41 protein-coding genes and 2 rRNA genes (1 of these 43 only partly in view) are annotated in these 44,400 nt (G+C 69.7%); 24 read left to right on the forward strand and 19 right to left on the reverse strand.

The features are described from left to right. The 7 genes from IXW21_RS14730 to IXW21_RS14760 all read left to right on the forward strand — a co-directional run. Positions 1-429 carry the 3' portion of a DUF2975 domain-containing protein gene (locus IXW21_RS14730; protein ID WP_194764999.1) on the forward strand. 207 nt of this gene lie to the left of the window's left edge, so 429 of the gene's 636 nt are visible here — the last part of the coding sequence; its start codon lies beyond the left edge, outside the window; its stop codon occupies positions 427-429. Then, the gene (locus IXW21_RS14735) at positions 429-1,208 is read left to right on the forward strand and encodes a hypothetical protein (RefSeq protein WP_194765000.1); all 780 of its coding nucleotides are present in this window, start codon (positions 429-431) and stop codon (positions 1,206-1,208) included. The genes IXW21_RS14730 and IXW21_RS14735 overlap by 1 nt, the downstream gene beginning before the upstream one ends. After that, the gene (locus tag IXW21_RS14740; RefSeq protein ID WP_194765001.1) at positions 1,205-1,435 is read left to right on the forward strand and encodes a helix-turn-helix domain-containing protein; all 231 of its coding nucleotides are present in this window, start codon (positions 1,205-1,207) and stop codon (positions 1,433-1,435) included. The genes IXW21_RS14735 and IXW21_RS14740 overlap by 4 nt, the downstream gene beginning before the upstream one ends. Before the next feature lie 77 nt (positions 1,436-1,512). Next, a complete protein-coding gene (locus tag IXW21_RS14745) occupies positions 1,513-1,737 on the forward strand; it encodes an AbrB/MazE/SpoVT family DNA-binding domain-containing protein (RefSeq protein ID WP_194765002.1) in 225 nt (74 codons plus the stop codon). After that, positions 1,727-2,146 carry a type II toxin-antitoxin system VapC family toxin gene (locus IXW21_RS14750; RefSeq protein ID WP_323742267.1) on the forward strand — a complete coding sequence of 140 codons (420 nt, stop codon included), beginning with the start codon at positions 1,727-1,729 and terminating at the stop codon, positions 2,144-2,146. The genes IXW21_RS14745 and IXW21_RS14750 overlap by 11 nt, the downstream gene beginning before the upstream one ends. Positions 2,147-2,224: 78 nt before the next feature. Then, a complete protein-coding gene (locus IXW21_RS14755; protein WP_194765003.1) occupies positions 2,225-2,566 on the forward strand; it encodes a hypothetical protein in 342 nt (113 codons plus the stop codon). A gap of 157 nt (positions 2,567-2,723) precedes the next feature. Beyond that, positions 2,724-4,157 (forward strand): dicarboxylate/amino acid:cation symporter, encoded by a 1,434-nt coding sequence (locus tag IXW21_RS14760; protein WP_194765004.1) that lies wholly within the window; start codon positions 2,724-2,726, stop codon positions 4,155-4,157. Positions 4,158-4,226: 69 nt separating this feature from the next. Here IXW21_RS14760 and IXW21_RS14765 read toward each other — a convergent pair whose 3' ends face one another. Then, on the reverse strand, positions 4,227-5,957 hold the full coding sequence (locus IXW21_RS14765) for a cation:proton antiporter (RefSeq protein ID WP_194765005.1): 1,731 nt from the start codon (positions 5,955-5,957) through the stop codon (positions 4,227-4,229). Positions 5,958-6,030: 73 nt separating this feature from the next. Next, positions 6,031-6,315, reverse strand: a complete 285-nt coding sequence (locus IXW21_RS14770) for a MerR family transcriptional regulator (RefSeq protein ID WP_194765006.1) — start codon at positions 6,313-6,315, stop codon at positions 6,031-6,033. 122 nt (positions 6,316-6,437) lie between these two features. Here IXW21_RS14770 and IXW21_RS14775 point away from each other — a divergent pair, with 122 nt between their 5' ends. The 11 genes from IXW21_RS14775 (at position 6,438) to IXW21_RS14825 (ending at position 17,427) form a co-directional block, all read left to right on the forward strand. Then, entirely contained in the window at positions 6,438-6,860 is a 423-nt protein-coding gene (locus IXW21_RS14775) for an Hsp20/alpha crystallin family protein (protein WP_194765007.1), read from the forward strand. A 52-nt stretch (positions 6,861-6,912) separates the two neighbouring features. Further along, positions 6,913-7,149, forward strand: coding sequence for a DUF2795 domain-containing protein (locus IXW21_RS14780; protein WP_194765008.1), 237 nt, complete (start codon positions 6,913-6,915; stop codon positions 7,147-7,149). 65 nt (positions 7,150-7,214) lie between these two features. Then, complete coding sequence (locus IXW21_RS14785; RefSeq protein WP_194765009.1) at positions 7,215-8,255, forward strand: LLM class flavin-dependent oxidoreductase; 1,041 nt, start codon at positions 7,215-7,217, stop codon at positions 8,253-8,255. 320 nt (positions 8,256-8,575) lie between these two features. Next, on the forward strand, positions 8,576-9,496 hold the full coding sequence (locus IXW21_RS14790) for a hypothetical protein (RefSeq protein ID WP_194765010.1): 921 nt from the start codon (positions 8,576-8,578) through the stop codon (positions 9,494-9,496). Positions 9,497-9,743: 247 nt separating this feature from the next. Then, positions 9,744-9,971, forward strand: a complete 228-nt coding sequence (locus IXW21_RS14795; protein ID WP_194765011.1) for a methyltransferase — start codon at positions 9,744-9,746, stop codon at positions 9,969-9,971. A gap of 76 nt (positions 9,972-10,047) precedes the next feature. Continuing rightward, a complete protein-coding gene (glp, locus tag IXW21_RS14800) occupies positions 10,048-11,319 on the forward strand; it encodes a gephyrin-like molybdotransferase Glp (RefSeq protein ID WP_194765012.1) in 1,272 nt (423 codons plus the stop codon). Continuing rightward, positions 11,316-11,927 carry a molybdenum cofactor guanylyltransferase gene (gene mobA, locus IXW21_RS14805; protein WP_194765013.1) on the forward strand — a complete coding sequence of 204 codons (612 nt, stop codon included), beginning with the start codon at positions 11,316-11,318 and terminating at the stop codon, positions 11,925-11,927. The genes glp and mobA overlap by 4 nt, the downstream gene beginning before the upstream one ends. Further along, entirely contained in the window at positions 11,924-12,208 is a 285-nt protein-coding gene (locus IXW21_RS14810; protein ID WP_194765014.1) for a DUF6457 domain-containing protein, read from the forward strand. The genes mobA and IXW21_RS14810 overlap by 4 nt, the downstream gene beginning before the upstream one ends. Positions 12,209-12,335: 127 nt before the next feature. After that, on the forward strand, positions 12,336-13,727 hold the full coding sequence (locus IXW21_RS14815) for an MFS transporter (protein WP_194765015.1): 1,392 nt from the start codon (positions 12,336-12,338) through the stop codon (positions 13,725-13,727). Between the two features lie 2 nt (positions 13,728-13,729). Further along, on the forward strand, positions 13,730-15,301 hold the full coding sequence (locus IXW21_RS14820) for an FAD-dependent oxidoreductase (RefSeq protein ID WP_194765016.1): 1,572 nt from the start codon (positions 13,730-13,732) through the stop codon (positions 15,299-15,301). Continuing rightward, positions 15,298-17,427: a molybdopterin oxidoreductase family protein gene (locus IXW21_RS14825; RefSeq protein ID WP_194765017.1), complete on the forward strand. Its 2,130-nt coding sequence runs from the start codon at positions 15,298-15,300 to the stop codon at positions 17,425-17,427. The genes IXW21_RS14820 and IXW21_RS14825 overlap by 4 nt, the downstream gene beginning before the upstream one ends. Before the next feature lie 28 nt (positions 17,428-17,455). Here the strand turns inward: IXW21_RS14825 and pheA are convergent, their stop codons facing one another. Continuing rightward, a complete protein-coding gene (gene pheA, locus IXW21_RS14830) occupies positions 17,456-18,406 on the reverse strand; it encodes a prephenate dehydratase (RefSeq protein ID WP_194765018.1) in 951 nt (316 codons plus the stop codon). 62 nt (positions 18,407-18,468) lie between these two features. Between pheA and pgm the strand changes: the two genes are divergently transcribed. Further along, entirely contained in the window at positions 18,469-20,130 is a 1,662-nt protein-coding gene (gene pgm / locus IXW21_RS14835) for a phosphoglucomutase (alpha-D-glucose-1,6-bisphosphate-dependent) (protein WP_194765019.1), read from the forward strand. Positions 20,131-20,566: 436 nt separating this feature from the next. Here pgm and IXW21_RS14840 read toward each other — a convergent pair whose 3' ends face one another. From IXW21_RS14840 to IXW21_RS14900, 13 genes are all read right to left on the reverse strand, one after another. Continuing rightward, positions 20,567-21,667 carry a glycerate kinase gene (locus IXW21_RS14840; protein WP_194765020.1) on the reverse strand — a complete coding sequence of 367 codons (1,101 nt, stop codon included), beginning with the start codon at positions 21,665-21,667 and terminating at the stop codon, positions 20,567-20,569. Then, positions 21,664-22,719: a LacI family DNA-binding transcriptional regulator gene (locus IXW21_RS14845; protein WP_194765021.1), complete on the reverse strand. Its 1,056-nt coding sequence runs from the start codon at positions 22,717-22,719 to the stop codon at positions 21,664-21,666. Before IXW21_RS14845 ends, IXW21_RS14840 begins: the two co-directional genes overlap by 4 nt. Positions 22,720-22,803: 84 nt before the next feature. Then, entirely contained in the window at positions 22,804-23,568 is a 765-nt protein-coding gene (locus IXW21_RS14850) for a sugar phosphate isomerase/epimerase family protein (protein ID WP_194765022.1), read from the reverse strand. 181 nt (positions 23,569-23,749) lie between these two features. Next, positions 23,750-24,640 carry a sugar phosphate isomerase/epimerase family protein gene (locus tag IXW21_RS14855; protein WP_194765023.1) on the reverse strand — a complete coding sequence of 297 codons (891 nt, stop codon included), beginning with the start codon at positions 24,638-24,640 and terminating at the stop codon, positions 23,750-23,752. Continuing rightward, positions 24,637-25,827 carry a dihydrodipicolinate synthase family protein gene (locus IXW21_RS14860; RefSeq protein ID WP_194765024.1) on the reverse strand — a complete coding sequence of 397 codons (1,191 nt, stop codon included), beginning with the start codon at positions 25,825-25,827 and terminating at the stop codon, positions 24,637-24,639. Before IXW21_RS14860 ends, IXW21_RS14855 begins: the two co-directional genes overlap by 4 nt. A gap of 2 nt (positions 25,828-25,829) precedes the next feature. Beyond that, positions 25,830-26,993: a Gfo/Idh/MocA family protein gene (locus tag IXW21_RS14865; protein WP_194765025.1), complete on the reverse strand. Its 1,164-nt coding sequence runs from the start codon at positions 26,991-26,993 to the stop codon at positions 25,830-25,832. 153 nt (positions 26,994-27,146) lie between these two features. Continuing rightward, a complete protein-coding gene (locus IXW21_RS18585; RefSeq protein ID WP_194765026.1) occupies positions 27,147-28,859 on the reverse strand; it encodes an acyltransferase in 1,713 nt (570 codons plus the stop codon). After that, on the reverse strand, positions 28,856-29,830 hold the full coding sequence (locus tag IXW21_RS14875) for a hydroxyacid dehydrogenase (protein ID WP_323742268.1): 975 nt from the start codon (positions 29,828-29,830) through the stop codon (positions 28,856-28,858). Before IXW21_RS14875 ends, IXW21_RS18585 begins: the two co-directional genes overlap by 4 nt. Then, on the reverse strand, positions 29,827-30,513 hold the full coding sequence (locus tag IXW21_RS14880; protein ID WP_194765027.1) for a DUF624 domain-containing protein: 687 nt from the start codon (positions 30,511-30,513) through the stop codon (positions 29,827-29,829). Before IXW21_RS14880 ends, IXW21_RS14875 begins: the two co-directional genes overlap by 4 nt. A gap of 3 nt (positions 30,514-30,516) precedes the next feature. Continuing rightward, positions 30,517-31,419, reverse strand: a complete 903-nt coding sequence (locus tag IXW21_RS14885; protein ID WP_194765028.1) for a carbohydrate ABC transporter permease — start codon at positions 31,417-31,419, stop codon at positions 30,517-30,519. After that, complete coding sequence (locus IXW21_RS14890; protein WP_194765029.1) at positions 31,419-32,357, reverse strand: carbohydrate ABC transporter permease; 939 nt, start codon at positions 32,355-32,357, stop codon at positions 31,419-31,421. Before IXW21_RS14890 ends, IXW21_RS14885 begins: the two co-directional genes overlap by 1 nt. 69 nt (positions 32,358-32,426) lie before the next feature. Beyond that, entirely contained in the window at positions 32,427-33,707 is a 1,281-nt protein-coding gene (locus IXW21_RS14895; protein WP_194765030.1) for an ABC transporter substrate-binding protein, read from the reverse strand. A gap of 67 nt (positions 33,708-33,774) precedes the next feature. Next, positions 33,775-35,724 (reverse strand): DUF2264 domain-containing protein, encoded by a 1,950-nt coding sequence (locus tag IXW21_RS14900; protein WP_323742269.1) that lies wholly within the window; start codon positions 35,722-35,724, stop codon positions 33,775-33,777. 145 nt (positions 35,725-35,869) lie between these two features. Between IXW21_RS14900 and IXW21_RS14905 the strand changes: the two genes are divergently transcribed. Beyond that, positions 35,870-37,672, forward strand: coding sequence for a heparinase II/III domain-containing protein (locus IXW21_RS14905; protein WP_323742270.1), 1,803 nt, complete (start codon positions 35,870-35,872; stop codon positions 37,670-37,672). After that, positions 37,669-38,757, forward strand: coding sequence for a substrate-binding domain-containing protein (locus IXW21_RS14910; RefSeq protein ID WP_194765032.1), 1,089 nt, complete (start codon positions 37,669-37,671; stop codon positions 38,755-38,757). The genes IXW21_RS14905 and IXW21_RS14910 overlap by 4 nt, the downstream gene beginning before the upstream one ends. A 186-nt stretch (positions 38,758-38,943) precedes the next feature. Here IXW21_RS14910 and IXW21_RS14915 read toward each other — a convergent pair whose 3' ends face one another. Continuing rightward, positions 38,944-39,894 (reverse strand): LacI family DNA-binding transcriptional regulator, encoded by a 951-nt coding sequence (locus IXW21_RS14915; protein ID WP_194765054.1) that lies wholly within the window; start codon positions 39,892-39,894, stop codon positions 38,944-38,946. A gap of 166 nt (positions 39,895-40,060) precedes the next feature. Here IXW21_RS14915 and galT point away from each other — a divergent pair, with 166 nt between their 5' ends. From galT to galE, 3 genes are all read left to right on the forward strand, one after another. Next, a complete protein-coding gene (gene galT / locus IXW21_RS14920) occupies positions 40,061-41,260 on the forward strand; it encodes a galactose-1-phosphate uridylyltransferase (RefSeq protein ID WP_194765033.1) in 1,200 nt (399 codons plus the stop codon). After that, positions 41,257-42,441 carry a galactokinase gene (gene galK, locus IXW21_RS14925; RefSeq protein WP_194765034.1) on the forward strand — a complete coding sequence of 395 codons (1,185 nt, stop codon included), beginning with the start codon at positions 41,257-41,259 and terminating at the stop codon, positions 42,439-42,441. The genes galT and galK overlap by 4 nt, the downstream gene beginning before the upstream one ends. Positions 42,442-42,627: 186 nt before the next feature. Next, on the forward strand, positions 42,628-43,605 hold the full coding sequence (gene galE / locus IXW21_RS14930) for a UDP-glucose 4-epimerase GalE (protein WP_194765035.1): 978 nt from the start codon (positions 42,628-42,630) through the stop codon (positions 43,603-43,605). 163 nt (positions 43,606-43,768) lie between these two features. Here galE and rrf read toward each other — a convergent pair. Both rrf and IXW21_RS14940 read right to left on the reverse strand, forming a co-directional pair. Continuing rightward, positions 43,769-43,885: ribosomal RNA gene (gene rrf / locus IXW21_RS14935) — 5S ribosomal RNA — on the reverse strand. 105 nt (positions 43,886-43,990) lie between these two features. Continuing rightward, positions 43,991-44,400 (reverse strand): 23S ribosomal RNA (locus IXW21_RS14940); the annotation flags it as partial.

Raw genomic sequence — 44,400 nt, forward strand, 5'->3', positions numbered from 1 at the left:
ATCGCCCAGCAGGCGATGGTCTTCGCCACCGGAGTGGATGCCGTCTCGACCGCGGCGATCATCGGCTCGCTCGCACTGTGGACGATCGCGCCACTCGTGGTGATCGCCGGGGTCATGCTCGTGGCCTGGAATCTTCTCCGCGGCCACTTCTTCGTCCGCAGCAACGTCCGAGCGTTCGACGCGATCGGATGGACGCTGGTCCTCGCTCCCCTGCTCATCGTGCTGCTCGAGAACATGGGGCGCAACGGGGTGCTCGTGGCGCTCGGCGCGGAAACGGGCGATCCCGCGCACCCGATCGAGTTCTGGTCGATCGCCCCGCTCTTCGCGACCGGAGTCGCGGTCGGTCTCATCGCCGCCGCCTTCCGCCAGGGCATCCGCCTGCAGCGCGAGAACGCGGCACTCGCGGACGACACGAAGGGACTCGTCTGATGATCTCGTTCGGAGGAGAATCGGCCTGGGAATCTCTGCGCTCCATCGGCATCGCACTCGCCGTCATCGGCGTGGTGATCGGACTGCTCGTATGGATCGGACGCCGCCGTGGAAGCAAGACGATCGCACTGGACGCCGCGCTCACGATCAGCGGCATGTGGATCGTCCTCAACGCGATCGGCGGCGTCGTCATCGTCTTCAAGGTCTTCCAGGTCGACTGGGCGGAGCTCTCGGGACGCACTCTGGTGTGGATGGACTGGCCGGCATCCCTCCCCTGCCTCGCCCCCACTCTCAGCACTCCGCCCGGCGCAGTCCTTCACTGCGCTGGCACCGAGCTGACCGACTTCACGGTCGAGAACGCCTCACTCGGTCTCCGCGCTCTTGCAGGTGCCGCCCAGTTCAGCAGCCTTGTACTCACGACGCTGCCTGCGGTCATCCTGGCGGTGATCTGCTTCAACACGCTGCGCGGTCGCGCATTCTCACGCACCATCACTCGCGCACTCGTCGGAGGGGCGATCGCCGTGCTCGTCTTCGGTGTGGCCTCCGAGCTGCTCAGCAGCATCGCCGCCACCTCCGGGCTCCGCGCGGTCTTCACACCCGACAGCGAGTGGTATCCCTCGCAGTTCCAGCTCACCGTGACGCCACTCCCCTTCATCGGGGCCTTGATGCTCGCAGCGCTCGCGGCGGTCTTCCGCCAGGGCCTCAGACTGCAGCAGCAACGGGATGCGCTGCAGCGCGAGAACGCGGCACTCGCGGACGACACGAGAGGTCTCGTATGACCCCGGCGGAGAACGACGACGAGGCCACCGGCATCCACTGCCGTCTCGACGAGCTGCTCGCCGAGCGGGGAATGACCCTCACCGAGCTGAGCTCCCGCGTGGGCGTGAGCATCGTGAACCTGTCGGTGCTGAAGAACGACCGGGCTCGGGCGATCCGCTACTCGACGCTGCGCGCGATCTGCGACGCTCTCGACTGCGAGGTCGGCGAACTGCTCGTCCTCGCCTGACCAGGCCGGATGCTGATATTCAGGACGTGTAATACACCAACGACGTACGATGTAATACACAAGCGGAGGAGGAATCGATGAGGCTCAACAGCAAGGGCCAGGTAACGATCCCCGCTGAGCTGAGACATCGGCTCGGGTTCGTGACCGGCGATGAAGTCGACGTGATCGACGACGGAGGCGTCCTCCGCATCGTGCGCGCACAGGATCTGACCCGCGGGGAGCGGGCCGTGAGGCGGGTGCGCGGCATTCTGGGTGATGGTCTGAGCACCGCCGAGGTGATGGACCTCACCCGTGGTGAATGACACCGCGACGCTCGTCGACACGAATGTGCTTCTGGACGTCTTCTCCGACGATCCCGAGTGGGCGGACTGGTCGAGCTCAGCACTCGCGGATGCTCACGACATCGGACGCTTGGTCATCAACCCGATCGTCTTCGCCGAACTCTCCATCCGTTTCGACTCCCCCGAGATGCTCGATGCTGCACTCTCCGCGCTCGACATCGAGCGCGACGACCTCCCCTACGAGGGGGCGTTCGCAGCCGGCGCTGCGTACCTCCAGTACCGCCGGAGGGGCGGGAGTCGTGGGTCATCGCTTCCCGACTTCTACATCGGTGCCCACGCACTCGCCCGTGGATACCGAGTGCTCAGCAGAGACGGCGCGCGATACTCGACGTACTTTCCGGATGTGACGGTGATCTCTCCCACATCGTGACCCGCGGCGCTATCGAACCCGGCAGCCAGAGCGCAACCCCATCTGTACGTTCGCCATGAGGTGGCTATGGTCGGCATCATGATTGCCACTGACCGGACACCGCGCACCCGCTCCCGCATCCTGCTGGCTCTGCCCATCGCCGCGCTCGCGTTCTCGCTCGCGGCCTGCGGCGGGTCCGCCCGTCCGACGGCCGACGACGTCGCCGACGGCATCCAGCAGGTCTACGAAGACCAGGGTCTCCCCGACGCCATCTCGGACGACGCTGCGACCTGCTTCGCCGAGGCGCTGGTCGATTCCGAGCTGAGCGACGAGACCCTGGGCTACATCGCCGACGGCGAGGACAAGCAGAAGAACGAGGAGGAGAAGGCGCTCACGACGCAGATCCTCACCGACAAGCAGGAGGAGTGCTTCGCGAAGTAGCACCCCGCACTGCGGCAGCCACCGCTGACGATGAAGGATGACGGATGCCGAGGCATCCGTCATCCTTCGTCATGTCGGCCCCGACGATCTGACCGCGCTCCTAGCGTGGAAGACATCGCGCGCACACGGCGCGCACCGATTCTGGAGTTCCACCCCCATGAGCACCACCGTCCGCGCCACGAAGGCGCCAGACACCCGCGGACCCGTCCGGAAGCTGCTGACCTCGTTCGGCTTCCAGATCCTCGCGGCCCTCGTCCTCGGCATCGCCGCCGGTCTGATCGCCCGCCAGCTCGGTGCCACCGCCGACAGCCCCAACGGCCTCTCCGCGACGCTCGACACGATCGGCAGCTCGTACGTCACGCTGCTGCGCACCGCCGTCGTACCGCTGATCTTCACGGCGATCGTCGCCAGCATCTCGAATCTGCGCCGCGTGCAGAACGCCGCCCGCCTGGCCGGACAGACCCTGCTCTGGTTCGCGATCACCGCGTTCATCGCGGTGACCATCGGCATCGTGCTCGGTCTCGTCATCCAGCCGGGCGCGCGTGCGGGTGACGGCCTCGAGCCGAGCGACCCGTACACGGTCGGCACCTGGTGGAACTTCCTTCTCGGCCTGATCCCGCAGAACTTCCTCGGCCTCAGCGTCAGCACCAACCCCGGCGCCGCCGAGGGCACGTTCTCGTCGAGCGTGAACTTCAACATCCTGCAGGTCATCGTGATCGCGGTCGCCGTGGGCATCGCCGCGCTCAAGGCCGGCAAGAAGGCCGAGCCGTTCCTCGCCTTCACCGAGTCGCTGCTCAAGGTGATCCAGCGCGTGCTGTGGTGGATCATCCGCATCGCCCCGCTCGGCACGTTCGGCCTGATCGGCGCCGCGGTCGTGAAGTACGGCTGGGAGAAGCTCGCCTCGCTCGGCTGGTTCGCGATCGCGGTCTACATCGGCCTGGCGCTCGTGCTCTTCGTCGTCTACCCGGTGCTCGTCAAGACCAACGGGCTGTCGATCCGTCAGTACTTCTCGGGCGTCTGGCCCGCCGTGCAGCTGGCGTTCGTCAGCCGCTCCTCGATCGGGACCCTGCCGCTCACCGAGCGCGTCACCGAGCGCAACCTCGGCGTGCCCCGCTCGTACGCCTCGTTCGCCGTGCCGTTCGGCGCGACGACCAAGATGGACGGCTGCGCCGCGATCTACCCGGCCATCGCCGCGATCTTCGTCGCGCAGTTCTTCGGCATCGAGCTGAACCTCGTTCAGTACCTGCTGATCGTGCTCGTCTCGGTCGTCGGCTCCGCCGCGACCGCCGGCACCACCGGCGCGACGGTCATGCTCACGCTGACGCTGTCGACCCTGGGCCTGCCGCTCGAGGGTGTGGGACTGCTGCTCGCGATCGACCCGATCCTCGACATGGGTCGCACCGCGGTCAACGTCGCCGGTCAGGCGCTCGTGCCCACCATCGTCGCCAAGCGCGAGGGCATCCTCGACGAGGAGCTCTACAACGCCCCGCGCGAGGGCCTTCCCTTCGCGGACGACTCCGACGACGAGGCTTCCGAGGCGGATGCCGCCGACGCGGCGGCATCCGCGAAGGAGCCGGCCGGCAGCCGCTGACCCGCATCGAGAGCGCCTCGCCCCTTCTCGGAGCGGGGCGCTCTCGCGTTCCGTCAGCGCGGCGACCCGCTACGCGCGCCCCTGCTGACGCGTCGCACCCCGGGTGTCGAGCGCCAATTCCTCGGCATCCATCGCGGTCATCAGCTCGCGCATGACCTCCTCATCGAGGTTGCCCGCGTCTCGCTCGGCGAGCAGGATGTCGCGGCGCACCTGCAGCCACCCGCGTGACAGGGCGACGAGGTCGTCGTACGAGGGCCTGGCGACGGCATCCTCGACCTGCTGCGCCTCGTCGGTGTCTCTCTCGACCCGCGTCATGCGCTTGGTGAAACTGTCGAAGACGCGGAGGTCGACCTCGCCGTACTTCTGCTCCCATTCGATGCGCTTCTCGGCCAGGAACGCCTTGCCGGCCTCGCGGCTCTTGGCCTTGACCTCGGCGATCGCTCTCTCGTCGTCCGCCTCGTCGACATCGCTGGCGATGCCCAGCCCGCGGATCAGCAGCGGCAGCGTGAGGCCCTGCAGCAGCAGTGTGCCGACCGTGACGATGAACGCCACGACGACGATCGCGTGCGACGGCTCGGTGTCGAGCGCCGCGAGATCGGCCGCGGCGAGCGCGGTCGCCAGGGTCACCACGCCGCGCATGCCCGCCCAGGAGATGACGGCGTTGTCCTTCCAGTTCAGCTGCAGCCCGGCCATGCGGTCGCGCACGATCTTGGACCGCAGTTCCTCGGCGCTGTAGTCCTTCCATCGCTTCGATTCCCGGCGGCGCTCGTCGAACGCGCCGGACTCGACCGTGCGGTCCCAGCGTTCGAGGCGTCTGCGGTCCTGTCGGTTGGCCCACCCGTTCGCGGGGTACACGTAGAGCGGACGCATCACGAGCACGACGAGCAGCACGGCGCCCGAGAGCAGCAGGATGCGCCCGACCTCTTCACCGCCGAGGTCGCTGAGCACGCGCGGGAACTGCAGGCCGATGTACGCGAACACGAAGCTCTCGAGCAGCAGGTCGGCCGACAGCCACAGCGGCGCCTCCTGCTGACGGGTCGTGTAGTCGGTTCGCGGGGAGTTGTAGCCGACGTAGAGCCCCATCGCGACGACCGCGAGGACGCCGGATCCGAGCAGGTGCTCCGCGATCGCGTAGGCGCCGAACGGGGCGAGCAGACCGAACGTGCCGATCACGACGGCGTCGTTGATGCGCATGCGCAGCTGATGCAGCACGATGCCGAACACGAGCCCCACCGCGATCCCGACGCCGACCGCGAGCAGGAACTGCCACACGCCGTCCCACACGGTGAGGGTTGCGCCGGCGATGATCGCGGCGAACACCCGATAGAGGGTGAGCGATGTCGCGTCATTGATCAGGCTCTCCCCCGACAGCACCGTCATGATGCGTCGCGGCAGGCCGAGCTTGCGGCCGATCGCGGCCGCAGAGACGGCGTCGGGCGGAGCGACGATGGCACCGAGCAGCAGAGCGCCGGGCAGCGTGAGCGACGGCAGGATCCACCACGCCACGAGTCCGACGGCCACCGCGGTGAGCAGCACGAGGGTGATGCCGAGCCGGCGGATCTGCGGCAGGCTGCGCTTGAAGCCCACGAACGACACGTCGAGCGCCGCCGAGTACAGGAGCGGCGGCAGCACGAGGTTCAGCAGCAGATGGCCGTCGATCTCGACCTCGGGGACGAATGGCAGGAAGGATGCCGCGAGCGCGACCACCGTGACGAGCAGCGGAGCCGGCCATCCGCGCCATCGGGCGATCGCCGCCACGACGACAGCACCCACGAGCACGTAGAAGATCTCGGCATCCATGCTGTTTAAAGTACTGCCCGTCGACCTGGGAGCGGGATCCCGGGTGCGTGTGCGGGGGTGTGTGGGCGCCGGGTCAGTCCCGGCCGTCGGCGAGCTCGTCGCGGAGCCCGGCGTTCTCGTCCTCGAGGTCGAGCACGCGGCGGATGCCGACGATGTTGATCCCCTCGACGCGCAGACCGGTCACTCGACGGATTCGCTCGAGGTCGTCGTCGCTGTACCGACGGGTGCCGCCGTCGCTGCGCGCGGGAGTGACGAGCCCCTTCGCCTCGAAGAGACGCAGACTCGCCTCGGGGACGCCGCTGAGCTGGGCGGCGACTGCGATGCCGTAGACCGGCATACCCGGATCGCGATCAGCCATCGGAACCTCCTTCGTGCGGCACTTGCATTCTATCGGGAGTTGTTCTATAAAAAATCTATAGCAACTGGTGCAGATAATCTGCACCAACGCAGCCCGACCGGGCCACACGAAAGGAGACACTCATGGCCATGTCATTCGATCCGTTCAGTCAGCTCGACCGCTTCGCCGCGAGCGTGCTGGACTCCGTCCGCGCACCGCGTCTCATGCCGGTGGACCTCTTCCGCGACGGCGACAGGTACGTCCTGCACGCCGATCTCCCCGGCATCGATCCGGGGTCGATCGACGTCGACCTCGACGGGGGGCAGCTCACGATCCGCGCCCAGCGCACGGCCGACGGTCGCGAAGGCGTCCGCTGGCTCGCCCGCGAACGCGGAGCGGGCTCGTTCCTGCGGCAGTTCACACTCGGCGACGGTGTCGATCTCGATGCGATCAGCGCCTCGTACGAGAGCGGCGTGCTCTCGGTGATCATCCCGGTCAGCGAGCGCGCGAAGCCACGCAAGATCGAGGTCGAGTCGAGCGACAGCCGACAGTCGATCGCCGCCTGACAGCGAGGGGCCGGGCTGCGCCCGGCCCCTCTTCACCCCGAAAGGACGACCCATGCACACCTCCGCTGCACTCGACCGCTTCCTCCGCGGGATGGAGTATCCGGCGACGCGCGACGACCTGCTCCGCGAAGCTCTGCGCGAGGGCCTGGACGCCGACGACAGGGCGATGCTCGCCCGGCTCTCCGACCAGAGCTTCAGCGCCGCGTGGCACATCCGCTACCACCTCACGCGCGGGGCCGTGGCCGAGGAGTTCGCGCCATCGGCATCCTCCGCTCTCGCTGCAGCCTGATGAGGCACCGGCGACGATGAGGCGGGTGGGGAATTCCTCACCCGCCTCCGCCGTTGCATTCGGGGATGACTTCCACCGCGCTCTCCGTCCTCGACCTCGTCCCGGTTCGCTCCGGCCAGACCAGCGCCGAGGCGATCTCCTCCTCCCTCGATCTGGCCGCCGTCGCCGACCGCCTCGGCTACCGCCGCTACTGGTTCGCCGAGCACCACAACATGCCGGCCGTGGCATCCACCACTCCCCCGGTGCTGATCGCCGCCGCCGCGATGCGCACCTCGAAGATCCGCCTCGGGTCTGGCGGCGTCATGCTGCCGAACCACGCTCCGCTGATCGTCGCCGAGCAGTTCGCCGCCCTCGAGGCCATCGCGCCCGGCCGCATCGACCTCGGCCTGGGCCGCGCCCCCGGCAGCGACCCTGTCATCACCCAGCTGCTGCGCGGGTCGGGCACCACGAGCGACGTCGAGCAGTTCCCGCGCAACGTGCAGGACATCGCCGCCCTCATCTCGGGCGAGGGCGCGACCGTGCGCTTCACCTCGGGCGGCGAATACACCGTGCACGCGACGCCCTCGGCCACCGGCAGCCCCGAGGTGTGGCTGCTCGGGTCGAGTGACTACTCCGCCCAGCTCGCCGCATCGCATGGCCTGCCGTACGTGTTCGCGAACCACTTCTCGGGTCAGGGTCTCGAGCGAGCCCTCGACCTGTACCGCACCGGATACCAGCCGAGCGAAGAGCACCCCGAGCCGCGCACCTTCCTCACGGTCAACGTCGTCGCCTCCCCCACGCAGGAGGAGGCGGAGGCCCGCGCCCTGCCGCAGCTGCGCATGATGTCGCGCCTGCGCCTGAACAAGCCGCTCATCGCGCTCGAGACGGTCGAAGAGGCACTGGCCGCCGAGCCGGACGCTGCGACCGACCAGGTCGTCGAGGCCGCCCGCTCGCGCTGGTTCGTCGGCACGGGCGAATCCGTCGCGGACGACGTGCGTGCCTTCGCCACGAAGTACGGCGTCGACGAGGTCATGCTGTCGCCGGTCGCCGGTGCATACGAATCCGAGCCGCGGGACTCGGCCGCGGGACGTGCGCAGACCCTCGAGCTGGTCGCCGCCGCACTCTGACCCGAACCCTGCCGCGACCCCGCGTCAAGGGCTGGTGGCTGTCTCGCTCGTGCGAGTGAACGACCGCGCAACCCCGCGGGGTCAACTTCGCACCGCATAGCGCGGTTTCCGGTGCGCGAATGACCCCGCGCGAGCGTGGCGGTGCAGAATCGACCTCGCACAGCAGCTGGTCTGAGCGGGAACGGGTCGGCGCTGCACTGCGCTGTGGAAACCGAAGATCAGCGACCACGACTCATCCACAGGCGCGACTTCTCCACATGCGCCGGTGCTACGGGGCTACCGTGCATCCGGACCCGATCGCAGTGCTGGACCCTGAACGGATGCGACACCGGATCCCCTTGCCCGACGACCTCGGCCCCCATTTCACCGTGCGCCAAGCCGCGGACTCCGGCGTCGGTCGGCGACGCGCTGCGGCTCGCGACCTCGCGCGTCCGTTCCACGGCGTGCGCTCCGTGAGCGCGCCGGCTACTCCGCTGCAACGGGTCGCGGCTCTCGCACCCAGGCTGCGTGCCGGACAGCTCATCGGCGGCGAGACGGCGATGCGGGTGTGGGGGTGTCCGCATCCAGGATTCTGGAGCATCGAGGATCCACTCACCGTCGTGGTGGACACCGACTCGGCGCGTGTTCGGAGCCGCGGGATCACGGGAAAACGCCTGGCTCCGGGAAGAGCGCGCCCATGGCGGATCGGCGGCATCCCGATCGTCGATCCGATCACGGCTCTTTTCATGTGCGTCGTTGACCTCAGCGACGACGAGATCGTCGTCGCTCTCGATGCGCTCATCACCACATCCGACAACTATCCAGGGCTTCGTACGGAGCGTCCGCGCCCGACGGTGGCCGATATCGAGCAGCACCTGGACATCTGGGGACGGTTCCCCGGGAGTCGGCGGATTCGAGACGCCCTCCCCCGGGCCCGCGAGGGCGTGGAGTCCCCCAAAGAGACGGAGACGCGTCTCCTTCTCGTGGAGGGAGGTCTCCCCGAACCCGAAGTGCAGTACGAGATCCGGGATGATGAGCGATTCGTGGCGCGGAGCGATATGGCCTATCCCGCGCTCCGCATCACGATCGAGTACGAAGGCGACGGACACCGCACGGACAAGGCTCAGTGGCGTCGCGATGTTCAGCGACAGCGGGAGCTCGAGGATCTCGGGTGGATCGTGATCCGCGTCACCCAACTCGATCTGGCCGACGGCGGGCGGGCACTGCTGAACTACGTCCGCAACGCGATCGCATCCCGATGACGCGCGGCGTGGATTGCCGCGCGCGGCCAAAACCGCACCGCGCCCCACCGCGGGGTCAGAACCGCACGGGAAACACCTGTCTCTGGTGCCTTCTTGACCGCGGCTGCACGCGGTGCGAAAAGTGAACCCTGCGAAGGGGAAGGGGCTCGAACGCGCTCTGACCCGAACCCTGCCGCGACCGCGCGTCAAGGGCTGGTTCTGCGACCGCGCCGGGCGTAGCGTCACCGGTAACGGAAGGGGTTCGATGATGAGCACTACCAAGACCTTGCACACGACCACGACCTTGGCCCTCTGGGTGGCGTACGGGACGAACGGGGTCGTCGGCAGCATTCGACACGATGACGAGGGGTACACGGTCGTCATGGCCGGATCGGATGCCGCGACAGGCACCTATCCGACCCTCGAGTCGGCCAAGGGCGCACTGCACTCGCACATGACGCCGGGCAGCTCCTGGCCGATGTTCCGCGAGCACTGAAGACGGGGAGCGCGGACGGGGAGCGCAGGGGCGCGACGGTCGCGGAGCACATCCGCGACCGTCGTACGCTGACTGCATGCGCATCACCACTCCCCCTGCTCCCGTCGGCCTGCGCACGGTCGAGGATCATCGCGCGTCGGTGCTCGCTGCCGCGGCCGCTGTCGCGCTGCCGGGCGAAGCCGTGTCGATCGCTGACGCCGTCGGGCGCACGCTCGCTGCCGATGTGCTCGCCCGGGTGGATGTGCCCCTGTTCGACAACTCCGCGATGGACGGGTACGCCGTGCGCCTCGACGATGTCGCGACCGCCACGGAGCAGAACCCGGTCGAGCTGCGGGTGATCGCCGACCTGCCCGCCGGTTCGTCGGAGGAGCCCGACCTCGGCCCCGGCGAGGCGGCGCGCATCATGACCGGGGCGCCGGTCCCCCGTTCCGCGACCGCGGTGGTCCCCTTCGAGCACACTCGCGACGGCCTGCAGGTCTGGGATGCACCGGCCGTCGTGACCCGGGCCCCTGCACGCCCGAGTGCGAACATCCGACGCCACGGCGAGGAGCTGCGCGCCGGGGCCGTGGTCGCACCCGCGGGAGGGGTGATCGGCCCGCTGCAGCAGACGGCGATCGCGATCACCGGAGTCGACACCGTGCTCGTCCGTCGGCGTCCGCGCGTCGCCGTCATCTCGACCGGAAGCGAGCTCGCCGCCCCCGGCGACGATCTGGCGCGAGGACAGATCCCGGAATCGAACTCGGTACTGCTCGCGTCGCTGTGCACCGAGGCGGGAGCCGACATCGTCTCGATCGACTCGGTGACGGACGAGGATGCCGCGTTCGCCGCCCTGCTCGACCGCGCGACCACCGACGCCCGCGCCGATGTCGTGATCACCTCGGGCGGGGTCAGCGCCGGGGCGCACGAGGTGGTCAAGAACGTGCTCCGCGATCGCATCGCGTTCGTCGCCGTGGCCATGCAGCCCGGCAGGCCGCAGGCGTTCGGCCGTATCGGCGACACCCTGGTCTTCGGCCTGCCCGGGAACCCCGCGAGCGTCGCGGTGTCGTTCGAGGCGTACGTGCGACCGGCGCTCCTCGCGTTGCAGGGACGATCAGAGCAGCAGCGGCCCACGCTGCGGATGCCCACCACCGCCGGATGGCGCAGCCCGCTCGGCCGGACGCAGTACGTGCCGGTGACCCTCGATCGGTCGGATCCGTCGACCTGGTCGGTGCAGCCGGCAGCCGCCGACGGCTCGTCGGGCGCGCATCTCGCGGCAGGGCTCGCACGCGCGGATGCCTACGCGGTGGTGCCGGCAGAGGTGTCGGCTGTCGCCGCCGGCGATCTCGTCGACGTGATGCTGCTCTCATGACCGCGGCGATCGTCCTCGCGGGAGGGCGGGCGTCCCGCCTCGGCGGCGCCGCGAAGCCGCTGCTCGAAGTCGGCGGTCGCACGCTGCTCGATCATGCGGTCGCCGCTGTCGCCGACTGCGACCCGGTGATCGTGGTCGGTCCACGGATGCCGGTCGCCGGGAACATCGCGTGGGTCCGTGAAAACCCTCCGTTCGGCGGCCCGGTCGCCGCGATCGCCGCGGGCCTCGCGCACCTCGGGTCCACCGCCCTCGAGACCGCCGAGGTCTACGTGCTCGCCGCCGATCTGCCGAACGCCGACGAGGCGGTCGCGCTCCTGCGACGGCATCCGCTCTCTCCCTCCGAAGACGGCGTCTGCCTCTCCGACGCCTCCGGACGGATGCAGTGGCTCACCGGCAGATATCGAGTCGACGCCCTGCGCGCAGCCGCACAGGCGCTCCCCGATGAGGGCCGGGATGCCTCGGCACGCGCGCTGCTCGGCGGGCTGACGCTCACCGCGGTGGACGCGGGTGGGCTGGCAGCCGACATCGACACGTGGGACGATCTGGAACGAGCCAGAGCGAAGACACAGGGGCACCGGCGAGACGATGCCCCCGAGGAGACGACATGAGCGACACCCCGAAGCACCTGCCCGTCGAGGCCCTCGACGACTGGACCGAGGCCGTCTGCGCAGCCCTCGGCATCGATCGCGAGTCGGTCGATGTCGCCCTGCTGCTGAACCTCGCCCGCGATGTGGCGCACGGCGTCGCCCGCCCTGCCGCGCCGCTCAGCGCGTATCTGGCCGGCCTCGCAGCCGGCCGCGCCGGGGGCGCCCGCGAGGACACCGCAGACGCGGTCGCCGCGATCACCCGACTGGCGGCCGATTGGCCGTCCCCGGAGACGCATTCCTGAAGTTCTCTCATCGGCGATGTTCCCGATGTGATCGAGAAGTAATCGTCCGGTAATCGCATTCGCGCGGCGCTGCAACATCCGCGGCCTACGTTCAGAGCAATCATCCTCTCGAACGCCAGGAGCCACGATGTCCCAGACCATCGGAAGAAGCAGCGTCGACACGTCCGCCGTCACCCTCACGCGCCGACCCGGCCGGTGGATCGACGGCTGGAATCCCGAGGACGCGACCTTCTGGGCATCCGAGGGCAAGACGATCGCCCGCCGCAACCTGGGCTGGTCGATCTTCGCCGAGTTCCTCGGCTTCATCATCTGGCAGCTGTGGAGCATCGTCGTGGTGCTGCTCCCCGCCGCGGGATTCACCCTGAGCACCACCGAGTCGTTCTGGCTGATCTCGCTGCCGAGCCTCGTCGGCGCGACGCTGCGGTTCCCGTACACCTTCCTCGTGGCCCGCTTCGGCGGACGCAACTGGACCATCGTCTCGGCGCTGCTGCTGCTGATCCCGGCGATCCTGCTCGGCGTCGTCGTGCAGGACCCCGAGACCCCGTTCGGCGTGCTGCTCGTCGTCGCCGCGCTCGCCGGCTTCGGCGGCGGCAACTTCGCCAGCTCCATGGCGAACATCACCTACTTCTTCCCGCAGAAGGAGAAGGGCTGGGCGCTCGGCCTCAACGCCGCCGGCGGCAACCTGGGCACCTCGGTCGCCCAGCTCGCGGTGCCGATCGTCGTCTCGGTCACGGCGGCGTTCACCGTCAACCTCTCGCTCGCCGGGTGGATGTGGGTGCCACTGATCCTCGTCGCCGTCTGGGGCGCCTGGCGGTACATGGACAACCTGTCGTCCGCCAAGGCCGACTTCGCCGGGGCCGCCGCCGCGCTGCGCGAACCGCACCTGTGGGTGCTGTCGCTGCTCTACATCGGCACGTTCGGATCGTTCATCGGCTTCTCGAGCGTCTTCCCGAAGCTCATCGCCGACACGTTCCCCGAGTTCTCGACCTTCCAGATCGGCAGCGCCTCGCTCTCGCTCTCCTTCCTCGGCGCGCTGGTCGGTTCGCTGGCCCGCCCCTACGGCGGCAAGCTCGCCGACCGGTTCGGCGGCGCGCGCATGACCATCGCCGCCTTCTCGCTGATGATCGTCGGAGCGCTCTCGCTGCTCGTCACCCTGCAGGCGAACAGCTTCGCGCTGTTCCTCGGATGCTTCCTGCTGCTGTTCATCGCCGCCGGGGTCGGCAACGGCGCGACGTACCGGATGATCCCGAACGTGTTCGCCGCCCGGGGCGCCGCGACCGCGGGTGATGCGCTCGCGGTCAGCACGCAGCGCAAGGGGGCCGCAGCGCTCGGACTGATCTCGGCGATCGGTGCCTACGGCGGATTCGTGATCCCACAGGTGCTCGCGGCGGCCAAGAGCGGCACCGGCTCGTACGCTCCGGCGTTCGGCGGGTTCGTCGCCGCCTACGTCGTGCTCCTGCTGATCACCGTCTTCGTCTATCTCATCCCCCGCGCCTCGCTCGCCGGACACCGGATCTGACCATGCCCGAGCGCATCGTCGTCATCGGGGCGGGACCGGTCGGCATCCGGTTCGCCGAGGAGCTGCTGCACCTCGTGGCCGACGGCCGCGCCACGGTGACCGTGCTCGGCGCCGAGGCCGTCGATCCGTACAACCGGGTGCTGATCGCCGAGCTCGCGGTGGGCGAGGCCACCGCCGACGAGATCACGCTCGCGACCGCATCCGGTCTTCCCGGTGTCGACCTGCGATTGGGGTCTCGGGCCGAACGCATCGACCGTGATGCACGAGCCGTCGTGCTCGTCGACGGGTCGGCGGTGCCGTACGACCGGCTGGTGCTCGCGACCGGCGCGCGCTCGATCGTCCCGGTCCTCGACGGGTTGGAGAGGCTCGGGCCCGACGACACCGGACTCGACACACGCCTCACCTCGGGCGTCTGCGTCCTGCGCGACCTGGCCGATGCCGCGCAGGTACGGGAGGTCGTCGATCGCGGCGGCAGGGTCGTCGTGCTGGGCGGCGGGGTGCTCGGGATCGAACTCGCGATGCTGCTCGCCGACGCCGGGGCGGTCCCCTCGGTCGCCCACTTCGGCCCGATGCCGATGCCTCGTCAGCTCGATCGCGGATCCGCCTCGATCCTGTCGACCGCGCTGGCATCGGCAGGCGTCACCCTGGTGCCGCACACCCGAGCCGAGGGCGTGATCGGCGTCGAGGGCGACGACGGCGTCCGCCGGTTCCGCGCACTGGTCTCGTCCGACGGCAAGCGCATCGAGGGCGATCTGCTGGTGCTCTCGTGCGGAGTGCGTGCCCGCACCGAGCTCGCCGAGGCTGCAGGCCTGCGAGTCGGCAACGGAGTGCTCGTCGACAGCTCGCTGCGGTCGTGGTCGGATCCGCGCATCCACGCGATCGGCGACTGCGCGCATCTCGCGGACCCCGCCGAGTACCTGCACGAACGGCAGGTGCCGGGCGGACCCCACGGCCTGATCGGCCCCGGATGGCGTCAGGCGAGCTGGCTGGCCGCCGCGATCACCGCGGAACTGACCGGCGACGGTGACGACGGCTTCGGTGGCGACGACTTCGGTGGCGACGGCGGCTTCGTCGACGAGCACCCCGGGGTCGTCGTGCTGAAGGGCGAGCTGGTCGACATCGCCTCTGCGGGCGACGTCTCGGCCGATCCGTTCGCGCCCGTCCCTGCCGGTGAGATCGCCCCGGGCATCGCCGTGTGGGCCGATCCCGAGCACGGCACCTACGTGAAGATGGCGACGCGCGACGGCATCCTCACCGGATTCGTGGCGGTCGGGATGCCGCGCGCCGCGGCCGAGCTGAGCGTGCTGTACCTGCGGGGCGGCGAGCTGCCCGCCGATCGCTCGCTGCTGCTGCGTCTCGACGACGCCGATGCGGAGACGACCGTCGCGGCGGGCCGGGAGGCCACCCTGTGCATCTGCAACGCCGTGACCGTCGGGCAGATCGAGGATGCGATCGACGACGGCTGCGGCTCGGTCGCCGCGATCGGCGAATGCACGCGCGCCGGCACGGGATGCGGGGGATGCCGCGCCCGCATCACCGAGCTCCTCCATGCTCGCGAAGGAGCCGTCGCATGACCGCCCCGCGCCGTGCCACCGACACCCACTGCCCGTACTGTGCGCTGCAGTGCGCGATGACGCTGACGCAGCCCGATGCCGCGGCTGTGCCGGGTCAGGCGGGTCGGCCCGCGCTGCCCGTCACCGTCTCCGGACGGGAGTTCCCGACCAACCGCGGCGGCCTGTGCACGAAGGGCTGGACCTCGACCGAGCTGCTCGCCGACACCGGCCGTCTCACGACACCGCTCGTGCGCGGTGCCGACGGCGAGCTGCACCCGGCCGAGTGGGACACGACCCTCGACCTCATCGCGGCGCAGATCCGCCGCATCGCCGACGACGAGGGTCATGACGCGATCGGGGTGTTCGGCGGCGGCGGCCTCACCAACGAGAAGGCCTATCAGCTCGGCAAGTTCGCGCGCATCGCGCTGCGCACCTCGCGCATCGACTACAACGGCCGCTTCTGCATGTCGTCCGCCGCGGCCGCCGCCAACCGCGCCTTCGGTCTCGACCGGGGCCTGCCCTTCCCGCTCACCGACCTCGACACGGCCGAGACGGTGCTGCTGCTCGGCTCGAACGTGGGCGACACCATGCCTCCGTTCGTCTCGCACCTGCAGGGCGCCCGAGCGCGCGGCGGCCTGATCGTGGTCGACCCGCGCCGCAGCTCGACCGCCCGCCTGTGCGCCGACGGCGCGGGCGTGCACATCCAGCCGGTCCCGGGCACCGACCTCATGCTGCTGCTCGCGCTCATCCACGTCGTGCTGTCCGAGGAGCTGTACGACGCGGACTACGTGCGCCAGCGCACGACCGGCCTCGACGAGCTGCGTCGATCGGTGTCGTCGTGGTGGCCGGAGCGCGCCGAGACCGTCACGGGAGTATCTGCCCGCAACATCCGGGAACTCGCGCGCACGCTCGCCGGGTCCGGATCGACCTACATCCTCACCGGCCGCGGCGTCGAGCAGCACGTCGACGGGACCGACACCGCGACAGCCGCGATCAACCTGGCGCTCCTGCTGGGGCTTCCCGGCACGCCCGGATGCGGCTACGGCACGCTCACCGGGCAGGGCAACGGCCAGGGCGGTCGCGAGCACGGCCAGAAGGCCGACCAGCTGCCCGGGTACCAGTCGATCGCCGACCCGGCCGCGCGCGCATCGGTGGCCGCGGTGTGGGGCGTGGACCCCGACGACCTGCCGGGACCCGGCGTGCCCGCGGTCGAGCTGCTGCAGAGCGCAGGGCTGCCCGGCGGTGTGCGCGCGCTGCTGGTGCACGGCTCGAACGTGTTCGTGTCGGCGCCGAACGTGCAGACGGTGCGCGAGGCGCTGGGCCGGCTCGACCTGCTCGTGGTGTCGGACTTCTTCCTCTCCGAGACGGCGAGGGCCGCCGACATCGTGCTGCCCGTGCTGCAGTGGGCCGAGGAGGAGGGCACCATGACCAACCTCGAGGGGCGTGTGCTGCGCCGCCGCCGAGCCGTCGACGCTCCCCCCGGCGCCCGCAGCGAACTGTGGATCATGGCCGAGCTGGCCCGCCGCCTCGACGCGCCGGGAGTCTGGAGCCTCGAGCCCGCCGAGGTGTTCGACGAGCTCGCGCGCGCGTCGGCCGGCGGCCGTGCCGACTACTCGGGTCTCAGCCACGCACTGCTCGACATCGGTGCGGACTCCGGGGTCGCGATCGAGGCGCACTGGCCGTTCCCGGTCGGGAGCCTCGGCACGCCTCGGCTGTTCGCCGACCGGTTCGCGCACGCCGACGGACGCGCACGGATGGTGGCGGTGCGCCCGCGCACGCAGCAGACGGCGAGCGCCGACCGCCTGACCCTGATCACCGGCCGCCTGCTCGAGCAGTACCAGAGCGGAGCGCAGACGCGCCGGATCCCCGAGCTGACCGAGAAGCGTCCGGCGCTCGTCGCGCAGCTGCATCCGAGCACGGCCCGGCGCCACGGCATCGCCGACGGCGACGGCATCCGCCTGTCGAACTCCCGCGGGACCGTGCGGGCGCGCGCGGAGCTGACCCACGACATCCGTTCGGACACCGTGTTCCTGCCCTTCCACTACCCCGATGCCGAGAGCGCGAATCTGCTCACGAGCGATCGGGTCGACCCGCACTCGGCGATGCCGGAGTTCAAACGGGCGCTGGTGCAGGTCAGCGCGGTGTGAGCCGGAGAGCGGCAGTCTGCCGCGCGGGTCAGGCCTCGGGTTCGCCCGAGAGGATGCCGCGCAGCCAGTCGCGTGCCTCGACGAACACCTCGTCGTCATACCGATCCGGGTACTGCACGATCTGCCGGTCGGCCCGCGGGTACGATCCGAGGAAGACCACGCGCGGGCTGAAACGGCGGATGCCGAGCAGGGCGTCGGCCATGCGCTCGTGCTCGATGTGCCCGTCGGCGTCGATCACGAACCGGTAGCGGCCGAGCTCGTCGCCGATCGGACGCGACTGGATGAGCGACAGGTTGATGCCGCGGGTCGAGAACTGCTCGAGCATCTCGAGCAGCGATCCCGGGTGGTCGTTCGGCAGTTCGACGATCAGCGAAGTCTTGTCGGCGCCGGTCGGGGCGGGGGCCGTGGTGGTGCGGGTCACGAGCACGAAGCGGGTGACGGCCTGGGCGTTGTCGCCGATGCCCTCGGCCAGAACGTCGACATCGAGATGCTTCACGACACCGGGGGCGGCGATCGCGGCCTGCGCGGGCAGCGACCCGTCGAGCATGCCGACCGCCGAGGCGACGTTGCTCGCCGCGGGCACGTGCGAGTGCGTCGGCAGGTTCGCGCCGAGCCAGGTGTGGCACTGCCCGTACGCGACGGGATGCGCGGCGATGACCTGCACGTCTGCGAGCGTCGTGCCACGCGGCGCCACGAGCACGAAGTTCACGGGCACGAGGTACTCGCCGATGATGCGCAGGCCCGGCAGAGTGGCCAGAGCATCCTGCGTGGTCGAGACACCGCCCTCGATCGAGTTCTCGATCGCGATCATCGCGGCGTCGCTGCGCCCTTCGAGCACGTCGGCGAGCGCCTCGCCGACGTTGTGCACTGCGCGTCGGTCCTGACCGCGCGCGTCGGCGACCTGATCGAGCGCCGCCTCGGTGAACGTGCCGGCGGGGCCGAGATAGCTGTAGGTGCGGCGTTCAGTCACGCGTTTCACCTTAGGGCACCCCGCTGGTGGCAGAAGATGCGCGGATGCCGAGATGGGGGCAGACTGTGTGCATGACGAGCCGCGCCGGCCTTCCCGCCGAAGAATCCGATCTGATCGATGTCGACGAGCTGATCGCCGCCTACTACGACCGCGTCCCGAACCCCGACATCGCCGCAGAACGCGTCGCCTTCGGCACGAGCGGTCACCGGGGCTCCTCGCTCTCGAACAGCTTCAATGAGAACCACATCCTGGCCACCACCCAGGCGATCGTCGACTACCGGGCGGGCCAGGGCATCACCGGTCCGCTGTTCCTCGGTCGCGACACCCACGCCCTGTCGCTCCCGGCGGAGCGCAGCGCGATCGAGGTACTGGTCGCGAACGGCGTCGACGTCCGTGTCGACGCGCGCGATGCGTGGGTGCCGACGCCCGCGCTCAGCCACGCGATCCTCACCTACAACCGCGCCCTTCGACAGGCTCAGGGCCCCAGTGACGACAACGCCGGCCTCGCCGACGGCATCGTCGTCACCCCGTCGCACAACCCGCCGCGCGACGGCGGCTTCAAGTACAACCCGCCGCACGGCGGTCCGGCCGACACCGACGCCACCGGCTGGATCGCCGACCGCGCCAATGAGCTGATCGCTGCCGGCCTGGTCGACGTGAAGCGCGAGCGTTTCGCCGATGTCGACTGGGACGCCATCCCCGGCTACGACTTCCGTGACGCCTACGTGCGCGACCTCGCGACCATCATCGACATCGACGCGATCCGTGAGGCGGGCGTGCGCATCGGCGCAGACCCGCTCGGCGGAGCATCCGTCGAGTACTGGGCGCTCATCAAAGAGGTCTATGGTCTCGACCTGACCGTCGTGAACCCCGAGGTCGACCCGACCTGGCGCTTCATGACGCTCGACTGGGATGAGAAGATCCGCATGGATCCGTCGTCCCCCTCGGCCATGGCCTCGCTGGTCGCCAAGAAGGGCGACTACGACGTGCTCACCGGCAACGATGCGGACGCCGACCGCCACGGCATCGTCACCCCCGACGCCGGGCTCATGAACCCGAACCACTACCTCGCGGTCGCGATCGACTACCTGTTCTCGCACCGCACGGAGTGGCCGCGCGACGCCGCGATCGGCAAGACGCTCGTGTCGTCGATGATCATCGACCGCGTCGCCGAGTCGCTCGGACGCCGCCTGCTCGAGGTGCCCGTCGGCTTCAAGTGGTTCGTGCCGGGTCTGCTCGACGGCTCGGTGGCGTTCGGCGGCGAGGAGTCGGCCGGAGCATCCTTCCTGCGCAAAGACGGCACGGTCTGGTCGACCGATAAGGACGGCATCCTGCTGTGCCTGCTCGCGGCCGAGATCATCGCCGTGACCGGCAAGAGCCCGTCGGAGCGGTACGCCGAGTTGGAAGAGGCGTTCGGCGCGTCGGCCTACCAGCGCGTCGACGCACCGGCGACGCCCGCGCAGAAGGCGACACTGGGCAAGCTCGCACCGGATGCCGTCTCGGCCACGACCCTCGCGGGTGAGGAGATCACGGCCAAGCTGTCGCACGCTCCCGGGAACGGCGCCGCGATCGGCGGCCTCAAGGTGCAGACCGAGCACGCCTGGTTCGCCGCCCGCCCGTCGGGCACCGAAGACGTCTACAAGCTGTACGCCGAGAGCCTGCGCGGCCCCGAGCACCTCGCCGAGGTGCAGGCAGAGGCCCGCGCCGTGGTGTCGGCCGCGCTCGGGGGCTGACCGCCGCTCGTCCGTCGCCTTTGGCCCGTCTCTTCTGGCCCCGTACGTCGAGTTCGACCGTGCGGGGCCAGAAGTGTGTCCGAGGGCGATAGCCGCGCGGGGTCAGTAACGCATCCGGGGTCAATAACGCACCCGAATCGGCCGATCCCGGTGCGAAAGTGACCCCACCCGGCGTCCGCGGCGCAAAAGTGACCCCGCACCGGCCCCGCGGCCGGGGTCTATAACGCAGTCGGGGCCAATAACGCAGTCGGGATCAATAACGCACCCGAATCGGCCGATCCCGGTGCGAAAGTGATCCCGCCCGGCATCCGCGATGCGAAAGTGGCCCCGCACCGGACCCGCACCGGCCCCGCACCGGGCGCGCAGACGCGAGACCGCACCCGGCCCCGCACCGGCCCCGCGACGCGCACAGCGCACGCGCGCCGGAGGCCGCGCGTCAGACAGACCGCGCGAGCAGCGCCCCGGCTTCGCGCAGCCACCGCGCGGGTTCGGCCAGCGCGGCATCCGATGACCCGGCGATATCGGTCAACGAGGCGGATGCCGCGAACAGCGTCGTGTCGGAGTCGGCCGTGATGCGGCCGGCGGCGAGCAGCGCGTTCACCTGAGCGGATGCCGCGAGACCGGCGATGAACGAGGGAACCTTGCCGTCGCCGGACTGACCGTCGTACGAGCCCTCGCCCGTGATGACGACGTCGGCGTGGGCGATCGCGTCGGCGAGGCCGATGAGGTCTGCGACCTCGGCTGCACCCGGAGCGAGGGTCGCGCCCCAGACGACGAGTGCTCCGCCCGTGCCCCCCGCTGCGCCCGTGCCCGGCAGCTGCGGATCGAGCGCCAGCAGGTCGGCGAGGCGCGCGAGCGCGTCATCCACGGGGGCGATGTCGTCGCCGGCGAGACCCTTCTGGGGCCCGAACACCGCCGCCGCGCCGCGGGCACCGACGAGCGGATTCGTGACGTCGGTGAGCACCCGTACCTCCGGCGCCCTGCGGAGTCCGGTCAGATCGACGGACGCGATGTCGGCGAGGCCGCGAGCCCCGCGCGCGACAGGCGTCCCGGCCGCGTCGAGGAAGCGTGCGCCGAGTGCCGACAGCATCCCGGTGCCGCCGTCGGTCGATGCGCTCGACCCGATGCCGACCACGAGGCGGGAGACCCCGTGATCGAGGGCGGCGGCGATCGCCTGGCCGAAGCCGGTGGTGTCGGCGTCCCAGGGGCGCAGCTCGTCGAGAAGCTCGATGCCCGAGGTCGAGGCCAGGTCCACGACCGCAGTGCCGCCCGGGCTGTCGTGGGTCGCGGGCAGCAGCAGCCAGCTGGTCTCGATCGGCGAGCCCGCGGGGCCGTCGACGACGACAGCGACGCGTCGAGCGCCGGGCACCGCTGCCGCGAACGCCGCGACGGTGCCCTCTCCCCCGTCGGCCATCGGCCGATGCACGAACGTCGCTGCGGGATCCACCGACGCCCAGCCCTCGGCGAGGGATGCCGCCGCATCCGCCGCGGTGATCGTGCCCTTGAAGCTGTCGGGGGCGAGCACGACCCTCGTCATCGGATGCCCGGCGTGCTGGCGCGCACGGTGACCTCGAGCGGCAGCGCCGCCTGCTGCCAGTCGGCGTCGACCGTCGCGCGGAACGCCTGGTAGCCGACCTCGCTCAGCGGCACCCGCACGGTCGTGAGCGCCGGTGTCACATCGCTGCTCGACGGGACGTCGTCGAAGCCGCACACCGCGATGTCGGCGCCGATCTCGCGACCGGCGTCGCGGATCGCCGACATCGCACCGATCGCGACGACGTCGCTCATGCCGAACACGAGCGTGCCCGGCTCGACGCCCTCGGCGAGAGCGGCGTTCATCGCCTGCACACCCGACTCGCGGCGGAAGTCGCCACGGATCACGCGATCCACGGTTCCGCCCTCGGACTCGAATCCGGCGCGGAATCCGGCGAGGCGCTCGTCTGAGGTCAGCACACCTTCGGCTGCGGCGATCGCCAGTGCCGAGCGGTATCCGAGCGCCGCCATGCGCCGACCGAGCTGCTCGGCCCCGGCGCGGTTGTCGATCTCGACGTGGCGGTTCTCTGCGCTGCCCGCGCCGAACGTCACGACGCGTCCCCCGAAGCGGGCGTACTCGGCCAGTTCACGGGCGGTGTCGGAGTCGGTCGGCTCGGCGGTGCGGGATGCCGCGAGGATCAGCCCCTGCGGCCGCTGCCCTCGCAACGCCCGCACGATGCGCGCCTCGCGCACCGGATCACGCTCGGTGATCGCGATGGTCACGACGAGACCCTGCTCGTCGGCTCCGCGGGCGACCCCGGCGGCGATGAGTCCGAAGTACGGGTCGGCGATGTCGGCGACCAGCAGCGCGATCACGGGTGAGGTGCCCCGGGCGGTCGCCTGCGCCGAGACGTTGGCGGTGTACCCGAGTTCGGCGGCGGCCCGCTCGACGCGCTCGCGGAAGGATTCGGCGACCTTGCGCTCCGATCCGTTGAGGACCCGGGATGCCGTCGCGAGCGAGACTCCCGCCTCACGGGCCACGTCGTGCAGGGTCGGGGCGGCGCCTCGCGCGTGACGCGGCTGACGCACGCGGGAAGGGCTTTCCGGCAGGCTCATGCCCTGAGCATACTGCGGTCCAGCGCCCGGATGAGGGAGCGCTGCGGCATCGCGCACAGCCCGTTCTCCGACGACCATCTCGGGCTATGCCGAGAGGTAGGCGCGGAGTGCCGCCGCCTCGCCACGCAGCAGCCCGGGGTCGTCGCCGGGCACGAACTCGAGCAGCGCATCGCGCACGCCCGCCGTTGCGGAACCCGGGCGCGCTTCGGCGAAGAAGCGCGTCCACAGCGCATCCCTCGCCCGCAGGGGAAGCCGCTCCTGTGCGGGCCACCACGAGAAGACGTGTGCGGCGCTCGTGTACGCGGCGAGCGCACGGTATTCGGCGAGCACGGCCTCGACGCCGGCGCCCACGGTCGGCTGCCAGTAGGTGCTGAGTGCCGGACTGCCGACATCGGCGAGGAGACGGAGCGTGGTGGGTGCCGTATCGGCGAGGGTCCCCGAGTGGAACTCGAGTGCGAGGCCGATGCCGCGCGCATCCGCCTCCGCCGCGGCATCGCGCAGTCGTGCGACGATCTCGGCCCACTGCTCCTCGGTTGCCTCGTCCGAGCCCAGATGCCCCGCCCAGATGCGCACGCGGTCGACGCCGAGCGCCTCCGCGCTGTCGAGGATGGGCGAGAGCGGCTCATCGGCCCCGGAGCGGAAGTACGAGCCGTACGAGCAGGAGATGAGCCCGGCATCCTCGGTCTCGGTGGCGATCTGCGCTGCCCGCTCGATGTCACCCACGGGAACGTGCACGTCGGCGCCCCATTCGATGACCTCGAGGCCCGCCTCGGCCGCGAGTCCGACGACCTCCTCGGCCTCGAGCGCACGGAAGGTCACCGAGCAGAGTCCGGGTCGGATCTTCGTCATGGGGTCATCCTCTCAGGGGTGCGGCGGAGTCTCACGGGGCTACCGATATGTCGGAGAATCCGGTACGCCCGCAGGAACGCAGCATGGATGCAGGGCCGGAGAAGCTTCTCCGACCCTGCATCCGTGGTCTGGATCTGCGGATGCTCGCGCCGACGCCGCGCGTGCGCCGGTGCAGCAGACGTCAGCGTCCGGTGAGCGCCGGGACCCCGGAGCCCAGGTGCGGCGAGACCGCGGCCCCGAAGGTCTCGGCCGTGCGACGCACGACGTTCTCGGGAGCATCCGCCCAGATGTCGGCGTTGAAGATCTCGACCTCGATGTCGCGGTCGTAGCCCGTCTCGATCACGGCGCGCGTGAGCGAGCCGAAGTCGATCACGCCGTCACCGGTGTAGTGCCGCGAGAGCAGCACGTCGGCGGCCAGAGGGGTCTTCCAGTCGCACACCTGATAGGTCGCGATGCGGCCCTCTCGGCCGGCGCGCACGATCTGCTCGAGCACCTGCGGATCCCACCAGATGTGGAAGGTGTCGACGGCGGCGCCGACCACGTCGGAGTCGAAATCGGCCGCGATGTCGAGCGCCTGGCCCAGGGTCGAGACGACCGCCCGGTCGGACGCGTACATCGGATGCAGCGGCTCGATCGCCAGCGTCACGCCCGCCGCCTGCGCGTCGGTCGCGAGCACGCCGATCGCGTCGCGCACACGTTCACGCGCACCGATGAGGTCGCGGGATCCGGCGGGGAGGCCCCCGGCGACGAGCACGAGCACGGCGGTCGATCCGTCGGCACCGGCGGCGGCGAGCGTCGCGGTCTCCTCGATCGCGCGGCGGTTGTCGTCGAGTGCGGCGAGACGCTCCGGCCCCTCGGGGAGGGTGAAGAAACCGCCACGGCAGTGCGTCGTGAACCGCAGACCGGAGTCTGCGAGCATGCGCGCGGCGACGTCGAGTCCGACCTCGTTCACGGGCTCGCGCCACAGGCCGATCGCCTGAATGCCGGCATCCGCCGTCACCCGCAGCGCGGTCGCGAGATCGGCGTGCTTGATCGTGGCCTGGTTGATCGACAGGCGGGGGTCGACGGTCACAGATCCACTCCGTTCAGGCGCAGCATCCCGTGCCAGCGCTCGCGCGCGAGCTCGGGTTTCTCGAGTGCGAGCGAGGCGTTGGCGAGTTCGACGATGCGGCTGAGGTGCGGAAGGCTCCGCGCCGAGTGCAGGCCGCCGACCATCTGGAACGCGGGCTGGTGCCCGTTGAGCCAGGCGAGGAACGCGACTCCCGTCTTGTAATAGAAGGTCGGTGCTGCGAACACCTGACGGCTCAGCTCTTCGGTCGGACCGAGGATCTCGAGGTAGCGCGCGGGATCACCGGCATCCAGTGCCTGGATCGCGGCGGATGCCACGGGCGTGATCGCCGCGAACGCGCCGAGCAGCGCGTCGGAATGCCCACTCGAATCGCTGGGCCCCTGAGCCTGTCGAAGGGTGTCGCCGCCGATCAGGCCGACGTAGTTGAAGTCGTCTCCGGTGAACATGCGCACGCCCTCAGGCAGCTGCTCGCGCACCGCGATCTCGGACTCGGCGTTCAGCAGGCTCATCTTCACGCCCGCGACCTTGTCGGGGTTCTCGGCGATGATGTCGAGCAGCACCGCGGATGCCGTCCGCCAGTCATCCGCTCCGAAGTATCCCGCGAGCTCGGGGTCGAAGGCCGTGCCCAGCCAGTGGAGCACCACCGGCACGGTGGCCGATTCCAGCACCGACCGGTAGACGCGACGGTAGTCGTCGGCACCCGTCGCGACCCTCGCGAGGTGGCGGGAGGCCATGAGCACCGGGCCCGCCCCCTGCTCCTCGGTGAAGTGCAGCTGCTCGGTGTAGGCGTCGATCACCTGGTCGAGCGAGATGTGCGACTCGGTGACGTGGTCGGTGTTGACGCCGACCACGACCGAGCCGCCCTCTTCACGAGCGACCTCGGCGCTGCGCGAGATGAGCTCGCGCGTCGCGGCGGCGTCGAGGCCCATGTTGCGCTGCGCGGTGTCCATGGCGTCGGCGACGCCGAGGCCCCACGAGTAGACGTTGCGCCGGAACGCGAGCGTCGAGTCCCAGTCGATGTCGGCGGGCTGGCCCGGGGTGTTGTCGGCGTGCACCTTCGGCACGACGTGCGCAGCAGCGTAGGCGACGCGGCTCTGCAGCGGCGAGGACGGGCGGGAGTACCCGCCACCCTCGCGCAGCTCGGCATCCGTCACCGCTCCCGCGGAGTCGAGGAGTCGGAGAGTGGTCATGCTCAGCCCAGCGTCAGCGGCTCGAGCGCGACCTTGCGGCCTTCGGCGCTGGAGGTCAGTCCGGCCTCGGCGAACTGCACGCCGCGGGCGCCGGAGAGCAGGTCGAAGGGGTACTTCGTGCCCTCGACGAATGAGACCAGGTACTCCTCCCACTGCTGACGGAAGCCGTTGAGGAAGACCTCGTTCGTGGGCACGTTCTGCCAGTCGGCGTCGTAGTCGTGCGTGTCTTCGAGGTCGGGGTTCCACACGGGCTTCGGCGTCGCGTTGCGCGGCTGGATCTTGGCGCCGAAGAGTCCGACGACGGCCGATCCGTGGGTGCCGTCGACCTGGAACTCGACGAGCTCGTCGCGGTTCACACGCACCGTCCAGCTCGAGTTGATCTCGGCGATGATGCCGCCCTCGATCTCGAAGATTCCGTATGCCGCGTCCTCGGCAGTGGCGGTGTAGTGCTCGCCGTTCTCGTCCCAGCGGTCGGCGATGTGCACGGCGGCCTGCGCGTAGACGCTCTTGACCTCGCCGAACAGGTTCTCGAGCACGTAGTTCCAGTGCGGGAACATGTCGACGATGATGCCGCCGCCGTCTTCGGTGCGGTAGTTCCAGCTGGGGCGCTGCGCCGGCTGCCAGTCGCCCTCGAAGACCCAGTAGCCGAACTCGCCGCGCACCGAGAGGATGCGGCCGAAGAAGCCCGAGTCGATGAGGCGCTTGAGCTTCTGCAGACCCGGCAGGTAGAGCTTGTCGTGCACGACGCCGGTCTTGACGCCCGCCGCGTCGGCGAGACGCGCGAGTTCGAGGGCCTCGTCGAGAGACTCGGCCGTGGGCTTCTCGGTGTAGATGGCCTTGCCGGCGGCGATCGCCTTGCGCAGCGCCGACGCGCGAGCCTTGGTCACGAGGAAGTCGGCGTAGATCTCCCACTTCGGGTCGGCCAGCGCCGCGTCGAGATCGGTCGTGTAGTCCTCGATGCCGTGCTTCGCGGCGAGCTCGGCGAGCTTGGCCTCATTGCGGCCGACGAGCAGCGGCTTCACCGTGATGCGGGATCCGTCGGGCAGCTCGATGCCGCCCTCTTCGCGGATCGCGAGGATCGACCGCACGAGGTGCTGCCGGTAGCCCATGCGTCCCGAGACGCCGTTCATGATGATCCCGATCTCGCGGGTTGTCGTCTGTGACATATCTGATCCGTTCTCTTCTTTCAGATCCCGCGTCTTCTGCGGGGAAACTCGTATGGGTGACTCCGAGCGGGTAAGCGCTTTCCGACAGCATGCCATGGACAGGCGCCGGGCGCAAGCGTGATGGAAAACGCTCTCCGCGCGTCGGGCTCGGGGTCAGGGTCTGGCGTCGCCGAGGGCCGAGGCAGGCTCCGGACGATGCACGCCTCTCGGGCGGTAGCCGAGTTCGCCGGCGATCCCGAGGATGTCGGCCAGATACCAGATGATCGCGAGCCACATCTCGGTGCCCTGGAGTCCCGGCGCGGTCGCCGTCAGACCCCGAGTCGGCTCCGACGATTCCCGGAACCCGAAGCCCTCGCCGGGCACCCACATCTGCAGGGCATCCGACAGCAGGCGCCCCGCGAGACTCCGCACCTCATCCGAGCGATGCCCGGCGCCGCGCGTGAGCCACAGCGGATGCGCGATGTCCAGCACGTTGCACGCATCGCGCATGCCGGTCGCGAACCACCGAGGGTCGCGCACATGGTCGAGCACCGTGTCGACGACCTTCTCGGGGTGCGGCAGCGGCACGCCGAACTGCGCGAAGGTTCCGCGCGACGCCCGATAGAAGCCGTTGACCACGGGCAGCAGTCCGCGATCGGGCGTGAGCGATCCCCACATTCCGGTGCGGGGGTCGGCGTTCAGCAACATCCAGCCGAACAGCGCCTCCTCCACGCCCGCCGGAACGGCGAGGCCGGCCGTCTTCGTCCACAGCAGCGCTGTGCCGAAGCCGTCGATGAAGTGCCCTGCCTTCCACGCATCCGACGCCCAGGGCAGCCCGCGGCAGAACGCGACGACGCTCTCGGGCGTCGCCTCGGTCACCCAGCCGAGCGCCGAAGGGAACTGCGAGCCGAGCAGATCGAGGGCGTATCCGGTGCTGAGCACGTGATACGCGACGTCTTCGTGCGAGTAGTCCAGGCCCGGCTGCGGACGCCCGTCGGGCCCGAGCGGGGCGACAGCGCCGGTCGACGGATCCTGCCAGGAGTGCAGGCGACGGATCTGGTCCTCGACCGCGAGCTGCACCGGAGCGGAGCCGGTCAGCAGATCGGCGATCTCGATCGCGTCCGCCTGCGCCCGAACGGTGGGGGCGACGCCGGGGCGGTCGACGAACATACCCGTCTCCTCGTTCCACGAGCGCGCGAGCACCGCGGATGCCTCCGTCCGCGCACGATCGCCGAACTGTGCGACCCGCTCGGCCAGGCCGGGAGCGCCGGGTCCTGGCCCGGAGATGGAGGATCGGGAAGCGGGAGCGGCCGCATCGTCCGGCTCGACCCGCCAGCGCAGGAAGCGCGCGGGGTTGCCCGGGACGATGCCGCCCGCGGGCACGTCCTTGGTGACCACGGCCCCGGCGGCGTTCACCGAGTGCGAGCCGACCGTGACGCCGTCGAGGATCACGGCGTGCGAGCCGATCCACACATCGTCGCCGATCACGATGCCCCTGGTCGTCAGCGGCTGCCGGAACACCGGCGTGCCCGGCTCCATCGAGTGGTTGAAGCCGAGGATCGACGTGTGCGCGCCGATGCGCACGGCATCGCCGAGCGTCACCCTCCCCCGGATGACCGCGTACGGGTTGATGCTGCAGTCGACTCCCGCGACGAGTTCGCCAGTCAGATACGCCCCGGCGGCGATGTAGGTGCGGTCGCCGAGCCGGAGTGCCTCATGGTCGACCGACGCGAGCTCCGAGACGAAGCAGAGCTCGCCCAGCGAGCGCTCGGGGTGCCCGTCGATCAGACCCCGCTGACGCTCGAGTTGCGCCTCGCGCTGTGCCGCATCGGCATCGCGCCAGAAGTCCCAGGGCGAGAACTCGTGCGGGTCGACGGGCGTGCTCATGCGCTCAGCTCCATGTCGAGTCGGGTGATCACCTGCGACGGCACACCGCCGCGCAGCAGCGCCTCGACGTCGTCGAGGGCCGAATCGGCGAGACGCCTGGCCTCGTTGCCCATGGAGCCGGCGATATGCGGGGTGAGTGCGACGTTCGGCAGCGTTCGCAGCGGCGACTCGGTCGGCAGCGGATCGGGTTCGGTGACGTCGAGCACGGCGTCCAGTCGCCCCGAGGCGCATTCGGCGAGCAGCGCATCGTGGTCGAGGATCCATCCGCGCGCCGTGTTGATGACGGTGGCGCCGTCGTGGAGCGCCGCGAGCTCGGCCGCACCGATCATGTGCCTCGTCTCGGGCAGAGCCGGTGCGTGCAGCGACAGCACGTCGACCTGGCCGAGCATGTCGTCGAGGGGCAGCAGCTCGGCACCGGCATCCGCCACGGCCCCCGCCGAGACGAACGGGTCGGCGACGAGGATCCGGATGCCGTCGAGCTGGCCCAGCATCCGCACCACCCGGCGTCCGATCCGCGAGAAGCCGACGATGCCGACCGTGCGGCCGACGCTGCCATAGCGGGTCGAGCCCACGAGGTCGCGCCACTCCAGCACCGTCGACGGCGACCGCATGTGCACGAAGGCGCGCTTGAACGCGAGGATGATCGTCGCGAAGGTGTACTCCGCGACGGGCACCGCGTTGGCGTCGGCGGCCGAGGTCACGGTGATGCCCCGTTCCCACAGCTCGTCGGAGACCAGCTGCTGCACGCTGCCTGCCGCATGCACCACGGCGCGCAGCCGTGGCATGCGATCGAGGAGCTCTGCGTCGAGCCGCGGGGCGCCCCACGAGGTGACGAGGATCTCGGTGTCGGAGAGATCCCCCTCGTCGATCGCGAGCCGGGTCGAGGGGGCCAGGGCGCGCAGACGCCGCAGCCGTGCGTCGTCGAAGAGCAGGTCGAAGACCTCGGGGCTCATCGCGGTTCGTACCGTCACGCGCGCACCTCCGCGGCCTCGAGCTCGGTGTCCATGTCGAGCACGGGGCGCAGGGTGTATCGGCTGTTCGCCCACGCCACATACAGAGCGGGAGCGCACGTCAGGCCGATCGCGATCGCGGGCATCGTGGTGAAGAGCCCGACCTGCACTCCGAGCACGACGAACGACAGTGCCGTGAGGTACCAGCGCCGCACGCACAGGTAGAGCGCTGCCTTGACGATGTCGCGCATCCGCGCACCCGGTTCTTCGGCCAAAGCGACAAGAGCCACGAGGGCGGTCGCCCCGGCGATCACGACGAGCAGAGCGAGGACCGGCACGATCATGACGGATGCCGGCGAGGCACTGACCGCCCGCACGTCGACGAGCAGCACGACGACGGATGCCGAGGCGACCGCCCCGATCAGCATGCCCTTGCGCGCCGTCGCCTTCCAGCCGCGGAGGAACGAGCGCACGACCTGGGGCTCGCCGCGCCCGAACTCCCGGAACGCCGTGAAAGCACCGCTCAGCGCGGGCGCGGCCAGCGGAGCCGCGAGCGCCAGCAGGGGCCACGACAGGGCGGGGTCGGTCGTCATCAGCAGCATCACGAGAGGCGATGCCGTGACGAGCACGAGGAAGTTGACCATCAGGCCCAGGTAGACGACCCCGAGGATCGTGGCCCAGGCGTCGTGCGAGATGCGCTTCATCGGTCAGCCCTTCAGTCCGCTGGTGGCGATGCCCTCGACGAAGTACTTCTGCCCGAGCAGGAAGATGATCGCGATGGGCACGACCGAGATCGTGAGTCCGGCGAACAGCAGCGCGTAGTTCGTGTCGAAGAGGTTCGAGACGAAGCTCTTGAGACCGAGCTGGATCGTCCAGAGGTCGGGGTTGCGCAGGTAGATGAGCGGCCCGAGGTAGTCGTTCCAGGTGTTCACGAACGTGAGCAGCGTGAGGCTCGCGATCGCGGGCACCGACAGCGGCAGCATGATGCGCCGCCAGATGGCGTACTCGCTGAGCCCGTCGAGACGAGCGGCCTCGCTGAGCTCCTCGGGGATGGTCTCGTAGTACTGCTTCATGAGGAAGACGCCGAAGGCACCGAAGGCCTGGAGCAGGATGATCGACCACAGAGTGTTCGACACCTTCAGATTCGACAGCAGGATGAACTGCGGGATCATGTACGACTGCCACGGCACCGCGATGGTGCCGATGTAGACCAGGAACAGGATGTCGCGGCCGGCGAACTTCATGCGCGCGAACCCGTAGGCGGCGAAGGAGCCGGTGAGCACCTGCAGGAAGGTCACGCTGACGGCCAGGAACAGGGTGTTGCGGATCCAGACGAGCATGTTCGACTTCGTCCAGATGTCGATGTAGTTCTGCCAGACGAAGGTCTCAGGCACCCAGACCACGGGAACCGAGAACACCTCGTTGGCGTTCTTCAGCGAGCTCATGACCATCCAGAAGAACGGTGCGAGCAGGCCGACCGCGGCGATGAGCAGCGCGATGTAGCCGAGCGTGCGGCCGATCGTGAGCCGGGAGCGGGTACGCCCCGCCGAGACGGGGGCGTTGAGCTTGCGCAGTGTGCCCCCGGTGACGAGCACCTGTGTGTCGGTCATCATGCGCTCCGCTTCTTGTTCCAGAGGAACTGGCCGATCGTGACGAGGATGCAGAGGAAGAACAGCGCCACAGCGGCGGCGGATGCGTAGCCGAACTGCGACTCCTCGAAGCCCTTCTTGTAGATGAACTGCGACAGCACCAGGGTCGACTGGCCGGGGCCGCCGTCGGTCATGACGAGGATCAGGTCGAAGATCTTGAAGGAGTTGATCGTGAGCATCACCGTGACGAAGAACATGGTGGGGCGCAGCGACGGAAGTGTGACGTTGACGAAGCGCTCCCATACGTTCGCGCCGTCGACGCGCGCGGCTTCGTGCAGTTCACGCGGCACCGTCTGCAGGCCCGCGAGGAAGAGGATCATGTAGTAGCCCATGTCGCGCCAGGTGCTGACGATCACGACGGCGGGCATCGCCCACTCCGACGACGTGAGCCACCCGGGCGGCTCCGAGATTCCGATCGCCCGGAGCACCTCGTTGATCGGGCCGTAGTCGGGGCTGAAGAGCAGGTTCCACACCACGGCGATCGCGACGATCGAGGTGATGTACGGGAAGAACGCGGCAGTGCGGAAGAACGCGACGCCGCGGAGTTTGTTGTTGAGCAGCAGGGCGAGCCCGAGTGAGACGATGATCGTCAGCGGGATGTGCAGCACCGAGTAGTAGATGGTGTTCCAGAACGCGATGTGGAAGCTGCCGTCGCCCATCAGGCGCTGGAAGTTCGCGAACCCCACCCAGTCGGCCTTGCCGAAGACGTTCCAGTTCGTGAATGCCATGTAGAAGAGGATCAGCACCGGAAGCAGGGTCAGGAACCCGAATCCGATGAAGTTCGGCAGGATGAAGCTCCAGCCGATCAGGGCATTGCGGCGTCGCAGTGCCGAGCGCCTGCGGGGCGGTTTCGGCTGCGGCGGGGCCGCGTCGCGGCTCGGGGCCTCGGTGGTGGTCATGTCTCTCATCTCCTGGATGCTGCGCGAGGGCGACGTCGGGGGCCGACCGGCGGCCGGCCCCCGAGTGGATCAGCCGACCTCGTTCTTGACGCGGTCCTCGGCGGTCTTGATGGCGTCGTCCACGGAGACCGAGCCCGACATGACGGCGGTGTGCAGGTCGGCGAGGATGCCCTGGATCGTCGCCGTCTTGCTCGAGGTGGGGTTCTCGGGCAGGACGTCGTGCGTCGACCAGGCGAAGGTCGACAGATCATCCGTCGGCGCCCCCTCGACCGCGAAGTAGGACTCGACGACGGCGTCGTTCGTGAGCGCGGGAGTGATCCCGATCTCGGCGAGCGCCTGCGCACCCTCCTCGGAGGCGGCGAACTCGAGGAACTGCTTGGCGGCGTCGACCTTCGCGGAGTCGATGTTCGCGTTGATGCCGAAGCCCGTCGGGTCGCCGAACGTCACGGGGGTGTTGTCGGTGCCGGCGGTCTTCTCATCGAGCTGAGGCGCGGGGGCGATGCCCCACTCGAAGTCGTTCGCCTCGCCCGAGGCCTGCTGGGCGATGAGGGTCGCGGTGTACCACGTGCCCATCAGCATCATCGCGGCCTTCTGGGTGCCGAACTCGCCCTGGTAGGTGAGCTGGTTGGCGGTCGAGGTGTTGAAGTCGACCTGGTCACCGGCATCCTGCAGGGCCAGCGTGCTGTCGTAGTAGTCCTTCATGTTGCTGAAGTCGCCGTCGAGCACGCTGGTGCCGGTCTGCGCGTTCGCGAAGCCCTGCACGGTCGACTGCCAGCGGTGCAGGTAGGTGCCCTTCGACCCGTCGGTGGTGAGCGCCGCCGCGGCATCCGCGTAGTCCTCCCACGTCCACGAGCCGTCGGGCTGCTCGACACCTGCCGCGTCGAACAGTGCCTTGTTGTAGAAGAGAACCCACGAGTCCTGGCGGTAGGGCACGGCATACGCGGCGCCGTCGACCTCGTAGGAGTCGGCCCCGCTGATGCCCTCCGGCAGCGCCACGTCAGAGACGTCGAGCAGCTGGCCGCCCTCCTGGAAGGTCGTGACGTACTTGACCTCCTTCTGCGTGATGATGTCGGGTCCGGATCCTGCGGCGAGGTCGGCGGTGACGAGTGTGTTGTACTCGGCCGCGTCGTACTCCTTGAGCTCGATCTTCACGTTCGGGTGATCTGCGGTGAAGGCGTCGGCGAGCGTCTGGAACTCGGGGGTCGTGTCGATGCTCCAGCCCGAGAGCGTGAGCGTGACGGGGGCGTCGGGGTCGGTGCTCTCTCCGGCGTCGCTGCTGCCGGAGCAGCCTGCGAGGGCGAGGGCCGCGACGGCGGCGATGCTGCCGGCGGCGAGGATCTTGCGGTTCATGGGGATACTGCTCCTTTGCAATGGCGGGTGCCCCGGACGGGGCGGGAGAACGGGTCGGGATGACGGCTCAGGCGAGCCGGTGTTCGGTGGTGGTGAAATCGGGCCAGACGACGGCGACGTCGTCGCCGTCGATGCGGGCGGAGGGAGCGGATGCCGCGGCGCGGTCGGACAGGTACACCGCGGTCGCGATCCACTCCCCCGTCGAGACGGGGTAGGTGATGACGGGGACGGATGCCGTGGCGCCGAGCGGGCTCGCGTCTCGTCGGGTCTCGATCGAGGGCACTCCCCCGGGCGTCAGGGCGATGAGGCTGCTGTGGCGACCGCGGGCGCTCGCGGAGGCGGCCGTCTCCGCGACGGAGTCGTCGACGGCATCCGCGGCGAGCGCCCAGCCGCCGATGCGCACGGCGGTGGGGGCGGCATCCGCCTCGATCCGGTCGATGCGCACGACACGCACCTCCCAGGCGCCGCGGACGATCGACCACGTGGTGACGGCGCCCGCGATCTCGACCTCGCCGGTGATGCCGGAGCCATGCCGGGTCTGGGTGGCAGCGGGGGCGATCCAATGGGCGGTCGCCTCGGACCCGGCGAGCGCGGCCTCCCCGTCGAGACGGATGCCCTGCACGCGCATGCCGGCGCGATGCGTCGCCCGGCCGTCGGCGTGCAGCAGTGCGACCGACTGCTCGAGGGGCTCGGCCCAGGCGTCGCCGTTGAGCAGCGGGCTCGCTGCGGTCGAGTAGCCGAGGCGGGCGTAGAGCGGGGAGTCGCCGACGAGGTCGCCGGGTCGGGCGTGGTCGGCTCCGTGGTTGATCACCCGGACGATGCCGTCGTCGGCGGTGGCGGAGATGATCCACGCCGGGGCCTGGACGACGCGGAGCACGTCGGCGGTCTCGACGGGCAGTGGCTCCGTGGGCGCCGACCACACCGGGTGGTCGGCCGGGAGCGCAACGCCGAGCAGCCCTTTCGACGCCCAGTAGGGGGATCCCGTGCCCGAGTAGTTCTGCGCGAGCCGACGCCACTCGCCGTGCCACCCGAGGTCGAGGAGCCCCTGACCGTTGGGGGCGCCGTTGTCGGCGAAGTGGCGGACGATGTCGGATGCCGCGCGGCGCAACTGCCCGAGCGGGACGGACGGCACCTCGGCGATCGCGCCCGCCCAGTAAGGCGCCGCCGCGGCGAAGCGGTAGACGAGGCTGCGGCCCTGGATCAGCGGCGAGCCGTCGGCGCCGACGAGCGCGATCGCGTCCTGCAGGAAGGTGTCGAGGCGGGCGAGATCGCCTTCGGTGCGGCCGCCCGCGAGCTCGCCGGCACCCTGCATCCGCGACCACAGCGCCGGGTAGAGGTGCAGAGCCCAGCCGACGTAGTGGTCGTACGCGCGGTCGTCGCCGTCGGAGATCCAGCCGCCCTCGCGCAGGAACGAGTCGTGCTGCGCGAGGTCCTGCTCGATGTCGGCCTGCGACCAGGGGCCGCCCACCGAGCGCAGGAACGTCTGCACGACCACGCGGAACCACAGCCAGTTGTTCTTCGGGTAGCTGTCGTCGCCCACCACGGGGGCGAGGTAATCGATCATGCGGTGCTGGGTGGTCTGGTCGAGGCGATCCCAGATCCAGGGGCGGGTCATGTCGAGGATCAGCGCGATGGATGCCGCCTCGACCTTCGCCTGCGCGTGCTCGTCGAGTCGCACCCACCGGTCGGGGCTCTCGGGGTCGACCCCGGCGACGATGCCGCGCGAGTAGAAGGCGACGAGATCGTCGACCCCCTCGCCGCGCGCACCCGCGATGCGGAAGCCCGCGAGCAGGAAGGTCCGCACGAAGCCCTCGAGGCCGTCGACGGCGACGCCGTAGCCACCGGATGCCCCGGGAAGCGTGATGCGAGCGCCGTTCCCGGAGGCCCATGGGCGGACCGCCGCGAGCAGTCCGTCGGCGTACGCGAGCAGATCGTCGCGCGACCATTCGGCCGTCGTGGACGCCTGGCCCTCGCGGGGGCTCTGCGCCGTCGGTGCCACGGTGCGCTCGTACGTCACAGGGTTCTCCTTTGAAGACTGCTTCGAGATGGACCGCATCGACTCACGTCTCTTTGCGATCGTTGGGAGATTATCACCGCATTTCGATCAAGACAAGACTTAAATAAAGCTAGATCGATCATTTTCGATCAGTTATGCTGAGTTCGTGAATACGCTTCCCGCGCCGACCGCCGACGATCGCGCCGCCTGGGCCGACGTCGATGCGACCGACCTGCGCGCCCGCGCCGAGGCGGATCTCGGCACGCCCTGGCCGCAGCCCCTCGCCAGTCAGGCCGCTCGCGTGCACCGCGACGGCGACCGGGTCGCCTGGGAAGACCAGGCCTTCGCGCGACAGCACAGACTCAGCAGGGCCGTGATCGCCGCGGCCGTGACGCTGGACGAGATGTGGATCGACGAGGTCGTCGACGGGGTGCAGCTGCTGTGCGAGCAGAGCTCGTGGTGCTGGCCGGCCCATGATGACACGTTCGACCGGCACGGCAGCGTGCTCGCGACCGTCACCGACCCCTTCGTCGACCTGGGCGCCGGAGAGGTCGTCGCGCAGCTCGCCTGGATCGATCACGTGCTCGGGCCCCAGCTCGATGCCCGCGCCCCCGGCATCCGCTCCCGAATCCGACATGAGGCGCAGGTGCGCGTCTTCCGCCCCTTCGTCGAGCGCCGCGACTGGCACTGGCTGGGCCTCGACGGCGACGTGCACAACTGGAATCCGTGGATCCACTCCTCGGTCCTCACCGCCGCCGTGCAGCTGCACGACGGCCCCGACCGCATCATCGACCTGGTCGTCGAAGGACTCGACCGCTACCTCATCTCGCTGCCCGACGACGGCGCGATCGACGAGGGCTACTCGTACTGGTGGAACGGGGCCTGCCGCGCACTCGAGGCGCTCGACCTGCTCGAGTACGCGACGAACAGATCACGACCCGACCTCGCTGGACTGCGCGAGACCGTCGCATTTCCGCACCGTTGCCACCTCGGCGGCGACTGGTACGCGAACCTTGCCGACGGGCAGGCTCGCCCGCCGGCAGATCTCCCGTGGCACGCCCTGCACCGCGCCGCCCGACGGATCGGCGATGCGGATGCCGCGGCCCACGCCGCCTCGCACCGCGACGCCGCACCGTCGGAGTTCGCCGGTCTCGGACGCCTGATCCGTGGGCTGACGGATGCCGACTGGCTCGCTGCCGCCCCCGCCGACTCTCCCCTTCCGCGCGACGTGTGGCTGCCGTCGACGCAGGTGCTGCTCGCACGCGAACAGGCGGGGACCGCCGCAGGGCTCGGCCTCGTGATCAAGGGCGGGCACAACGCCGAGCACCACAACCACAACGACGTCGGCTCGTTCATCGTCACCTCCGACGGAGTTCCGGTGATCGTCGATGCGGGGCGTCCGACCTATACGAAAGCCACGTTCGGGCCCGATCGCTATTCGATCTGGACCATGCAGAGCTCGTGGCACAACACCCCCACGATCGCGGGCGTCGATCAGTCTCCGGGGCGGGAGTTCGCCGCATCCGAAGTCGAGGTCTCGATGACGGATGCGGCGTCGTCGCTGACTCTCGACCTCGCCGGCGCCTACGACGTCGCCGGACCGACCTGGCAGCGCACGGCGGCGCTCGACCGCGGCGCGCGCGTCGTCCGCGTCTCGGACGAGTGGGCCGCGCCCCGGTTCGGTGGGCCGACCACCCTCAACATCGTCGTGGCGGGCGCCGTGTCAGCCCTCGATGACGGTGTGCGCGTCGTGCCGCTCGACGGGGCGGCGCCCGTCGTGATCCGCTGGCCCGCCGGCATCCGCTCCGCCCAGACGGTGCGCCAGCTCGACGACCCGATGCTGAGCGACGTGTGGGGCGAGCGACTCACCCGCATCGAACTGGACGTGAGCGCGCGCGATCGCGCGTGGATCACGGTAGAAAGAGACGACGCCATCCCGGGAACGGGTGACAGCGAGGACGACCGATGACCGATCAGCAGCACGCTCCGCTGGCGCCCGCGCGTCACGCGCACATCATCGCGGCCCTCGAACGCGACGGCATCGTGCGGGTTTCGCGCCTGACCGAAGAGCTCGGCGTCGCCCCGGTGACTCTGCGACGCGACCTGCAGCAGCTCGAGGAGGAGGGGCGTCTCGAGCGCGTGCACGGTGGCGCGGTGCCGGCCGAGGCTGCGCGCGCGGATGAGCCGGCGCCCGCCCAGACCGGTGGCGCGATCGGCGTGCTGGTGCCGTCGCTCGCCTACTACTGGCCCGGTGTCGTGCGGGGCATGGAGGCCGAGGCGCGCAAGCGCGGGCTTCGTCTGGTGCTGCGCGGTGCCTCGTACGAGCTGCAGGACGAGCGCCCCGTGCTCGAACGCCTCATCGCGGCCGACGACATCCGCGGCCTCATCGTCGCACCCAACCCCGACGTGACCCACGCGCAGGACGTGGTGCAGTGGCTCGACGCCTCCGGCATCCCCTCGGTGTTCGTCGAGCGCGACGCCGTAATGCTGCCCGATCGCGCGCCCGTCGAGAATGTCACGACCGATCACGCACTCGGTGCGGTGCTCGCCGCTCGCCACCTCGCGAGTCTCGGCCATCGCCGCATCGGCCTGATCCTGTCGCGGGAGTCGCCGACCGGGCGCAAGATCCTCACCGGATGGGCGACGGCCTGCGACGAGCTCGGATTGACTCCGGCCGACCACTTCGAGAGCCTCTTCCCCGACCGCAACGGTCCGGGCTTCGCGACCGCCGTCAACGCGGCCATCGACAAGGCGCTCGACGCCGGGGTGACGGGGTTGCTCATCCACTCCGACCCCGAGGCCATGGCGTTCATCGACATCGCCCTGAACCGCGGACTCTCGGTGCCCGAAGACCTCTCGGTCGTCGCCTACGACGACGAGGTGGCTCAGCTGTTCACCCCCGCACTCAGCGCGGTCAGCCCGCCGCGTGCCGCCGTCGGCGCCGCCGCGATCGATCTGCTCGCCAAGCGCATCGCCGACCCCACGCGTCCGGTGCATCGGGTGTCGCTGAGTCCGACGATGCACGCGAGGGAGTCGTCGGCTCCACCCGCCTGACGCCAGCGCGCGCTGGCGCGCTGGCGCCTCCACGCGCCGGGCGGGGTCAGTTCCGCATCCCGCGACTCAGACGGGGCCAAAAGAGCATCCGAATCAGCCGTTTCCGGTGTCGAATTGACCCCGCACCGCGAGTCCGGTGTCGAATCGACCCGCAGCGGGCACGGCGGCCGCAGAGAGTCGACCACGTCAGCGCGTGCTGGCGCGCTCGACGAGAAGGGTCGGCACGACGGCAGATGCCTCGCCCTCCTGCGTCCCCTCGATCTCGGCGACGAGCAGGTCGACGGCGCGGTGCGCGAGAGCGGCGAAGTCCTGGCGGATCGTCGTCAGCGGCGGACGGTAGTTCGCGGCATCCGGCACGTCGTCGAAGCCGACCACACTGACATCCCCAGGCACGGCCCGACCGGCTTCGGCCAGAGCACGCAGCAGGCCCAACGCCATCTGGTCGTTGGCGCAGAAGACGGCGGATGCCCCGGCGAGCGCGTCGCCTGCGCCGAAACCCGCCTCGGCGGTCCAGTCTCCGCGCACGAGCGTCGGCGGCTCGATGCCCGCGGCGACGAGGGTCTCGCGCCATCCTCGCTCGCGTTCGGATGCGGCGAACGAGTCGACCGGACCCGCGAGATGATGCACGGTGTCGTGTCCGAGGCTCAGCAGGTGCGATGTCGCCGCGGCCGCGCCGCCGGCATGGTCGCTGTGCACCACGGCGAGACCGGATGTCCGCGGAGCATCGACGACGACGAGGCGCAGCCCTGCGGGGCGCTCGGCGGCCGGCACGAGAGCCGAGGCTTCGTTCAACACGATCGCGCCGTCGACCTCCTGCTCGGCGAGACGCTCGAACGCATCGGCGACGCTGTCGCCGGCCGTCACGAGGGTGAGCGCGTAGCCGCGCTCGGCCGCCGCCTCGGCCGTGGCCTGCAGCATCCGCGAGTTGCCGACCGTGGCCAGGGTGGTGACGACGAGACCGATCGTCTGCGAGCGGCCGGTCCGCAGCGCGCGGGCGGCGCGATGGGGGCGGTAGCCGAGTTCGGCCATTGCCTGCTCGACGCGTTCCCGTGTGGCGGGGTCGACCCGAGGACTGTCATTGACGACGCGCGACACGGTCTGCCCCGAGACCCCGGCGCGCGAGGCGACCATCGCCATCGAGACCCGTCCGGACGAGGGGCGGCGTCGGCGCGGAGATTCCGCTCCGCGCAGGAGGTCGTCGTCCATCGGCGCAGCTCCTTCGACCGTTCACAACTCAGCAATGTTGACGTTACCACGGCGGTGTGCGTACCATGTTTACGTGAACACGCATGATTCTGCTGAGATGCGAACCGAGACCCTGTCTGCCGGAGTGGTCAAGCGGGCGACGACGCTCGCCGACGGCCGCGAGCTGATCTACTTCGACGACCCCGGCACGACCCTCGGAGACGAACGGGGCGTCGACGCGCGCACCCTCGATCCCCGGGGTGAGACTGCGTCCATGCGACTCGACGTGCTGACCGGAGACTGGATCACGGTCGCCGCCAACCGGCAGAACCGCGTGATGATGCCGAGCGCCGACGCCGACCCGCTCGCGCCGCAGTCGCCGACCAACCCGTCGGAGGTGCCGTCGCGCTACGACGTCGCGGTGTTCGAGAACCGCTCCCCTGCTTTCGGCCCGGCACTCGCCGAGGCCGTCGGCATCGCCCCCGCGGCGAGCAACGCCCCGCGCGGACTCGACGACCTCGCAGCGCTCGGTCTCGGACGCACCCGCACCTCCGTCGGTCGATGCGAGGTCGTCTGCTTCAGCCCCGAGCACACCGGCTCGTTCGGAACGCAGTCGGTCACGCGTGCACGCACCGTGATCGAAGCGTGGGCCGACCGCACCGCCGCCCTGTCGAAGCTCCCCGGCATCGAGCAGATCTTCCCGTTCGAGAACCGCGGTGAGGCGATCGGCGTCACGCTGCCGCATCCGCACGGTCAGATCTACGCCTATCCCTACGTGACGCCTCGCACGACGCGCGTGCTCGACTCGATCGACCGCACCGCCCCCGATCTGTTCCAGCGCATCCTCGACTTCGAACAGGACTCCGAGCGCGTCGTGTTCCGCGGCGAGCACTGGACCGCGTTCGTTCCCTTCGCTGCCCGCTGGCCGCTCGAGGTGCACCTGATGCCGCACCGCCACGTTCCGGACTTCGCCGAGACGACGGATGCCGAGCGCGATGAGCTCGCTCCTCTCTACCTGCGCCTGCTCCGCGGCGTCGACGCGCTCTACGACACCCCGACCCCGTACATCGCCGCCTGGCATCAGGCTCCGGTCAACGTCGGCCGCGACAGCGTGCGCCTGCATCTGCAGCTGACGAGTCCGCGGCGTGCAGCCGACAAGCTCAAGTTCCTCGCCGGTTCCGAGGCCGCCATGTGGGCCTGGGCCGCAGAGGTCACCCCCGAACAGGGCGCCGCCCGCATCCGCGAGGCCATCGCCACGGCTGACGCCGCCGCATCGAACGTCGCAGAATCGAACACCGCAGAAGAGGCATCCGCATGACCATCGCCACCACCCACGACGCCGCGACGGCTCTGTTCACCGCACTCACGGGCGCCGCGCCCGCCGGCGTCTGGTCGGCCCCGGGGCGTGTCAACCTCATCGGCGAGCACACCGACTACAACGAGGGGTTCGTGCTGCCGTTCGCTATCCCGCACCGCACGGTCGCGGCTGTCGGCACCCGTGACGACTCCCGCATCCGTGTCGCCTCGACGTTCACGGACGCGCCGGTCGAGGTCGCGATCGACGAACTCGACCGGCTGTTCCCCACGCCGACCGGGAAGACGCCCGCCGTTCCCGAGTGGGCCGCGTACCCGCTGGGTGTCGCGTGGGCCCTGCGCCAGGCGGGCACGACCGGCTCGGGACTCGACATCGCGATCGCCTCCGACGTGCCCGTCGGCGCGGGTCTGTCATCGTCGGCCGCGATCGAGGGCGCCACGGCATCCGCTCTCAACGATCTCTGGGACGCCGGCCTCGACCGCACCGCTCTGGCACGCATCGGCCGCCGGGCGGAGAACGAGGCCGTCGGCGCGCCGACCGGCATCATGGACCAGATGGCCTCGATGCTGGGGCAGCCCGACGAGGCGATCTTCCTCGATTGCCGTTCGCTCGAGGCCGTGGTGGTGCCGGTGGGGATCGCCGAAGCCGGACTCGCGATCCTGGTGATCGACACGCGGGTGAAGCACGCGCACTCCACCGGCGGGTACGGCGAACGTCGTGCCGCCTGCGAGCGCGGGGCAGCCATCATGGGCGTCCCGAGTCTGCGCGACGTGTCGGTCGACGACCTCGCCCGCGCGGAAGAGCTCATGGACGACGTGACCTTCCGCCGTGTGCGCCATGTCGTCACCGAGAACCAGCGGGTGCTCGACATGGTCCGCGTGCTGCGCGAACAGGGCGCCCGCGCGATCGGCGACCTCCTCGTGGCCTCGCATGCGTCGATGCGCGACGACTTCGAGATCTCCGTTCCGGAACTCGACACCGCCGTCGAGACGGCCCTCGCCGCCGGCGCGCTGGGTGCGCGCATGACGGGTGGCGGATTCGGCGGCGCAGCCATCGCGCTGATCGAGCAGGACGCCGTGCAGCGGGTGTCGGATGCCGTCACCGCCGCTTTCGCCGACGCCGGATTCATCGAGCCGGTGATCTTCACCGTCACTCCTGCGGCGGGCGCGCACCGCGACGCCTGACGATCGACACGTCGACGTCATGGCCGCACTGTCCCCGACCACACGGCCCCGATCTGCGGACGTCGCCCCGATCTGCGTACTCATCCACGAGATGTGTCCGCAGATCGGGGCGGCGTCCGTCGTTCGTTCAGCCGCCCTCCGAGCCCCCTGAGATACTGAGATCTCCAACACCTGAGGAGCACCACCATGTCCTGGATCGTCACCGGCGGCGCCGGCTATATCGGATCGCACGTCGTGCGCGCACTGGCGGATGCCGGACTCGCACCCGTCATCCTTGATGACCTCTCGAGTGGCGTCGCGTCGTTCGTACCCGAGGGCGTGCCGTTCGTGCAGGGGAGCATCCTCGATCGCGAGCTCGTCGAGAAGGCACTGCGCGACCACCACGCCGAGGGCGTCATCCACGTCGCCGGGTACAAGTACGCGGGCGTCTCGGTGCAGCGCCCACTGCACACCTATGCACAGAACGTCGAGGGCACCCGCGTGATCCTCGAGGCGATGCAGGCCGCGGGCGTCTCGAACATCGTCTTCTCGTCGTCGGCCGCCGTCTTCGGCACGCCGGACGTACCTCTCGTCGTCGAGAGCACCGAGAAGAAGCCGGCGAGCCCCTACGGCGAGTCGAAGCTCATCGGGGAGTGGCTGCTGCGCGACCAGGCTGTCGCGACAGCCGAGAGCGACAGCCCTCTGCGGCACACGTCGCTGCGCTACTTCAACGTGGTCGGATCCGCCGACCCGACGGTCTACGACGTGAGCCCGCACAACCTCTTCCCGATCGTGTTCGAAGCGCTGCTGGCTGGTAAGACACCGCGCATCAACGGCGACGACTACGACACCGAAGACGGCACCAACGTGCGCGACTATGTGCACGTCGGCGACATCGCCGCTGCGCACGTCGCCGCAGCGCAGCGTCTGGCCGCGAACGAGCCCATCGAGCCTGCGTACAACCTCGGCTCGGGCGACGGCCTGAGCGTGAAGCAGATCATGGATGCCGTCGCTCGCGTGACCGGCATCGATTTCACTCCCGAGATCGGCCCCCGTCGTCCGGGTGATCCCGACCGCATCGTCGCGACCGGCGAGCTCGCCGCTCGCGACCTCGATTGGAAGATGCGCTACTCGGTGGATGAGATGGTGCGCACCGGCTGGGAAGCTCGGCGCAACGCCTCGTAGCGACTGCTGACAGAACGACGAAGGGCCCTTCCTCGAATGAGGAAGGGCCCTTCGTCGTCGCTCTCGCGCACAGTCGTTGCTCGCGTGGAACGTCACATGACGTCGCGATCGCGTTAACGCAGAAAAGCCACCCAGCATTGGGTGGCTTTTCTGTGTAAAAGAAGTCCGGCGGTGTCCTACTCTCCCACAGGGTCCCCCCTGCAGTACCATCGGCGCTGTGAGGCTTAGCTTCCGGGTTCGGAATGTAACCGGGCGTTTCCCTCACGCTATGGCCGCCGAAACACTATTGATGTTTCAATCACACACATAACAAAGTCATTGTCATGCGGTTCTCGACCGTACATCGAGAACCACTCAGTGGACGCGTAGCACCAACAAACGGTGTGTTATCAAGTCATCGGCTTATTAGTACCAGTCAGCTGCATGCATTGCTGCACTTCCACATCTGGCCTATCAACCCAGTAGTCTGGCTGGGAGCCTCTCACCCGAAGGTATGGAAATCTCATCTTGAGGCCGGCTTCCCGCTTAGATGCTTTCAGCGGTTATCCATCCCGAACGTAGCTAATCAGCGGTGCTCCTGGCGGAACAACTGACACACCAGAGGTTCGTCCAACCCGGTCCTCTCGTACTAGGGTCAGATCCTCTCAAATTTCCTACGCGCGCAGCGGATAGGGACCGAACTGTCTCACGACGTTCTAAACCCAGCTCGCGTACCGCTTTAATGGGCGAACAGCCCAACCCTTGNGACCTACTCCAGCCCCAGGATGCGACGAGCCGACATCGAGGTGCCAAACC

This window comes from Microbacterium sp. UFMG61, from assembly GCF_015354505.1.
Classification (GTDB): domain Bacteria; phylum Actinomycetota; class Actinomycetes; order Actinomycetales; family Microbacteriaceae; genus Microbacterium.

Bases quoted from the DNA above. Each gene is read 5' to 3' on its own strand.
- IXW21_RS14735 (WP_194765000.1), top strand. From the start codon at position 429: ATGATCTCGTTCGGAGGAGAATCGGCCTGGGAATCTCTGCGCTCCATC.
- IXW21_RS14740 (WP_194765001.1), top strand. From the start codon at position 1,205: ATGACCCCGGCGGAGAACGACGACGAGGCCACCGGCATCCACTGCCGT.
- IXW21_RS14745 (WP_194765002.1), top strand. From the start codon at position 1,513: ATGAGGCTCAACAGCAAGGGCCAGGTAACGATCCCCGCTGAGCTGAGA.
- IXW21_RS14755 (WP_194765003.1), top strand. From the start codon at position 2,225: ATGATTGCCACTGACCGGACACCGCGCACCCGCTCCCGCATCCTGCTG.
- IXW21_RS14760 (WP_194765004.1), top strand. From the start codon at position 2,724: ATGAGCACCACCGTCCGCGCCACGAAGGCGCCAGACACCCGCGGACCC.
- IXW21_RS14765 (WP_194765005.1), bottom strand. From the start codon at position 5,957: ATGGATGCCGAGATCTTCTACGTGCTCGTGGGTGCTGTCGTCGTGGCG.
- IXW21_RS14770 (WP_194765006.1), bottom strand. From the start codon at position 6,315: ATGGCTGATCGCGATCCGGGTATGCCGGTCTACGGCATCGCAGTCGCC.
- IXW21_RS14775 (WP_194765007.1), top strand. From the start codon at position 6,438: ATGGCCATGTCATTCGATCCGTTCAGTCAGCTCGACCGCTTCGCCGCG.
- IXW21_RS14780 (WP_194765008.1), top strand. From the start codon at position 6,913: ATGCACACCTCCGCTGCACTCGACCGCTTCCTCCGCGGGATGGAGTAT.
- IXW21_RS14785 (WP_194765009.1), top strand. From the start codon at position 7,215: ATGACTTCCACCGCGCTCTCCGTCCTCGACCTCGTCCCGGTTCGCTCC.
- IXW21_RS14790 (WP_194765010.1), top strand. From the start codon at position 8,576: ATGCGACACCGGATCCCCTTGCCCGACGACCTCGGCCCCCATTTCACC.
- IXW21_RS14795 (WP_194765011.1), top strand. From the start codon at position 9,744: ATGAGCACTACCAAGACCTTGCACACGACCACGACCTTGGCCCTCTGG.
- glp (WP_194765012.1), top strand. From the start codon at position 10,048: ATGCGCATCACCACTCCCCCTGCTCCCGTCGGCCTGCGCACGGTCGAG.
- mobA (WP_194765013.1), top strand. From the start codon at position 11,316: ATGACCGCGGCGATCGTCCTCGCGGGAGGGCGGGCGTCCCGCCTCGGC.
- IXW21_RS14810 (WP_194765014.1), top strand. From the start codon at position 11,924: ATGAGCGACACCCCGAAGCACCTGCCCGTCGAGGCCCTCGACGACTGG.
- IXW21_RS14815 (WP_194765015.1), top strand. From the start codon at position 12,336: ATGTCCCAGACCATCGGAAGAAGCAGCGTCGACACGTCCGCCGTCACC.
- IXW21_RS14820 (WP_194765016.1), top strand. From the start codon at position 13,730: ATGCCCGAGCGCATCGTCGTCATCGGGGCGGGACCGGTCGGCATCCGG.
- IXW21_RS14825 (WP_194765017.1), top strand. From the start codon at position 15,298: ATGACCGCCCCGCGCCGTGCCACCGACACCCACTGCCCGTACTGTGCG.
- pgm (WP_194765019.1), top strand. From the start codon at position 18,469: ATGACGAGCCGCGCCGGCCTTCCCGCCGAAGAATCCGATCTGATCGAT.
- IXW21_RS14840 (WP_194765020.1), bottom strand. From the start codon at position 21,667: ATGACGAGGGTCGTGCTCGCCCCCGACAGCTTCAAGGGCACGATCACC.
- IXW21_RS14845 (WP_194765021.1), bottom strand. From the start codon at position 22,719: ATGAGCCTGCCGGAAAGCCCTTCCCGCGTGCGTCAGCCGCGTCACGCG.
- IXW21_RS14850 (WP_194765022.1), bottom strand. From the start codon at position 23,568: ATGACGAAGATCCGACCCGGACTCTGCTCGGTGACCTTCCGTGCGCTC.
- IXW21_RS14860 (WP_194765024.1), bottom strand. From the start codon at position 25,827: ATGACCACTCTCCGACTCCTCGACTCCGCGGGAGCGGTGACGGATGCC.
- IXW21_RS14865 (WP_194765025.1), bottom strand. From the start codon at position 26,993: ATGTCACAGACGACAACCCGCGAGATCGGGATCATCATGAACGGCGTC.
- IXW21_RS18585 (WP_194765026.1), bottom strand. From the start codon at position 28,859: ATGAGCACGCCCGTCGACCCGCACGAGTTCTCGCCCTGGGACTTCTGG.
- IXW21_RS14880 (WP_194765027.1), bottom strand. From the start codon at position 30,513: ATGAAGCGCATCTCGCACGACGCCTGGGCCACGATCCTCGGGGTCGTC.
- IXW21_RS14885 (WP_194765028.1), bottom strand. From the start codon at position 31,419: ATGACCGACACACAGGTGCTCGTCACCGGGGGCACACTGCGCAAGCTC.
- IXW21_RS14890 (WP_194765029.1), bottom strand. From the start codon at position 32,357: ATGACCACCACCGAGGCCCCGAGCCGCGACGCGGCCCCGCCGCAGCCG.
- IXW21_RS14895 (WP_194765030.1), bottom strand. From the start codon at position 33,707: ATGAACCGCAAGATCCTCGCCGCCGGCAGCATCGCCGCCGTCGCGGCC.
- IXW21_RS14910 (WP_194765032.1), top strand. From the start codon at position 37,669: ATGACCGATCAGCAGCACGCTCCGCTGGCGCCCGCGCGTCACGCGCAC.
- IXW21_RS14915 (WP_194765054.1), bottom strand. From the start codon at position 39,894: ATGGCGATGGTCGCCTCGCGCGCCGGGGTCTCGGGGCAGACCGTGTCG.
- galT (WP_194765033.1), top strand. From the start codon at position 40,061: ATGCGAACCGAGACCCTGTCTGCCGGAGTGGTCAAGCGGGCGACGACG.
- galK (WP_194765034.1), top strand. From the start codon at position 41,257: ATGACCATCGCCACCACCCACGACGCCGCGACGGCTCTGTTCACCGCA.
- galE (WP_194765035.1), top strand. From the start codon at position 42,628: ATGTCCTGGATCGTCACCGGCGGCGCCGGCTATATCGGATCGCACGTC.